A 52,271-nucleotide genomic window follows, 5' to 3' on the forward strand; every position below is an offset into this window, starting at 1 on the left:
AAGTAACCTTGGCGGAGCAGCCGCGGGTATGGGTGGCGGCCCCGGTCTTTGACATCGTGAATGGGTCAGGAACGCGCCAGGGGCCACTCGGCCGGAGGACCGTTATCAACGGTGATCTACGGTCAACGGCGCCGCGCTGAAACGCGCTGATCGCGCGCAAGATAGGCGACGCCCGGACCGGGCGGGGACCTCAGTCTGTGGTGATTTGTGGTGACGCGCCGGGGAAATGAGCAGCTACGCGTCGCCGCCCATCCTGCGGATCGTCGCCCATTCGTCGGACGTGATCGGGGTCACCGACAGGCGGAACTGGCGCAGCATCCGCATGCCGGCGAGCGCCGGCGTCGCCTTGATCTCGGCCAGGCTGACCGGCTGCTTGAACGCGCGCACCGGCTCGAATTCCACCGCCACGAAGCGGCCGCTGGGGTCGGTCGGATCGGGGAACCACTCGCGCGAAACCCGGGCGATCCCCACCACCGCCAGGCCCTCCTGCGAGTGGTAGTAGAACACCTCGTCGCCGACCTTCATGGCCTTCAGGTGCAGGGCCGCGGCGTTGTTGCGCACGCCGTCCCAGACGGTCTTGCCGTCCCGCTGCAGGTCGGCGAAGGCGTATTTGTTGGGCTCGGATTTCACCAGCCAGTGCGCCATCAAATGCTCCCGTCGCCGCCTCGTCGAGGCCCGACAGGATCACGCGACGCCGCGCCTTGGCAAGGCGAATGCCCCTTCCGAATGTCGCTATCGCCCCGTTGACGCGAACCCCGACGCCACCGCATCTGCCGCGCCTGGAGGGACCCCATGCCGACCGAGACACCCGAGCGCGCCGCCCTGATGCGGGCCGCCGAGCATGCCCTGGCCTGGATCGAGGGCCTGGACGATCGTTCCGTGGCCACGACCGCGACCTTGACGGAAATGCGCGCACGGCTGGATCGGCCCCTGGCGGACCGGGGCATGGACGCCGTGCGGGTGATCGACGACCTGGTGGCCGACACGGTGGGTGGCATCCTGGGCTCCCAGAGCGGGCGGTTCTTCGGCTGGGTGATCGGCGGCGGCGTTCCGTCCGCCATGGCCGCCGACTGGCTGACCACCGCCTGGGACCAGAACGCCGGCATCCACGCCTGCGGCCCGGCCGCCTCGGTTGTCGAGGAGGTCGCGGCGGGCTGGCTGAAGGACCTGTTCGGCCTGCCGGCGGAGGCAAGCGTCGGCTTCGTCACCGGCACCCAGATGGCGCACTCGACCTGCTTGGCCGCCGCCCGCCATGCGGTGCTTCGCGACCGCGGCTGGGACGTGGAGCGCCAGGGCCTGGCCGGTTCGCCGGCGATCCGCATTCTGGCCAACGCCGAGCGGCACGGGTCGATGGATCGGGCGGTGCGCCTGATGGGCCTTGGCTCAGACAACATCGCCCCGCTGGAGACAGACGACGACGGGCGGGTGGCGTCGGAAACTTTGGCCACGGCGTTGAACGCCACCTCGCAGCCGACCGTCGTGGTGCTGCAGGCCGGTGAGCTGAACCGTGCGGCCTTCGATCCCTTCGAAGCCCTGGCGCCGATGGCCCGCGCCGCCGGCGCCTGGACCCATGTGGACGGCGCCTTCGGCCTCTGGGCCCGGACCAGCCCGACGCACCGCGACCTGGCGCGCGGCATCGAGCTTTGCGATTCCTGGACGACCGATGCGCACAAGTACCTGAACGTACCCTACGACTCCGGCTTGGCCTTCATCCGTGACGCCGAGGCGCACCGGGCGGCCATGACGCTCTCGACCAGCTATCTGCCGGCGGGCGGCGCGGCTCGCGATCAGATCGACTGGAACCCGGAATTCTCGCGCCGGGCGCGGGGCTTTCCGATCTACGCCGCCCTGCGCGAGCTGGGCCGCGAGGGCGTCGCCGACCTGGTGGACCGCACCTGCCGACACGCCCAGGCGCTGGTTGCGGGCATGGGGTCGTTGCCGGGAGCCCAGTCCGTGGCGACCTCGGGCCTGAACCAGGGCCTGGTGCGGTTTCGCTCGCCGGCGGATGGGGCGAACGAGGCTGACCACGATCAGCGCACCGACGAGGTGATCGCGGCGATCAATGCGTCCGGCGAAGCGCTGTTCGGCGGCGTCACCTTCCGCGGTCGCCGCTGCATGCGAATCAGCGTCTGCAATTGGCGCACGACGGACGCCGACGTGGCCCGCACCATCGCGGCCGTCGGAGCGGTGCTGCAGGGTTAAGGAGGCCGACATGGGCTGGCGTCTCGCGGGCGCGGCGATCGCCGCCGTCATGATGGCGGGTCCTGTCCTGGCGCAGACCGGCCCGGTCCTCACCGATCCGCCGCGCGACGCGGCCCACCCGGCGCGGATGGAGGTGGTCCACATCCTTACGCACAGTGTGCGGATCAACGGGGTGTTCTATCTGGCGCCGGGCCCCGGGCCGCATCCGACGATGGTGGTCTTTCATGGGATGCCTGGCAATGAGCAGAACCTCGATCTGGCCCAAGCGATTCGTCGGCAAGGCTGGAACGTTCTGACCCTGCATTACCGGGGATCCTGGGGCAGCCCCGGGACCTATTCCTACCCTCATCTGATCGAGGACGGGGTCGCCGCCCTGGCCTTCGTCCGCGCCCCGGCCAACGCGTCCGCCTATGGCGTCGATGTCCACCGCATCGTGCTTGCGGGCCACAGCAGCGGTGGGTTCGTGGCGGTGAACACGGCGGTGCGCAGCGCGCCGGTGCAAGGGCTGGTGCTGATCTCCGGGACCGATGACGCCGGAGAGGCGCAGGCGGCCAGGGTGAGCCCTGCCGCTTGGCGCAAGTTCGTCAAGGAGGGATTCGACGGCCTCGAGACCCTGGTCGGCTGCACGCCGTCAGGTCTAGCGAACCAGCTTTTGCCACATGGCAAGGACTGGACTTTCGCCGCGGCGGCGCCGAGGCTTCGGGGCGTGCCGCTGCTGGTGATCACCTCCGACGATGGCTTCGCCCCTGAAGGGGCCGCGCTCGCGGCCGCGCTCGGGAGGCTGGACGGCCCCAAGCCGCAGATCGTCCACTTCGCCACCGACCATCCCTACAGCGACCGGCGGATCGCCTTGCAGCAGACCGTCTCCGACTGGCTGGCGGCGACGATCCATTAGTTGACTCCGTCAACTAATGTGGCTTTGCTGGCGTTCAGGAGGACGCCATGCCCGTCGAGCTGTCTGATCCCGTCGCCGCGGTCCGCCGGTTCAACCGCTTCTACACCCCTGCGATCGGCCTGCTGAAAAACGGCTACCTTGAGACGCCCTACACCGCCGCTGAGGGCCGCGCGCTCTACGAGATCGGCAAGGGCGACGGCGTCACAGCCAAGACGATCGGCGAGATCACCGGCCTCGACGCCGGCTACCTGAGCCGCATCGTGGCGCGGTTGGAGCGGGACGGCGTGATCGCCCGGGAGCCCGCCGCCAACGACCGCCGCAGCACGCTGCTGCGCCTGACGCCGCATGGGGCGGAGATCTTCGAAGCGTTCGACCGGCGCTCTTCGGCTCTGGTCGAAGGATTGATTGCTGGACTGTCGGGCGCCGAACGCGCGCGCCTGGTCGAGGCGGTGGAGACGGTCCAGGAGCTGCTGGGGCCGGATAAGACGCCTGCGCCTGTCACGTTGCGGCTGCACCGCCCCGGCGACATGGGTTGGATCACCGAGCGCCACGGCCTGAACTATGCCCGGGAATATGGCTGGAACGGCCATATCGAGGCGGTGACCGCGCGGATTTGCGCCGACTTCCTCGACGGCTACGATCCGGCCCTGGAACGCTGCTGGATCGCCGAGCGCGGGGGCGAGCGGCTGGGCTGCGTCTTTCTGGTGAAGGACGAAGTTCCGGGCGTGGCGCGCCTGCGCCTGCTGATGCTGGAGCCCGCGGCCCGCGGCCTGGGGCTCGGTCGGCGGCTGGTCGAAGAGTGCGTCGCCTTCGCCCGCGCCGCCGGTTACCGCGAGATCGTGCTCTGGACCCACGCGGTGCTGACCGCCGCGCGGGCGATCTACGCGGCCACGGGATTTGAACTCGAAGAGACCTGGACCCACGACGACTTCGGCGCGCCGGAGGTCAGCGAGACCTGGAGGCTGAGACTCTAAAGCTCCGCCAGCACCGCGTCGGCCATCTGGAGGGTGGTCAGCGCACCGCCCAGATCGGGCGTGCGCGCGCCCTTTTCCAGCGCCGCGCCCACAGCGGCGTAGAGCTTGTCCGCCAGATCCGCGCGGTCGAGCGACCAGCGCAGCGCCATCTCGAAGCTGAGGATCGCCGCCAGCGGATTGGCGATGCCCTTGCCGGCGATATCCGGCGCCGAGCCATGGATCGGCTCATAGAGGCCGGGCGTTCCGGGCGCGCCCAGCGCCGCCGACGGCAGCATGCCAAGCGAGCCGGTGAGCTGGGCCGCGGCGTCCGACAGGATGTCGCCGAACAGGTTGTCGGTGACCATGACGTCGAACTGTTTGGGGTTCTTGACGATCTGCATGGCGGCGTTGTCAGCCAGGATATGCTCCAGCTCGACGTCGGCGTATTCGCGTTTGTGCAGGTCGGTGACCACCCGGCGCCATAGAAGGCCGGTCTCCATGACGTTGGATTTCTCGGCGCTATGCACCTTGTTCCGCCGGCCGCGGGCCAGTTCGAAGGCCACGCGCGCGATCCGCTCGATCTCCATGGTCGTATAGACCTGGGTGTCCACGGCGCGTTGGCCGCCGCCCGGCAGATCCTCGATGAACCGCGGCTGGCCGAAATAGACCCCGCCGGTGAGTTCGCGGACGATCATGAAGTCCAGGCCCTCGATCAGCTCGCGCTTCAGCGACGAGGCGCCGGCCAGGGGCTGGAAGCAGATCGCAGGCCGAAGGTTGGCGAAAACGCCCATGCCGGTGCGCAGGCCGAGCAGGCCCGCCTCGGGGCGCTTGTCGCGGGGCGCGTTGGCCCACTGCGGGCCGCCGACCGCACCCATCAACACCGCCCTGGCGGCCTTCGCCTGCGCCAGGGTCTCATCGGCCAGCGGCGTGCCGAGCTGATCGAAGCTGGTCCCGCCGAACGGGCGCTCGTCGATGGTGAGGTCGTTGGCCAGGCGGTTGGCCACACGCCGCACCTGGGCGGTCACTTCGGGCCCGATCCCGTCGCCGGGCAGAAGGAGGAGGTCAGTCATGGCGCGCCTTGAGAGGAGGGTTGGGCGACCTCCTAGGTGAAGCTGCCGCCCGGGGGAAGCCCCGCGAGCGCCGCCTTTTCACCACTTTATGCCGAAAGGCTAGAGGGCGTCGGCGGGGATCACTTGAGCGTCCGGTTTTCCGGACAGAGAGAGGAACGCTGATGCGCACGACCCCAATCGCGCTGGCCACGCTTGTAGCTGGCCTCACGCTCGCCGCCGCCGCCGCCGCCCAGCCCCCGAGCCCCGCAACCCCGGCGCAGCCCCCCAGCCAAGCTGCGCCGAGCTCTTCGCCCAGCGATCCGGCGGCCACGCCGCCCGACGCCCGGAAGGATCGTTCGGACCCGTCTTCGGCGACGGCGCCCAGCACGAGCACCGACACCTCCGCGACGGCGGCGTCCAAGAGCTCAGACGACCCGGCGATGGCGAAGGACGCGAAGGGCAAGAAAAAGAAGACGCCATCGGAGCCGGGGACCAGCCCGTCGTCCCCGACGCCGCACTGAGGAGCGCCGCCGGGCGGGGCCTTAGAGCGCCCGTTCGGCGGTGGTTTCGTAGGCGAAGAGCTTGCGGTCCGACACGCCGTGCTCGGCGCAGGCGGCGCGCCAGGGGGCCATGTGCGGCGCCTTGAAGTGGGCCTCGATCGCCGCCTGGTCGCGCCAGACCTCAAACACCCGGATCAGGCCCGGCTCGGCCACGTCCTCGGCGTAGCTGTAGGTGACGCACCCGTCCTCGGCCCGGCTGGCGGCGAGCATGGTGGACATATGCGGCTTGAGAGACGCCAGGTTTTCCGGCGGCAGTCGCATCACGCCGGCGATGATCACGCTCATGCGTCCTCCAGTCTCTATGCGTCTTCCAGCCATGGCCGGTCCAGCGCCCGCTTCATCTCGTAGGTGTCGATGTCGGCGGCGGCCTGCAAGGTCTCGCCGATGGCGTCGAGGCCCTTGAGCATCTTCTCCTTGCGGACCGGATCGATCTCGAAGTGGAAGGTCTCGCCGGCCGGGGACACCAGGGTCTGGGCCTCCAGGTCGACGGTCACCAGGTGGTTGCCGCCCTTGGCCTCCTCCATCAGCGCCTGTACCTGCGCGGCCGGCAGGACCACGGGCAAAAGGCCGTTCTGGAAGCAGTTGTTGTAGAAGATGTCCGCGAAGCTGGTGGAGACCACGCAGCGGATCCCGAAATCCATCAGCGCCCAGGGCGCGTGCTCGCGGGACGAGCCGCAGCCGAAATTGTCGCCCGCCACCAGGACGCCCGCGCCCTTGTAGGCCGCCTGGTTCAGGACGAAGTCCGGGCGCGCCTTGCCCTCGCCGTCGAAGCGCAGGTCGTAGAAGAGGCCCTTGGCCAGGCCCTCGCGCTCCACCGTCTTGAGGAACTGCTTGGGGATGATCTGGTCGGTGTCGATATTGGCCAGCGGCAGCGGCGCGATCTTGGCGTCCAGGCGGGTGAAGGCGTCCATCAGGCGGGCTCCGGCTTGGTCTGGGTGATCCGCCAATGCTCTTCTACGTGCTGGGTCTTGCCCTGCACGGTAATCGTATCGCTCGCACGGCATTCGACCGCGACGGCGAGGCCGCTGTGAATGTCGATCTCATGCCTGCAGATCGTTTCGCTCTGCATGGAGGCGCTGGCGAAGACGGCCCGCGCCTCTTCCAATTTCTCCGGCGAGATCTTGTCCTTGCCCATATTGAGCAGCATGGCCTCGATGCTGGCTTTGAACGCCGCCGGATCGAGGACTTGGCGCCACTCCACAACTGCTCGCCCGGCTTTCTTGTCCAGGGATTCCAGCCTGGCGGTCTGCACGGCACGCATCGGCACATTGCCCAACGGATTGGGCATCTCAGTGTCGGCCGAAATTATCTTTCCAGCGTCCAGATTGAGACCTTGGGCTCGACTGACCACGATGAGTTCGCTCGCGATCATGGCCTTCGAACTCGCGTCGAGGATCGCCGGCTTCTCGGTCGCGAAAGTGGGGAACCGCCTTACGAATTCCGCGCGGACCTCGTCTTTGTTGAGCACTGGCCCCGGCACGAGCGCATCATCTACGGCGACCGTCGCGGGAATCGGGAAGCTACGCCCCTGCGCTACCTCCGGAGGCGATCCGGGCAAGGCGTCGGCCGATACCGGAGTCCAGGCCGCGCCGTCGCGGAGCATCACAGGCAAATCCGCGGCGATGGCTGGCGCCGCAGCGCTGGCGAGCAAGATTGAGATCAGAATGGGTCTCATAACGCTTCCCCCTGCTCGATCATAAGCGCGGGGAGGCCGACGAGTCCAGAACGTACAGTGAACACGCGTGTGCCGGGTTTGCGGCCTGTGCGGACCTCGGAGACGTCGAAGCCTGCCGCGGCGATGCGGGCCTGGGCGGCGTCCGGGTCGGAGACCCGCCAGGCCAGGCCGCCGAAGCTGTCCGGCGCGTCGGTCACCGGCGCCTTGAGGCTCGCGCCCACTTCGAAGACCGCGCCGCCGCAGCGGAAGAACAGCTGGCGCACGCCCCACTGCTCGTTGGCGCGGTCGAGGCGCAGGTCGAGGCCGAACTTCGCGCCGTAGAGGCCGAGCGCGCGGTCGGGGTTCGGCGTGTGGACCACGATATGGTCGAGGGCGGCGACCGCGGCCTGTTCGTCGCCTACGGCCGGCGATGACGCGGCGCCGTGCGCGGTCGCCAGGACGAAGGAGAGGCCCGCCGCCTGCATCCGTGCGAGCGCGCCGACCGGGCCGACCTCCAGGCCACGCCGGCTCATTAGCCGCGACGCCGCGGCCACGTCGTCGACGGCGAAGGCCGCCAGCCAGATCCCCTCTCCGGCGGCCTCAAGCTGGGCCCTGACGCGATCGCCGGCGGACCCTTCGCCGCACCCATTTTTGCTGTTGGAGGGGGCGATGACCTCCAGCGCCATGTTGGGAAACCGGAACCACGCCCGGTTCGCGCCGTCGCGAGGCGCAAAGTCCGGCTCGCGGCCGAGCAGGCGACGATAGCCGTCCACCGCCGCGTCGAAGTCGCGAACCGCGATGGCGACGTGGTCCAGGCCCTCAATCACCAGCAAGCCCTCACAGGTAGTCCCGCACGTCAGCGATGTGGCCCGCGATGGCGGCGGCGGCGGCCATGACCGGGCTCATCAGATGGGTGCGGCCGGCGCGGCCCTGGCGGCCTTCGAAGTTGCGGTTGGAGGTCGACGCGCAGCGCTGGCCCGGCGGGACCTTGTCCGGGTTCATGGCCAGGCACATGGAGCAGCCCGGCTCGCGCCATTCGAAGCCGGCGGCCAGGAAGATCTCGTCCAGGCCCTCGTCCTCCGCCTGCGCCCGCACCAGGCCGGAGCCCGGCACGACCATGGCGCGTACGTGCGGCGAGACCTTGCGGCCCCCCTCTAAAGCCTTGGCGACCACCTTGGCGGCGGCGCGCAGGTCCTCAATGCGGCTGTTGGTGCAGGAGCCGATGAACACCACGTCGACCTTGGCCTCGGTGATCGGCTGGCCGGCGTCGAGGCCCATGTACTCCAGCGCGCGGACGGCGGAGGCGCGCTTGTCGGGGCTCTCGAAATCCTCCGGCGCCGGCACCCGGTCGGTCACCGCGATCACGTCCTCGGGGCTGGTGCCCCAGGTGACCAGGGGTGCGATCTTCGCTGCGTCGATGGTGATCTCGCGGTCGAACTGGGCGTCGGGATCGGTGGAGAAGCTCTTCCAGTAGCTGAGCGCCATCTCCCAGGCGCCGCCCTTGGGTGCGGCGGGCCGGCCCATGAGGTAGTCGAAGGTGGTCTCGTCAGGCGCCACCAGGCCCGCCCGCGCGCCAGCCTCGATGGTCAGGTTGCAGAGCGTCATGCGCCCTTCCATCGAAAGCGCCCGCACCGCGGAGCCGGCGTATTCGATGACGTAGCCGGTGCCGCCGGCGGTGCCGATCTGGCCGATCACCGCCAGGGCGAAGTCCTTGGCGCCGACCCCGGGGATGGGCTCGCCCTCGATATTGACCCGGAAGTTCCTAGCCTTGGTCTGGCGTAGGGTCTGGGTGGCCAGCACATGCTCGACCTCCGACGTTCCGATGCCGTGGGCCAAGGCCCCGAAGGCGCCATGGGTCGAGGTGTGGCTGTCGCCGCAGACGATGGTCATGCCGGGCTGGGTGCGGCCCTGCTCGGGCCCGACCACATGGACGATGCCGTTGCGCACATCGCCCATCGGGAAGAACTCGATGCCGTAGTCCTTTACGTTGCGCTCCAGGGTCTGGAGCTGCAGGCGCGCCTCCTCGTCGGCGACCGCGCCGACGCCCAGCGCCTGGCCCTCGGTCGGCACATTGTGGTCGGCGACCGCAAGCGTGCGGTCCGGCCGGCGCACCGGGCGCTTGGCCAGCCGAAGGCCGGCGAAGGCCTGGGGCGTGGTCACCTCGTGGATCAGGTGCAGGTCGATGTAGAGGATCGCCTCGCCGTCCTGTTGCCCATTCTTGGTTTGGGTAACGACGTGGGCGTCCCAGATCTTGTCATAAAGGGTCTTGCCGGGCATGGGGCGCATGTAGGTCCGCACCCCCGCGCACGTCTAGTGCTGCGACGCCGCATTCCTTCGGCATGCGGCGCAATTTCCTGCCTTTCAGGCCGCGAGAGCCTTTGGCCGATGCGGCAGGGCGTTCGCCCCCTCGAGCGCCGTGCGCAGCGCATCCACGATCGGCGTGTGCGGCTCAGCGCCCAGGCGCGCGACCAGGCGGGTGTTGTCCAGCATCACCGGCGTCTCCCAGAGGTAACGCATCTCCAGCATCTCGCGCATGGTCTCGTTTAAGGGCGCCATGGCGCGGACGGCGAACCAGGGCAGGCGGCTGACCGGCAGTTTGCGGCCGGCGGCGACCGCCAGGGCGGCGACCAGTTCGTCGCCGGTGAGGGTCTGGCCGCGCATGTGGAAGACCTCGAAGTCGCCCAGGTTCGCCTCGTCCTCGGCCAGGCGGACCATGGTCTCGGCCACGTCGGGCAGATAGGCCCAGCAATGCGCGACGGTCAGCGGCCCGGGATAGGTCACGGCGGCGATCGGCTTGCCCGACTTCACCATGCCCTGCGACAGCCAATTGTTGCCGGGCCTGGGGCCGAAGAAGTCGCCGCAACGCACGATCAGGACCTTGAGGCCATCCTCACGGGAGGCGCGCGTCAGGGCCTGTTCCATCTGCACCCGGATCGCGCCCTTGCGGGTGCGCGGCTGCTGCGGCGAGGCCTCGGTCAGGCTGGGGAAGGCGTCGGGGCCGTAGTTGTAGACCGTGCCGGGGAACACCAGCCGGGCGCCGGCGGCCTTGGCCGCGGCGATGCTGGCGTTCAGCATCGGCAGCTGCAGGCCGGCCCAGTTGTTGTAGCCGGGCGGATTGGCGCCGTGGACCACCAGGCTGGCGCCTTCAGCCGCGGCGACCGCGTCAGCCTCGATCATGGCGTCGCCCTTGACCCACTCCAGTCCGGGGCTGCCGCGGGTGCGTTGCGCCGTCTGCGGGTCGCGGTTGAGGGCGCGGACGCGCCAGCCACCGGCCAGCAGCCGCTCGGCGACCGCGCCGCCGACGCCGCCCGTCGCGCCGATCACCAGGGCCAGTTTCGGTTCGCTCTTCAGGGTCATGTCCATGTCTCCAGGTTCGCTGACCGAGAGATGCGCCGCCTTGGTCTCAAACAGAATTGCCGAATCCTCTGGATCAGCTATTCATTAGCGCATGCCTGGGCCGAACGACTGGGACCTGTTCCAAAGTCTGCATGCGGTGCTGGAGGCCGGCACCCTGTCGGCGGCGGCGCGCTTGCGTGGCCTCACCCAGCCGACGCTGGGCCGCCACATCGAGACCCTGGAGCAGCGTCTGGGCTCGCCGCTGTTCCTGCGCAGCCCGCGCGGCCTGCAGCCCACCGACCTGGCGCTGGAGCTGAAGCCCCACCTGCACGATATGTCGGCCGCGGCCTCCGCCGCCGTGCGCGACGCCTCCGGCGCGGCCAATTCGCTCTCCGGCTCGATCCGCATCACCGCCAGCGAGATCGTCGGCGCCGAGGTGCTGCCGCCGATGCTGACCAGCTTCCGCGAGGAACATCCCGGCGTGGTGATCGAGCTGATGCTCTCCAACATCAACGACGACCTGTCGCGCCGCGAGGCAGACATCGCCGTGCGCATGACGCCGCCCAGCCAGAACGCCCTGGTGGCCAAGAAGGTGGGCGAGGTGTCGCTCGCCTTCTTCGCGACGGCCGAATACCTCGAACGCCACGGGACACCCGAGGCGCTGGCGGATTTCGAAGACCACGCCATCATCGGCTTCGACAGCCCGGCCCGGGGCCTGCGCGACGTGCCCGGCCTGAATATGCCGGTGAGCCGCGAGACCTTCACCTTCCGCTCCGACAGCGACCTGGCGCAGCTCGCCGCCACACGCGCGGGCTTCGGGATCGGCGTGGTGCAGGACGGCCTCGCCCAACGCTACGGCCTGACGCGGGTGCTGCCGAACTTCACCCTCTTCATGCTGCCCGTCTATGTGGTGATGCACGAGAACCTGCGGGGCAGCCGGCGCATGCGGCTGATGTTCGACCATCTCGTCGAGGGCACGACCGCCTATGTGCGGGAGAGCAAGGCGGCGTGACCGCGCCCTATGAGGGCGGCTGCCTGTGCGGCCAGGTGCGCTGGCGGGCGAGGGCCGAGCCGGCCAATGTGCGGGTCTGCCATTGCCGCAACTGCCAACGCGCGACCGGTGGCCCATTCTTCGCCCGCGCGGTGTTCCTGGCCGAAACCTTCGAACGCCAGGGCGAGACCTCGCGCTGGCCCACCTCGCCACGGGTCGATCGCCTGTCCTGCGCCCGCTGTGGGACGCCGGTCTTCTCCGAACCCAAGGACGCGCCGGCGCGGATCGGCGTGGCGCTGGCGACCCTGGACGACCCGAGCGCACTCGCGCCGCAGATGCATATCTGGGTCTCGGCCAAGCTGGCCTGGACGGTGATCGACGACGGTCTGCCGCAGTTCGCCGAGGGGCCGATCTAGCTCTACTGCCGCGCCATCTCGGCCTCGCCGATCGTCTCGCCGTCCAGGGTCTGGTCGTCGTCCATGGTGACGGTCACGCGCCGCAGGGTCCCGGCATAGGCGAACGGCGCCTCGTACGGCGCGACGGGGCTGCCGCGGTCGCGGCCGATGTCGAGGCCGGACCAGGAGATCAGGGTCGCAAAGCCGAGCGTCGTGAACGTCGAACCCGCCGGCCGGCCGTCGAGGGTCAGGGTGAAGGTCCGGCCATCGGCATCCTGGCGGACCGCGACGCCCAGCGCATGCGGCCCCTCAGGCGTCGGCCGGTCGGCGGCGAGCGTCTCGCGCTTGCCGCCGATGTTCAGGGCGTGGTGCAGCCGCCCGTCCTGGACGTAGAGGCTATAGCCGCTGGTGGCGTCGCCATGGGCAATCAGGACGCCGTCGGCCCCGCCCGGCGGGACGATAACTTCGGCTTCGATCCGGTACGAGCGGCTGCGCACGTCCGGCGCGACGTCGGTGGGCAGGTGGCCCATGCCGGCATGGAAGACGTAGCGTTTCCTCTGGCCTCCGAAGCGCGCGGAGTTCTCCGCGAACCGCGGGGCGAAACGGTCGTCCAGCGGCAGGACCTGATGCTGCTCGGCTTCGGACCACCAGAGCGCCATGAGATCCTTCAGGCGGTCCGGCTCAGCCTCGGCGAGATCGTGGGCTTCTGAGAAATCGGCGTCGAGGTGGAAGAGCTCCCAGCGGTCCTCCTCGAAGGGCGTGCCCGGCGGATGGAACGCCACCGCCTTCCAGCCATCCTTCCAGAGGCCGCGGTGGCCGAACATTTCGAAGTACTGCGGCGTGGCGCGGTCCGGCGCGCCGGGAGCCTTGAGGCGCGGCAGGAAGCTCTCGCCCTCAAGGGGCGTCTGCGTCACGCCGGCGACCTCGGCCGGCGCCTCGACGCCCAGGATCTCGAGGACCGTCGGGACCAGGTCGCAGGCGTGGGCGAAGCCCTCGACCACCTCGCCGCGCCGGGAGATTCCCTTGGGCCACGAGATCACCAGCGGGTCGCGGATTCCCCCGCCGTGGGTGTTCTGCTTGTAGCGGCGCAGTGGCGTGTTGGACGCCATGGCCCAGCCGTGCGGGAAGTTCGAATGGCTGTCCGGCCCGCCGATGTCGTCCAGCCGCGCCAGCTTTTCGGCCAGCGGCTCGGCCTTGCCGTTGTAAGGGCCCATCGCATTCACGAAGCCGTTGGGGCCGCCCTCCTGGCTGGCGCCATTGTCGGACATCACCAGGATCAGGGTGTCGTCGCGGACGCCCGCCTCCTCAAGAAACGCCACCAGCCGGGCGAGCTCGCGGTCGGTGTGGTCCAGCATGGCGGCGAACGCGCTCTGCAGGCGCACGGCGACCTTCTGCTCGTTGGCGGAAAGCTCCGCCCAGGGCCGTACGCCGTCGTTGCGGGCCGGCAGGTCGGTGTTGGCCGGCACGATCCCCAGCGCCTTCTGTCGCGCCAGGCGCCGCTCGCGCTCTGCGTCCCAGCCCCCGGCGAAGACCGGGTCGTAGCTTTCGATGATCTCCTTCGGCGCCTGGTGCGGCGCGTGGCAGGCGCCGGGCGCGAGCCACAGCAGCCAGGGCTTGTCCGGCGCGTTGGCCGCGTGGTCGGCGATGTAGCGGATCGACTGGTCCACCAGGTCGGTGGTCAGGTGGTAGCCCTCGGCGTAGCTCTTCGGCTGTTCGACCGGCGTATTGTCGCGCACCAGCTCCGGCGAATACTGGTCGGTCTCGGCGTCCATGAAGCCGTAGTAGCGGTCAAACCCGCGGCCGAGCGGCCAGCCGTCGAAGGGCCCGGTCGGCCCGGTCTCGGTCAGCGAGGTCACGTGCCACTTGCCGACCATGTAGTTGCGGTAGCCGTGCGGCCGCAGCATCTCTGGGAGCGTCCCGGCTTCCTTGGCGATCTTCCCGCGATAGCCGGGAAAACCGCTATCGAAGTTGGCCAGGCAGCCCACGCCCACCGAATGGTGGTTGCGCCCGGTCAGCAGGGCCGCCCGGGTGGTCGAACACATGGCGGTGGTGTGGAAGCCGTTCAGCCGCAAGCCGGCGGCGGCGAGCGCGTCGATGGTGGGCGTCGCGATCGGCGAGCCGTAGCAGCCGAAGTCCGAGAAGCCGACGTCGTCGAACAGCACCACCAAGATGTTGGGCGCGGTCCTGGGGACCTGCGGTCCCGGCGGCCAATAGGGTGTGGAGTCCGCCAGGGTTCGCCCGATCTTCGCCGCCATTCCGTAGTCCCTATTCCGTAATCCCTATTCCGGTTCAACGAACAGAGACGCGATCCTCCACCATCGCGCAAACGAAAACGGCGGCCGCATCGCTGCGGCCGCCGTCTGGAATTCGTTGGAAATGTCGGAGCCCTTAGGCTTCCGAGCTATCGGGGGCCTCTTCGGTCGTGCGCGCCATGGAGCGCTCGGCGATCCGGGCCGACTTCCCGCGACGGTCGCGCAGGTAATAGAGCTTGGCGCGACGCACGACGCCGCGGCGCTTCACCTCGATGGAGTCGATCATCGGGCTCATCACCGGGAACAGACGCTCGACGCCTTCGCCGAAGCTGATCTTGCGCACGGTGAAGCTCTCATTGATGCCCTGGCCGCCGCGGGCGATGCAGACGCCTTCATAGGCCTGGACGCGCTCGCGCTCGCCTTCCTTGATCTTGACGTTCACGCGCACGGTGTCGCCGGGCTGGAATTCGGGAATCTTGCGAGTGGCCAGAAGCCGGTCGGCTTCTTCCTTCTCGAGGGTCTCTATCACGTTCATGGCCTTGGTCCTTCTGGGCTTAATCGCCCTTTGCCTGTTGATTGGCGGATCGCTGCGCCCACAAGTCCGGCCGCCGCTCCCGCGTGGTCTTCTCCCGCTCGGCCTGGCGCCACTTCCGAACCTCGGCGTGGTTCCCACCCAGCAGGACCTCGGGGATATCGAGCTCTTCGAACGTCCGCGGTCGCGTGTACTGCGGATGCTCGAGGAGCCCATCCTCGAAGCTTTCTTCACTCAAACTCGCGGCCTGCCCCAACACACCTGGGACCAGCCGCACGCACGCTTCGATCGCCACCAGCGCCGCCGCTTCGCCACCGGCCAGGACCGCATCGCCAACCGCGATCTCCTCGAACCCGCGGGCGTCTAAGACCCGCTGATCCACCCCTTCGAACCGTCCGCAGAGGACGATCAGTCCAGGCCCTGAAGCCCAAGTCTTTACAAGCGCTTGGGTAAGGGGCCGGCCCCGGGCGCTCATATATAAAAGCGGACGCCCGCGACGCTCCACGCTGTCCAGCGCGGAGGCGATCACGTCCGCCCGCATCACCTGTCCAGGGCCGCCACCCGCAGGGGTGTCGTCGAGGAAGCCGCGCTTATCTGTGGAAAACCCCCGAATGTCCAGCGTTTCCAAGGACAATAGGCCCTGTTCGCGCCAGGTCGTCCCGATCAGGGAGACGCCGAGCGGGCCTGGAAAGGCCTCCGGGAACATCGTCAGGACGGTGGCGTCGAAGGACATGGTGAGCGGTTAAGGCCCCGCGGGGCGTGCGCCCGTCAAGGCCGGCGTGTAGCGTCGCGTCCATGCAGCGACGCCGCTTCCTCGCACTTTCGGCGGGTATCAGCCTGGCGTCCGGCTTGGCGCGGGCGGCCGGAGCGCCCGTCCAGACCCTGGACTTCGCCTTCGTCCACGACCGCCAGATCCTGTTTCCGATCACCGTCAACGGTCAGCCGGCGGAGGCCTGGCTGGACTCCGGCGCCGGCGCCAGCGTGCTGGACGCGGCCTTCGCCCGCCAGCTTGGCGTGACCCTGGGTGGCGGAATCCAGGCGCATGGCGTGGCCGGCGGCGTGGCCGGCGTCCATCGGGCCTGCGTCGACCTGCAGGCGGGCGATCTGACGATGAGCGGCCGGCGCGTCGCGGTGATTGACCTGAGCGCCGTGGCTCGGATCGTCCCACGGCCAGTGCAGGTGCTGCTGGGCCGCGACGTCTTCGACCAGGCGGTGGTGGATATCGATTTCCAGGCCTGCAAGCTCAGCCTGATCCCGCGCGCCGGCTTTGTCCCGCCGCCCGGCAGGCCGGTGTCGCTACGTCCCTCGGGCGACCTGCGCAGCCTGCCGATCGCGATCGATGGGGTTGCGACGGAGGCGATCCTCGACCTGGGCAACGCCGGCGGCCTGTTGCTCGATCGCGACTTCGCCGAGGCGCATCACCTGCTGGTCGGCCATAGGCTCTCGACCGAGCTGGCGGTGGGCGCCGACGGGCCGCGGGAAAGCGCCCAGGCCTGCTTGGACCGGGTGCAGGTCGGCGGCCTCAGCTTCGATGGCGTGCCGACGGTGGTCACGGTGGGCCTCACCACCCGCGCGCCGGCCAACATCGGCGTGCAACTGCTTAGCCGCTTTCGCCTGACCATCGACTTCGCCGGCGATCGGATGTGGATGGCGCCCTATCCCAACGCGACCGCGCAGCCGTTCCGCAAGAATCGCACGGGACTGTCGCTGTCACCGCAGGCGCCGGGCGTACTGATCGTCGACCATGTGGCGCTCGGCAGCCCGGCCGCGCGGGGCGGCTGGAAGGCGGGCGAATTGGTCACCGAGCTCGACGGGCGCCCCATCGCGCCGGGCTATATGGCCAGCGACGCCTCACAATGGATATTCGGCGTCGCTGGGCGATCGGTGGCCCTGACACTGGCGGACGGGACAGAGCGGCGGCTGACGCTGGCCGACTACTTCTAGTCGCGCGCTTGCCCACGCCGGGCGCGCGGCGTAAGCGGCGCCTCATGAAAACTGAGAACCTGGCCGAGACGCTCCAGCTTGAGCGCATCGAAGTGAACCTCTTCCGCGGCGTGACGTCGGACAATTCGCCGGGCCGCATCTTCGGCGGCCAGGTGATCGGCCAGTCGCTGCTGGCAGCCTATGAGACGGTGGAAGACCGCATCTGCCACTCGCTGCATTGCTATTTCATCCGCCCGGGCGATCCGACCGTGCCGATCGTCTTCGAGGTCGACCGCAGCCGCGACGGCGGCAGCTTCACCACGCGACGCGTCATCGCCATCCAGCACGGCCAACAGATCTTCAACCTCGCCGCCTCGTTCATGGCTCACGAGGAGGGCTATGAGCACCAGGCGGCCATGCCCGCCGCCACGCCCTGGGACGACCTGCCCGACGAGGCGGAGATGCAGAAGGAGGCGATGAAGAACGCGCCGGAGGAGGCCAAGCGCTGGCTGTCACGGCCCCGGCCGATCGAGATGCGCTCGGTCGACGCGCGCAGCTATTTCCAGGGTGGCGAGGCCAAGGACCCGGAAAGCCAGAGCTGGATCCGTTGCCGCGAGCCGATCGGCGCCGACCAGCACATGCACCAGGTGATCCTGGCCTACGCGTCGGACATGAACCTGCTGTCGACGGCGATGCGGCCGCACAGGGTCCACTGGCAGACGCCGGGCTTCCAGTCGGCCAGCCTCGACCACGCCATGTGGTTCCACAAGCCGATCAACTTCAACGACTGGCACCTTTACGCTCAGGACAGCCCCAGCGCTTCGGGCGGCCGCGGCTTTATCCGCGGCTCGATCTTCGCCGCGGATGGCACCCTGGTGGCGTCAGTCGCCCAAGAGGGCCTGATCCGGATGCGCAAGCCGAAAGCAACATAGACCCCGCTCATCCCCGCGAAGGCGGGGACCCAAGCTGAGTTGAGGCATTCGCGGAAGACTTGGCTCGAAACGCCGTATGGATCCCCGCCTTCGCGGGGATGAGCGGACTGATTATTCGATTTCGTCGGCGCGGACGGCGACGAGGAACCCATCGGCCATACGCACCTCGGGCACGGCCTCGCGGGTGAAGGGCAGCCACCAGCTTTCGCCGGCGGCGGGAGCCACTTCCAACAGGTCGCCGGCCCCGAAGTCGCGCACCGAGCGCACATGGCCGAGGACATCGCCCTCAAGGCTGCGCACTTCCATTCCGACCAGATCGGCGATGTAGAACTCGTCCTCGTCGGGCTCGGGCAGAACGGCGCGGGGGATGTAGAGTTTCAGACCGCGGAGCGCCTCGGCCTCCTCGCGCGTCGCCACTTCCTGGACGCGCGCCACCACGCCGCCCTTGGCGACGCGGCCGCCCGACAGCGTGAGGCCGGGCGAGCCGTCCTCACGCAGCAGGGTCTTGTAGTCCACCAGCGCCAGCGGCTCAGCCGTGAAGCTGGTGATGCGGACCTCGCCGCGGACGCCAAAGGCGCCCGCCACGCGGCCCACCATGATCAGGTCGTCGCTCAAGAGCGAAACCTGGATCAGCCTTCGGTCGGTTCGTCGGCCGCGGCTTCGGCGGCGGGCGCTTCAGCAGCTTCTTCGGCCGGAGCAGCCTCGGCGGCCGGCTCTTCGGCAGGCGCAGCAGCTTCAGCAGCAGGGGCCTCTTCAGCGGCGGCTTCGGCGGCCGGGGCTTCCTCGGCGACAGCTTCAGCGGCCGGAGCTTCTTCAGCGGCCGGCGCTTCTTCCGCCGGAGCGGCTTCAGCGGCGGGGGCTTCTTCCACGACCGGCTCCGGCTCAGGGGCCGGCGGCGGGTTGTTCTTGGCTTCCTCGATCGCCGCGGCGCGGTCGGCTTCGCGCTTGGTCTTCTCCTCGGCGCGTTCGACGGCCTTGGTCCCGGGCTTGCCCTTGTTGGGGTTGTTGCCGTGTTCCCACTTCACCAGGTCCAGCTTGCCGAGTTCGCGCGCCACGCGGTCGGTCGGCTGGGCGCCCTTACCCATCCATTCGGTGATGCGCTCGACATTCAGGACGACGCGGTTCGGGTCGTCCTTCTTCAGTAGCGGGTTGTAGGAGCCCACTTTTTCGATGAAGCGGCCGTCGCGCGGCGAGTGGCTGTCGGCGACGACGATCGAATAGTAGGGGCGCTTCTTGGCGCCGCCACGGGCGAGACGGATCTTCAGCATTTTTCTAAGTCCTTAGGTTTTCAGCTATTTTTTGAAAGGGTTGAAGCCGGGGGGCAGGCCACCGCCGCCGCCCAGGCCAGGTAATTTCAGGCCGCCTTCGCCTTGCAGCTTGGCCGCCATTTCTTCGATCTCTTTTTCGCTAGGCATCGGCATCTTGCCGCCGCCGAGGCTCTTCAGGCGGTCCATGCCGCCCATGCCGCCGCCGCCCATGCCGCCCAGCATCTGGGCCATCTGGGCGAAGCCCTTGCCGCCGCCCTTGCTCATCATCTTGAAGGCGTCGGCCATCTGGCGGTGCTGCTTCAGGAGCCGGTTCACTTCGGCCACGTCGACCCCGGCGCCGGCCGCGATCCGACGCTTGCGCGAAGCGGCCAGGATGTCGGGTTTCTTGCGCTCCAGCTTGGTCATGGAGCCGATGATCGCCGCCTGCCGGTCGACCATCTTGTCGTTGATGTTGGCCTCGGCGATCTGCTTCTTGATCTTCTGGACGCCGGGCAACATGCCCATCAGGCCTTCCATGCCGCCCATGCGCTTCATCTGCTGAAGCTGCTCGGCCATCATGTCGAGGTCGAACTGGCCCTTGGCGAGCCGCTTGGCCATGGCCTCGGCCTTGGCGACGTCGAGCTCCTGGCTGGCCTTCTCGACCAGCGCCACCACGTCGCCCTGGCCCAGGATACGGCCGGCGACGCGGGCGGCGTCGAAGACTTCCAGGCCGTCGATCTTCTCGGACACGCCGAGGAACTTGATCGGCAGGCCGGTGACCGCGCGCATGGAGAGCGCCGCGCCGCCACGGCCGTCGCCGTCGGCGCGGGTCAGCACCAGGCCGGTCAGCGGCAAGCGTTCGTGGAAGGCTTTCGCCGTCCGCACCGCGTCCTGGCCGGTCAGCGCGTCGGCGACCAGCAGGGTCTCGGACGGATTGGCGATCTTCGCGATCTCGGCCGCCTCGCTCATCATCGCCTCGTCGAGCGTGGTGCGCCCGGCGGTGTCGAGGATGACGACGTCGAAGCCCTGCAGCTTGGCGGATTGAAGCGCCCTGCGGGCGATGTCGGAGGCTGCTTGGCCGGCGACGATCGGCAGGCTGTCGACGCCGGCCAGCGTGGCCAGGGTCGCGAGCTGCTCCATGGCGGCCGGACGGCGGGTGTCCAGCGAGGCCAGCAGGACCTTCTTGCGGTCCTTCACGAGTTTCAGCGCCAGCTTGCCGGCGGTGGTGGTCTTACCCGAGCCCTGCAGGCCGGCCATCATGATGACCGTCGGCGGGTTCAGCGACAGGTTGAGGCCTTGCGCCTCGCCTTCGCCGCCCAGCATCTCGACGAGGCCGTCGTAGGTGATCTTGACCACCTGGTCGGCGGGACGGACCGAGCGGATCACCGCCTCGCCGGTCGCGGCTTCCTTGGCCTTGGCGATGAAATCGCGGACCACCGGCAGAGCGACGTCGGCCTCGAGCAGGGCCACGCGCACTTCGCGCAGGGCCTCGTCGACGTCCTTCTCCGACAGCACGCCCTTGCCGCTGAGGCGGTCAAAGACGCTGGAGAGCCGATCTGTCAGTGCGTCAAACATTCAATCCTCTGTGGCCCAAACGCAGTCGACCCCCGTGCACGATTGCGTGGACGGGGGGCCTCGCCGCCCTCGTCCCAGATAAGACCTGGGTGTCGTGGCGGTAGAGGGCGCTGACCGAGGTTGGCGCCGGAAGGGCGGGCTTATGCGCCTAAGAGGGTGGGAAGGTCAAGAAAGGGAGCCCGTCACGAGAATTGTGACGAATGCAACCGCGGCCAGCAGCGAGATGCGCACCCACCACCGCCCCAACACTTGGCCCCGCGTCGTAAGATCCTCCCTACGAAATATCTTCATCAGGGCAAATTGGGCGCCTGAGGCGGTCGGTTTGTGTTCTAGCAAGATCGCGACGTACAGGATCGTTTGACCGATTGCAGTGATCGCAAAGACGACGATCGCGAATGCTCTGATCACTGCCATCCGATGCCCTCTCGCACGCGCTCCGCGCTGGGGGAGGATCTTTGCGATTGATGTCCGAAAGCCGCCAGCGGAGCGCGACGAACAGGCCTATATCCTCCGCATGATCAGCTACACCCTCTTCGAAACGCCCATCGGCCACGCGGGTCTGGCCTGGGGCGACAAAGGCCTCGTCGGGGTCTACCTGCCGGAGGCCGACCGGGAGAACGCGCGCCGCAGTTTCCTGCGCCGCTATCCGGACGCTGTCGAAGCGTCGCCGACGCCGATGGCCGAGGCCGCCATCGCCGGCATCCGCGAGTTGCTGGCCGGCAAGCCCAACGCCCTGCTGGAGGCGCCGATCGACATCGAGCGCGTCCCGGAATTCGACGCAAAGGTCTACGAGATCGCCCGCGCCATCCCGCCGGGCGAGACCCTGACCTACGGCCAGATCGCCGAGAAGCTGGGCGACAAGCTCTTGGCCCGCGACGTCGGCGCGGCGCTCGGCAAGAACCCCTGGCCGATCGTGGTGCCCTGCCATCGGGTGACCGCGGCCGGCGGCAAGCTCGGCGGCTTCTCGGCACGCGGCGGGATCAACACCAAGGTCAAGCTGCTGGCCATCGAGGGCGCCAGGGTGCTGGAGCCCGCGCCGCCCAAGTCCGCGCGGGCGAAAGCGTCCGAGGCGCCGCAGCCGTCGCTGTTCGACTAGGCGGAGATCAGCCCTTCATCCGCCCGTAGAGCTCGGCGAGGGTCGTCACGGCCTTCGCGGCCTCGGCCTGGTCGATCACCTCGTGGTCGTTGCCGTAGCCGAACATGTCGCCGCCCCACAGCGCCTGGACCACGATGCCGTCGCGCCGCGAGAGCATGCTGACGTTCTTGTAGAAGACGCCGTAGTTCACCTCCGGCTGCGGGATCAGCCAGGCGATCTGGCCGCGCACGGGCGTGATGCTCTCGTCGCGGCAGAGTGCGCGGGCGCCATAGCCCGGGCAGTTGATGACGACCTTCTCCTTCAGCGTCGCCAGGTCGGCCAGGCTTTGGAATTCGCGGTGCTCGATATGGCCGCCCATGGCCAGGAAGTCGGCCATCAGGGTGTGGCCGTAGTCGGCGACGTTGAACTGCATGGACGAGGTGCGCCGCACGTTGGCGCCGGGGAACGGTGTCGCGCCGGCGGGCAGTATCTCGGGGCGGGGCGTGATGTCGCGGATGCGGTCGGAATAGTAGGCGAACTCGAGGGCCGGGCCGGTCGGCGGCAGGGACGGATCGGATGGAGGATCGGAGAGGAAGTAGCGGTCGGACCACTCCACCGGACTATCCGCCAGGCCGAGGTAGCGGCGGAAGCGCTTGAAGGAGATGCGCGCCATCTCCTCCCACTGGATCGCGAACTGCGGCCCGGCCTTGTCGGCGAGCGCGATGCGGCTGTCCGGCGTCCAGCTGCCGGTGGCCCGCGCCGAGCGGGCGTCGGGCAGCATGTCCCTGGCGTAGATGGTGACCTTGGCGCCGGCCTCCTGGGCGAGGATCGCCGACGACAGGCCGATGGCGCCGCAGCCGACGACGGCGATCTCCTTCGGGCTGTTCGCCATGGCCTTGCGGACCGCCATCGTCCCGGAGCCCCAGGACAGCGACCAGCCCGAGCCGCCGTGGCCGTAATTGTGCACCACCAGCGCATCGCCCACCAGCTCGGCGTCGAGCCGCGGGCCCTGGGCGCGGAACGGGCGCAGACAGACCGTGATGTCGAACAGGCGGTCCATCCGGGCATGCACCGGCGCGATCGGCGGGCGGCGATCGGCGTAGGGGACGAGGCTCGCCTCGGGCGCCGGGGCGCCGACCGTCGTGGTCGCACAACCTCCAAGCCCAAGGAGCCCGAGGCCCGCCGAGCCTAACATCAGGCGGCGGCGATCCAGGATGTCCAGCATGGTCACGATCCGCCCCCAAGCCGTTACGTGGCTAGTGGCTTAGCTGGCGAGCGAGGCGAGTGGAAGGGCGTCCCGCGCCTGGCCGCGCTTGGCGGCGGCGCATTGCTCGCAGCTGATCGCCAAAGCGGCTTCGAAGGGCAAGCCGTAGGCCGTCAGCAACATCGCGACCAGCTCCTCCGGCTGGGCGGCCGGTTCCCCGGCGGCCACATCGCGCAGGGCCATGCGGAGGGTTCCGAAGCACAGGGTCACGGCAGCGACCAAGTCGACATCGCGGAACTGGCCACGCGCCACGCCCTCGCGATAGAGCGTGGCAAAGACCTCTTCGTAGGCGCTGACCCGCGGGGCCGATGTACTGGCGAGTTGCAGGGCCACCCAGCCGCGGAGGGGGTCTGCGTGGTAGGCGGCAAGCATGGTGTGCAGGCTGGCCGCCAGGCGGGCGGCCGGGTCGGCGGGACGCTTGACGATCTCCGCCAGCAGCCCGGCCATATCTCGCGCCACACGTCGGTTCAGGGCGCTGATCAGGTCGGTGGTGGTGGGGAAGTAGTTGTAGAAGGTGCCGCGGGAGACACCGGCGGCGCGGGCGAACTCCTCGATGGAACCGCCGTGCAGCCCCTTCTCGGCGATCACCGCCTCGGCGGCGATCAGCAGGCGGTCGCGGGTGCGGGCGCGCCTCTGCCCGGCGAGCGCCGCGCGGGCCTCCAGGTTGACCCGCATGGGCCGGCGAGGGGGCGCCTGCGAACTCACTTCAGCTGGTCGAGGTGGCCTTTGATCAGGGAGGCGACCAGCTCGGCGACCGGTCCGCCTTGCGCCTCCTGCACCGCGGCTTCGACGCCCAGGGCGTCCATCATGGCGCGGTGAGCCTTGGGCGAGATGGCGATGACGGCGCGGGTGGTGGCGCGTGACAAGGCAAGCGCGGTCTGGACATCGACCTCCAACGCGACGGTCGGCGTCGACTCAAGGTCGAAGGCGGGAAGGGCGGGCATGGCGGTCTGGGTCCGGCGAAAAGAAACGACAAGGGGTGAACGCCGCCGGCGCAATGCGCCGACGCCGGAGGTCCGGCCGTTAAGTTTGTTTGTTCGGATGGCGCATATGGGTCGCGCTGACACCAGTGTCAACTTGAAACAAAAAACGTGATCGCGCCAATGAACACCCGTCTCGGCGTGGACGAGGGCCGGGTCGGCGGCTAACACCGGGCCATGGCCATCGGCGTTTTCGATTCCGGCATAGGGGGCTTGAGCGTCCACCGCACGCTGGTCGAGCGGTTCCCGCAGGCCGACTTCATCTACCTGGCCGACCAGGCCAAGACCCCCTACGGCGGCCGTCCCGGCGAGGAGATCGTCGACCTGACGCGGGCCGGCTGCGAGCGGCTGTTTGCGCAGGGTTGCAGCCTGGTGGTCCTGGCTTGCAACACCGCCTCGGGCATCGCGCTGCGCCGCCTGCAGCAGACCTGGCTGCCGGGCTACCGGCGCGAGCTGGGCCGCCCGGTGAATGTGCTGGGGATCATTGTGCCGACCATCGAGGCGGCCACCGGCCTGCCCTGGGAGCATGAGCTCGAACCCCGCGGCGACAAGGTCGAGAAACTCGACGTCCTGGCGGTGTTCTCCACCCCGGCGACGGCCAATTCCCGGGTCTATGAGATCGAGATCGACAAGCGCCGCGATGACGTCGCGGTCTTCTCCCAGCCGTGCCGGAACCTGGCGGCCTTGATCGAGCGGGGGGCCGCGCGCGAGGACCTCGCCGCCGATATCGCGGGTCATGTGCAGGCGATCGCCACCCGGATCGGACGGCCGCCGGACCGGGCGATCCTGGGCTGCACGCACTATGAGATCACAGCCGATCTGTTCCGCGACGCCTTGCCGCCCGGCACGCCGCTCATCCACCAGCCGCAGGCCACCGCCGATGCGCTGGCGCGCTATCTGGAGCGGCATCCGGAGTTCGACGCCGGTCAGACGGGCGCGCGGCGGTTCCTGACCACCGGGCGGCCGGGCGCGCAGTCCGGGCTGGTTGAAGCTTTCTGGGGATCGGCTCTAAGCTTCGAGCCGGCTTAGAAGGGAACTTCCGATGCGCAGGCTGATCATCATGGCCGCAGGGTGCGCCCTGTTGGCGGGCTCGGCCCGCGCCGAAGTCACCGACAGGTCCGCCGCCGGGTTCGAGGTGACTGAACGGGCCACGGTCGCCGCGGCGCCGGGCAAGGTCTGGGACGCCCTGATGCGGCCGGAGCATTGGTGGAGCTCCGACCACACCTGGTCGCACGACGCCAAGAACCTCTACTTCGATCCGTCCGGCTGCTTCTGCGAGCGGCTCAAGCGCGGCGCCGTGCGGCACATGATGATCGTCTATGCCGACGGGGCGACGCAGCTGCGGATGGCCGGGGCGCTGGGTCCGTTGCAGCTGACAGGCGCCACTGGGAGCATGGTGGTGACGCTCAAGCCCGCCGGCGCCGGCACCGACGTCGTGATGACCTACGACGTCGGCGGCTACGCCAAAGGCGGGCTCAGCGAAACCTTCGCGGCGCCGGTCGACCGGGTGCTGGGCGAGCAGCTCGCGCGGCTCAAGAAATCAGTCGAGACCGGAAAGCCGGATTAGGCCGCCAGCGCGGCCTCTCCGGCGACGACCTGGCTGACCGCGTTGACCACCGCGGCGATGCGGAGCGCCGTCTGGATCTGCTGGGCGGTGACGCCGTGCTTCTTCAGCTCAGCCTCGTGGGCGTCGAGGCACATGCCGCAGCCGTTGACCGCCGAGACCGCCGTCGACCAGAGTTCGAAGTCGGCCTTCTCGACGCCGGGATTGGCGAGGACATTCATCCTCAAGCGAGCCGGAAGGGTCGCGTACTCCTTGTTCGTGAGCAGGTGGGTGGCGCGGTAGTAGACATTGTTCATGCTCATGATCGCCGCAGCCGCCTTGGCGGCGGTGAGGGCTTCGGGGCTGAGGCCCGCGTCGGTGGCGGCGGCTTCCACGGCCTTGATGACCGGCAGCGCGCCGGCGGCGTGGGCCGAGGCGACGAAGGCGCCCCACTTTTGCTGGTCGTTGAGCAGGGTCTCACCGGCCAGGCTTGAGAGGTTCAGGCTGAGGTCCTTGGCGTAGGCCGGCAGGGTCTCGCGCAGGGCATTGAGGGACATGGTGAGTCTCCAAGTCGGAAAAAAAGGGGTGTCCGGGCGGGAGCGGGGACGGGGGAAGCTCCCGCCCGGACGGCCTGAAGGCGCGGGTTACGCAGCCTTCAGGGTGTCGCCGCCCACCGCGCGGTTGCAGGGGCAGAGTTCGTCGGTCTGCAGGGCGTCGAGCACGCGCAGCGTGTCCTGCGGGTTGCGGCCGACGTTCAGGTTGGTGACGTAGACGTGCTGGATCACGTTGTCCGGATCGACCACGAAGGTGGCGCGATAGGCGACGCCCTCGTCCTCGTTCAGCACGCCCAGAGCGCGGGCGAACTTGCCGGAGCTATCCGCGAAGTTCCAGATCGGCAGGTTGTGCAGGTCCGGATGCTCACGGCGCCAGCCGAGCTTGGAGTGCTCGTTGTCGGTGGATCCTCCCAGGACGACCGCGTCGCGCTCGGCGAACTGCGGGTTCAGGCGGGCGAATTCTGCGATCTCCGTCGGGCAGACGAAGGTGAAATCCTTGGGGTAGAAGAAGATGACCTTCCACTGGCCCGGGAAGCTTTCCGGGGTCAGGGCCTCGAAGGCGCTCTCGCCGTCCTGCTCGTGGCGCATGAAGCCCGGCTTCACGCCCGTGATCTTGAAGTCCGGCAGGGTCTGGCCGACAGTCAACATATTGATCTCCATCTGAATTCTGGCGCGGCTCCAGTTGTCCCGCGGCGATGGAGCTGAGATAGGGCGGCGGCCGATCAATAGCCAATCGATTGCCTATGGAATTTCGATAGAGCACGCCTATATATGCGCCATGCTCCCCACCCTCCGCCAACTCCAGTACCTGAAGCTCCTCGCTGAACAGGGCAGCTTCGTGCGCGCCGCCGAGGCTGCGCACGTCACCCAACCGACGCTCTCCTCCGGCATCCAGGAGCTGGAGCGGACCCTGGGCGCCCCGGTAGTCGATCGCGCCCGTTCGGGTGTGATCCTCACCGCGGTCGGCGAAGAGGCGCTGCGGCGCGCGACCGTGATCCTCAACGAGGCCGAAGAGCTGGTGGAGTCGGCCAAGAACGCGGGCCAGCCCCTGACCGGCCGCTTCCGCCTGGGCGTGATCCCGACGGTGGCGCCCTTCCTGCTGCCCCGCGCCTTGCCGTTGCTGCGGGCGCGGTTCCCCAAGCTGCGGCTGTTCCTGCGCGAGGACCTGACACAACGGCTGATCGCCTCGTTGAAGGCGGGCCAGTTGGACGCGGCCCTGATCGCGTTGCCCTTCGACATGCACGGCCTCAACTGGGCGCATGTCTCCGACGACGAACTGCTCGCCGCCATGCCGGCCGACCATCCGCTGGCCAAGCTGAAGTCGGCGGACCCCGACGACCTGGAGCGGGAAGACATCATCCTGCTGGAAGACGGCCACTGCCTGCGCGACCACGCCATGGCCGCCTGCGGGCTGAAGCCGCCGAAGGTGGCGTCCGGCGAGGAGGCCTTCGCCGCCACCTCGCTGCCGACCCTGGTGCAGATGGTCTCCTCTGGCCTCGGCGTCACCTTCCTGCCGGCCATGGCGATCAACGCCGGCCTGACCGATCCGGCCAGCGTCGCGGTGCGGCCCATCGCGCCGGGCCACGCCAGCCGCGAGATCGTCGTCGCCTGGCGAGCCGGCTCCAACCGCGCCGCCGAGGGCCGCCTGCTGGCCGAGGTGCTCCGCGAATAGACGAATTCAGACATATCGAAATACACTTGCAAGTCCGATGCGGTTTAGATATATCGATATCGCCCCACCAAAGGAGGGGGTTTTCGATATGCACAGACACCATCACTTTCACGGCGGCCGCGACGAACACCGCAGCCGTCATCCCTGGGGCGGCCACATGGGCGGCCGGGGACATCGCGAACATCACCGCGGGGGCCGGGTCGGCCGGTTCCTGGAACACGGCGACCTGCGCTTCATCGTCCTGGCGCTGATCGCCGAGCAGCCGCGCCACGGCTACGAGCTGATCAAGGAACTGGAAGACCGCACGGGCGGCGCCTATCGTCCCAGCCCCGGCGTGATCTACCCGACCCTGTCGCTGCTGGAAGACGAAGGCTTCATCCGTCCGGTCGACAGCGAAGCCGGCCGCAAGCTCTATGAAGCGACCGACGAGGGCCGCGCCGCGCTCGCGGAAAACCAGGCCGGCGTTGACGCCGTCTTCGGCCGCATGGCGCAAGCCGCCGAAGGGTCCGACTCCACCCGGCCCCGGATTGCCCGCGCCATGGCCAATCTGCACACCGCCCTGATGCAGCGCCTCGCTCGGCGTCCCATCGCCCAGGCCGAGATCGACCGGGTCATCGCCCTGATCGACGAAGCCGCCTCGGCGATCGAGAAGGTCTAGATCTTGTTAGATCCTCCCCCAGCGCAGAGCGCGATTGAGGGGGAGGTGGATCGCGGCGAAGCCGCGAGACGGAGGGGGTTTCCGCCGCAGAGTCCGCGGCGGACGACATCCTCAGCGCCGGGGAGGAAACCCCCTCAGTCAGTCTTCGCTGACAGCTCCCCCTGAGGGGAGCATCTGGGAAGCTCAGTCCATCAGCTTCTGGGACAGGTATACATAGTGCCTGGCCCAGCGGGTGGCGTTGAGCTGCGGATCGGCGTCGTTGGCGTGTCCGCCGAAGGTCTGCTCGTAATAGAGATAGGGCAGGCCCATCGACTCCATCTTCGCGGCGAACTTGCGCGGATGTCCCGGGTGCACCCGGTCGTCCCGCGTGTTGGTGGTGATGTAGGGCTCGGGATATTTCACCCCGGCCTTCAGGTTCTGATAGCCGGAATATTTGGCGATGAAGGCGCGGTCAGCGGGAACGTCCGGGTCGCCGTACTCCGCCATCCAGGACGCGCCGGCCGACAGGTGATTGTAGCGCAGCATGTCGATCAGTGGGCTTTCGATAACGATGGCGTTGAACAGCTCCGGATGCTGGGTCATCGACACGGTCGTCAGGATCCCACCGTTGGAGCGGGCATAGATGCCCAGGCGCCGCGGCGAGGTGATCTTTCGCGCCTCCAGGTCGCGGGCCACCGAGGCGAAGTCGTCGAAGGCCAGCTGGCGCTTTTCGCGCAGCACGGCCTCGTGCCAGGCCGGCCCGAACTCGCCGCCGCCGCGAATGTTGGCGATCACATAGGCGCCGCCGCGCTCCAGCCACAGCTTGCCCATCTGGGCGATATAGACTGGCGGCTCCGACAGCTCGAAGCCGCCATAGCCGAACATTTGGGTAGGCGTGGAGCCGTCTAGCTTCATGTCCTTCCGGTGGACCACGAAGTACGGGATTTTGGTCCCGTCGGTGGAGACCGCCCAGTGCTGGTCGACCACGTCCTTCGAGGCGTCGAACTGAGGCGGTAGTTGCTTCACCTTGGCGGCGACACCGCTGTCGGCGTCGGCCAGCCACAGCGAGGTCGGGTCGAGGAAGCCCTCGGCGGTGAAGAAGATCTGGTTGTCGTCCTCGGACGCGCTGACCAGGTTGATGTTGGCGTTGGCCGGCAGCTTCACTCGCTTGGGCAGCCAGACGCCGGCCTTGTGGTCATAGACATCGACCGCGCCCTTGACGTCTTCCAGGAGCACGATGGCCAGGCGATCCTTCGATGAGGACACCCGGTCGACCGCGTTGTGCGGGCCCGGATGGAACACCAGCTGGGCCTTGGCGGTCGCCGGGTCGCGCTTCAGGTCGGCGAGGTCGAAGGAGATCACGTCGCCCGCGGCGAAGGTCTTCCAGGCCTCCTTGATCGTGAACACCACCTGGCCGTCGACGTAGGTGGAGAGCTCGGCCTTCTTCGGCAGCGGGATCAGGGTGACGCCCTTGTCGCCGAGCAGGCTGAACTCGCGCTGGTAGAAGGTCATGCCGTGCGTGACGAGGACGGCGTCGGCGCCGTGCTCGCCCTCCAGCACGATGCCGCCGTCCTGCACGTCGGTCTTGGCGCCGCGGAACACCTCGCGCGGTCCTGCGCCGCGCTTCACGATCTTCACGACGTAGGGGTAGCCGGACTTGGTGACCTCGTCCGGCGTCCAGGGCCGGGCGACGATCAGGGTGTCGTGGTCGATCCAGCGGATGTTCTGCTTGGCGTTGGCGAACTTGAAGCCGCCCTCGACGAACTTGCCGGTCGTGGTGTCGAACTCGCGGTCCTCGACGGCGTCGCTGCCGCCGTTGGAGAGGTGGACGAGACAGAGCGTCTGGGCCGGCTTCAGGCAGTCGGCCCCTTTCCAGATCCAGTTCTTGCCCTCGGCCTTTGACAGGGCGTCGAGGTCGAGCAGGGTCTGCCACTGCGGGGCGGCGGTCTTGTAGGAGGCCAGCGTCGTGTGGCGCCAGACACCGTGGATGTGGGTCCCGTCCTGCCAGAAATTGTCCACGCCGCCGGCGCGGAAGCGCGGCAGGGGGATGCGGTCCTGGGCGGTGAAGATCTTCAGCGCCTGCTGGCGGAAGGTCTCGTAGCGCGGATCTTCCTCCAGCCGCACGTGGGTCTTGGCGTTCTGGCCCTCGACCCAGGCCATGGAGCGCGGGGCGTCGATGTCCTCGAGCCAGATGAACGGATCGTCCGAGGTCGCCGTGGCGGCGGGCGCCGCGGGGGTCTGGGCGAGGGACGGAGTGAAGGCGGCGGCCGAAGCCAGGGCCGCGAGGGCCGGCAGTAGAGCTTTCATGCGCGCAGTTCTAACCGGCGCGAAACGGACCTGTCTCGCCCATAGGTGTTTCGGGGGAGAAACGCCCGGCGTGCGTAGCTGGGCCTCTTCGCCTATATGTCCGCACCCATGAGCCGTCCGTTCCTGAAGATGAACGGGCTTGGCAACGACTTCGTCGTGGTCGAGGCCCGCAGCGCGCCGTTCCAGCCGACGGCCGAGCAAGTGCGCGCCATCGCTGACCGGACGAGCGGCATCGGCTGCGACCAGCTGATCGTGCTGGAGCCGCCGACGCCCGGCGAGGGCGTCGACGCGCGCGTGCGGTTCTGGAACTCCGACGGAGAGGAGGTCGCCGCCTGCGGCAATGGCACGCGCTGCGTGGGCTGGCTCCTCATGCAGGCGTCGGGCCAGGACCAGGCGGTGATCGAGACCAAGGCCGGCAAGCTCTACGCCAGCCGCGCCGGCGAGCGGCTGGTCAGCGTCGACATGGGCAAGCCCGGCCTGGACTGGCGCGACATCCCCCTGGCGCGCGAGCAGGACACCCGCGCCCTGGACATGACGCTCTATGAAGACGCCACCCTGGCCACGGCGCCGGGGTGCGTCTCCATGGGCAATCCACACGTGGTGTTCTTCGTGGCCGACGTGGACGCCGCACCGATCAAGGTGGCCGGTCCGATGGTCGAGCGCCACCCGCTGTTCCCGGACGCCGTGAACGTCGGCTTCGCGCAAATCATCGACCGCGGGCGCATCCGGCTGAGGGTCTGGGAGCGCGGCGCAGGCCTGACCCAGGCCTGCGGCACCGGCGCCTGCGCGGCCCTGGTCGCCGCGGCGCGTCGCGACCTGACGGACCGCACGGCCGTACTCGTCCTGGACGGCGGCGAACTCTTGATCGAATGGCGCGACGACGACCACGTGATCATGACCGGCCCGGCCGCCGTCGACTTCGCGGGCGAGCTGCCATGAGCGATGTCATCGCCTCCGACGTGGACGTCGTGACGTTCGGCTGCCGGCTGAACGCCTATGAGAGCGAGATCATCCGCAAGCGGGCGGCGGCTGACGGCCTCTCCGACGCCATCGTCTTCAACACCTGCGCGGTGACCGGCGAGGCCGTGCGCCAGGCGCGCCAGGCGATCCGCAAGGCGCGGCGCGAGCGGCCGGGCGTGAGGCTGATCGTCACTGGCTGCGCGGCCCAGATCGACCCGGCCGCCTTCGCCGCCATGCCCGAGGTGGACCTCGTGCTGGGCAACGCCGAGAAGTCCGCGCCCGGCGCCTACCTGCCGCAGCCGGAGCTCGGCCGGGTGCGGGTCAACGACATCATGAGCGTGCGCGAGACCGCCGGTCACCTGATCGACGGTCTCAAGGATCGGGCCCGCGCCTACGTCGAGGTGCAGAACGGCTGCGATCACCGCTGCACCTTCTGCATCATTCCCTACGGCCGCGGGAACTCGCGCTCGGCGGCGGCCGGCGAGGTGGTGGCGCAGGTCAAGCGCCTGGCCGCCCAGGGCTACCGCGAAGTGGTGCTGACCGGCGTCGACGTGACCAGCTGGGGCGCCGATCTGCCCGGCGCGCCCACGCTGGGCCAGCTGGTGGCGCGGATCCTGAAGCTGGTCCCGGAGCTGCCTCGCTTAAGGCTGTCGTCCATCGACGCCGCCGAGATCGACCCGGACCTGATGGCCTGCCTGGCTGCCGAGCCGCGCCTGATGCCCTATCTGCACCTGTCGCTGCAGGCCGGCGACGACATGATCCTCAAGCGGATGAAGCGCCGGCACAGCCGCGCCGACGCGCTGAAGCTGGTGGCCTCCGTACGCGCCGTGCGCCCGGATACCGCCTTCGGCGCCGACCTGATCGCCGGCTTCCCGACTGAGACCGAGGCGATGTTCGAGAACACGCTGTCGCTGGTGGAAGAGGCAGGTCTCTCCTTCCTGCACGTCTTCCCCTACAGCCCTCGTCCGGGCACGCCGGCTGCGCGCATGCCGGCCGTGGCGCGGACGGATGTGAAGGCCCGCGCGGCGCGCCTGCGGGCCGCGGGCGAGGCGGCCTTGGCGCGACACCTGCAGCGCCAGCTGGGGCGCACGCTGATGGGTCTCGTCGAGCGTAGCGGCGTGGCGCGCGCAGAGGATTTCACCGAGATCGCGTTTGAGGGGGAGGCCGAGGTCGGGCGCATCGTGGCGCTGCGGGTGACCGGCCACGACGGCAAGCGCGTCATGGCGAAGACGGCGGTTCTCGAAGCGGCCGAATAGCGCCGGCCTAGCCGTCGTCGTCGAGCGGCCCGCCAAAGCCCGGTAGCGACCATTTCCACAGGATCGCCCCGCTCCGCAAACTGAGCGCCGCCACGAACCCCGCGATCCCCGCCGGCGTGGTCGGCGTTCCGACCAGTCCCAGGATCACGAACGTCGCCGCCCCGACCAGCGCCGGTGTCACGTACAGCTCGCGTTGCAGCAGCACCGACGGTTCGTGGGCCAGTACGTCGCGGATCACGCCGCCGAAGGTGGCCGTCAGCACGCCCATGACCACGGCGGAGAACGGCGGCACGCCCAGGGACGTGGCCTTCAGCGCGCCGACCACAGCGTAGGCGGCCATGCCGATGGCGTCGAGCCAGGTCAGGGTGTGGCCGCGGAACCGGCGTGGGCCGACGATCCACACCGCCGCCGCCGCGCCCAGGCAGACGATCACATAGCCGGGCTTGCCCACCCAGAACACCGGCGCCCCGATCAGCAGGTCGCGCAGGGTGCCGCCGCCGACCCCAGTGATCGCTGCAAAGAAGCCGAAGGTGACGATGTCGTGCTTGCGCCGCGCGGCCGCCAGCGCCCCGGTCGCGCCGAACACCGCGACCGCCGCATAGTCGAGCACCGCAAGCGTGGCCGTGAGTCGGTCCATGGCGACGCACCCTGGAAGGGCGCGTGACGCCGCGCAAGTGGCCCGCTAGAAGCCGGGGCATGACCGAACCCAAACGCGGCTGGTTCGCGCGACTGACCGAAGGCCTGACGCGTTCGTCGAAACAGATCGGCGAGCAGATCACCCAGGTCTTCGTCGCCAAGGAGCCCCTCGACCAGGCCAAGCTCGACGAGCTGGAGGAGATGCTGATCGAGGCTGACCTCGGCCCGCATTCCGCCGCCCGCATCACCCAGCGTTTCTCCGACGAGAAGTTCGGCAAGGACGTCGACGAGACCGAGATCAAGGAAGCGTTGGCCGCGGCCATCGGCGAGGAGCTTTCGGGCCGCGAAGGGACCTTCGACGCGCTCTCCGGGCCCCGGCCCTACATCGTGCTGTTCATCGGGGTGAACGGCTCGGGCAAGACCACGACCCTGGGCAAGATCGCCGCCGACCTGACGGGCAAGGGCGCCAAGGTGCTGGTGGTGGCCGGCGACACCTTCCGCGCCGCGGCGGTAGAGCAACTGAAGGTCTGGGCCGAACGCGCGGGCGCCGACTTCATGTCGCGGCCGATGAACTCCGACGCCGCGGGCCTGGCCTTCGACGCCGTCGAACGCGCCCGGGCCCAGAACTATGACGTCGTGCTGATCGACACCGCAGGGCGTTTGCAGAACAAGCAGGGGCTGATGGACGAGCTCTTGAAGATCATCCGCGTGGTGAAGAAGGTCGATCCGGAGGCCCCGCACGAGACCCTGCTGGTGCTGGACGCCACAGTCGGGCGCAATGCGCTGGCCCAGGAGAACATCTTCGGCAACCAGATCGGGGTTTCCGGCATCGTGATGACCAAGCTGGACGGCACCGCCCGCGGCGGTGTGCTGGTGCCGGTCGCTCAGGCCTCGGACAGCCCCATCAAGCTGGTGGGCGTGGGCGAAGGGATCGAGGATTTGCAGCCGTTCAACGCGCGGGCCTTCGCCCGGTCCCTGGTGGGTCTCGAGGAAACCGGCCGATGAGCGACGATCCGTACCTCCCGCACCGCAAGGCGCCGACGTGGGTGCATTGGTTCGTGAACTACGCGGGCCTGGCGGTCTTCCTGATCACCCTGGTCGCGATGAAGCTCAGCCACCACAGCGACGACGAGAGCGCGATCGCCGCCAGCTGGACGATCGTCGGCGCTTCGGTTCTGGCGTTGGGTGTGGGTCTGATCTGGGAACGACGTGTGGCGCCGATGCCGTTGGTGACAGCGGTTCTTGGACTGATCTTCGGCGGCCTCACCGTCTTTTTCCACGACGCTCGCTTCATCAAGATCAAGCCGACCATTCTCTACTGCGCTTTCGGCCTGTTCCTGATCACCGGCCATTTGCGCGGCAAGAATCCTCTGAAGGCGATGATGGGCGACGCCTTCCATCTGCCCGAACCGGTGGTCCGCACGCTCACCCTGCGCTACGCCCTGTTCTTCTTCGCCATCGCGGCGGCGAACGAGGCGGTCTGGCGCACCCAGAGCACGGTCGTCTGGGCCTTCTTCAAGTTCCCCGGCGTTGTCGTGCTGATCTTCCTGTTCGCCATGAGCCAGGCGCCGCTGATGATGAAACATATGCCAGACGATGACGCCGAGGAGGCAAAGCCGCCGGCGGACGCGCCTTAGGGCGCGCGCTCAACCGCCCACGGAGCGTCTGCAATCAATCTGACGCATTCTTACTCTAGTGACGCTGACGAGCCTCGCGGGGGAACGACCGATGGCCAAGGGCAAGTCAGGCGCTAAGGGCGGCATAGCCGCCCTCGAACAGTCGCCAAGCCACCTTCTGCATCGCGCGCTGCAGCGCGCCCTGGACATCTATGTCGAGGAGTTCGGCGAAGGCGGGATCACCCAGCGCCAGTTCGCGGTCCTGGCCGCCGCCGACGAACGCGAGGGCGCGACCCAGGCGGACCTTGTGCGGATCACCGGCATCGACCGCTCAACGCTCGCCGACATGGCCCGGCGGATGATCGGCAAGGGTCTTCTGGAGCGTGAACGGTCCAACGTCGACGCCCGCGCCAATGCGGTGCGCCTGACCGAGGTCGGACGGGCGGCGCTGACCGAGGCGCGGCCGAAGATGGCGGCGGCGGATGCGCGCCTGATGAAGCTGATTTCCGGCGGCGGCCGGCGTGCGGCCTTCGTCGGCCTGCTGCATGACCTGGCCGGGTCATCCGAGGCTCCCGTGGCGAAGGCCAAACCGAAGGCTCCGAAAGAGAAAGCCGCCAAGCCGCCGAAGGCCGGCAAGGGCCACAAGGGCAAGAAGGCGAAGAAGAAGGGTCTATCTTCAAACATTTAGAGCGCGTCGGACGGGTCAACCGGCTTCCACTTGACCCTGACGCGCTCTAGCCCAGGTGCGCGTCGTCCTTGGGCTGAGCGGGTCCGACGATGGTTGAAGGGCGCAGGTGCGGCGAGTGCAGCCGCTCATAGGGCGGTGGTCCAGCGCATCGCATAATGATTTCGAGCATCGTGGTCCCGTCGGTCCGCAACGGAGGCGGCTCGTGGAACACCTCGCGCCAGAGCGCGACGGCCTCCTCGTAGATTCGCTGTTCCCTCGGCTCCATGCTGGCTTAACACCGATATCCAGCCGGCGTTCCCGATTCGGAAAGTTAATTAGTATTAAGGCCTTAAGGCCGAGGTCGCTTCGCGTCAGACGCGAATGTCGAGCAGGGAGCCAGGCCGCAGAAGCTTGGCCGGCGGCTCAGAGGGGATCGCGGCGGGGCGCAATTCGGCCCGCTGGACCGGCGCCGCCTGGGGCGTGAACAGCTGAGTCCGGGGCGCCGACGGGGCCGCCGGAGCGGCTGGGGCGCCGGCGCGGCCCATGGCCGCGTCGAAGAAGGCGCGCTGCGCCGCGACCCGCGCAGCATCCGCCGCCGCGCCTGCGATCGAGGTCGTGGCGGGTTGGGTCGGGAAGGCGTTGGGACGGATCGGCGTCACGGACGGGTGGCTCGGGTCTGTTATGGTTAACGCTGGCCCAATCTGCGGCCCAGTCGATCAACGCCCGGTTAACATCCGCGCCGTCAGCGCCTGGGCGTCGCGCGCGTTGAGGTTGGTGTACTTGGCCGCCACCTTGCCGTCGGGCTGCACGAGATAAGTCTCGGGCACCCCGGAAACGCCGAATTCGATGCCGGCGCGGCCGTCGCGATCCACCAGGCGCTCCATGAACGGGTCGCCCAGCCGAGTCAGGAAGGCGTTGGTGTTCTCTGGCGCGTCCTTGTAGGCGACGCCGATGATCCGCACGTGGCTGGCCCGCAGCTGCATCAGCACCGGATGCTCGATCTCACAGGGGCCGCACCAGGAGGCGAAGAAGTTGACCAGCACCGGGCCTTCGCGGGCCGTCTCGCGGATGCTCTTGAGCGTCCCGTCGTCCAGGCTGGGCAGGCTGACGTCGGGGACCTGCTTGCCCACCAGAGCTTCAGGCACGACTTGCGGGTTGTGGTGCAGGCCGTAGCCGGCGAACAGCGCCGCCAGCAGGGCCAGGACGACGAGGGGGAGCGCGGCGATCCACCTACTCATTGGGGGCTCACTTGCGCGCCAGCTCTTCGAAGCGGGCCTTCCAGCGCCGCGCATGGTTCATGGCGCCGACGATCATCACCACGAACACCGCCGCCGTCAGGCCGTAAGCGGTCCAGATGTAGAAGCCGTACTTGCCGGTCTCCAGATGGATCATGGTCTCAGCCCCTCGCTGCGCGCAGGGCGGCGGCCTCGGCGCGGCGACGCCAGACCTCGCCTCTGATCCGCACCAGCCACAGCGACCCGAAGGCCGAGGTGTAGGCCAGCACGATCAGGATCACCGGCCAGAAGAACACCGGCGCCAGGGCCGAGCCGCCGGAACGGAACACCGACGCGCCCTGGTGCAGGGTGTTCCACCAGTAGACGCTGTAGTGGATGACCGGCAGGATGAGCGCGCCCACCAGGCCCAGGATCGCCGCGGCGCGGGCGGCCTTGGTCTCGTCGTCCATCGAGGCGCGCAAGGCCATGTAGCCCAGGTAAATCAGGAACAGGATCAGCTCTGAGGTCAGGCGCGCGTCCCAGACCCACCAGGCGCCCCACTCCGGCCGGCCCCAGAGCGAGCCGGTGGCCAGCGTCAACAGGGTGAAGCCTGCGCCCAGGGGCGCAGCGGCCTGGGCGGCGGCGTCGGCCAGCACCTGCCGCCAGACCAGCGAGAGCAGGCTGGCTGCCGCCAGGCAGGCGTAGACGAACTCGCTCATCCAGGCGGTCGGAATGTGGATGAACAGGATCCGGACGGTGAAGCTCTGCTGATAGTCCGGCGGGGCGCTCCAGCCCAGCCACAGGCCCGCGACGCCCAGCACCACGGCGATCGCCCCGAACATCGGCGCGGCCCAACGCGAGAAGGCCATGAACCGCTCGGGATTGGTCAGGAAGGCGGGCGCCGGGATCATGCCTCGGGCTTAGACTGGCAAGGGAAGCCCGGCAAGCGGACCCCCTTCATGGCCGTCGATCAGGAGCGTGGCGGGCCCGGGGGACGCGGCGCAACGGGCGGCATCGGAGGTATGGGCGGCATGCCGTCCATATTGACCATCACCTTCATCGAGCCGCCGTGCATCATTGGGCCCATGGGGCCCATCATCAGCATGGGCATCTCGTCGAACACCTTCTTCTGCGAGGGTTCGAGCTGGTCGTAGAATTTCCGCGTCGCATCGATGCGGGCGTGCGCCTGGGCGGTCTGCTCGTTGAGGTGAGCGTCCATCTCGGCCAGGCGCTGGGTGGTGGTCTTGGCGTCGTGGCGGTCGGACATCTCGACGATGCTTTCGTGATGACGCTCGGGGCTCACCGCCGCCAGATAGGCGCTGAGCGCGGCCTCCTGGGCGGGCTTCAGCTGCAGCATGGTGCGCAGGTGCTCGGCCTGGTCCTTGCCCTCGTGGCGGATCATTACGCGGCGCTCTTCGCGCATCGGGTGATGGTCGCCGACGTCAGGCGTCGGCGGGACAGGCGGCTGGGCGAAGGCCGCGGCGCCAGCGGCGGCAACGAGGGCGAACGCCGCCCCCGCGAGGTAGGTGGTCAACGGACGCGTCATCGCGGTCTCCTGGTCAAAGGTCGAGCTTGAACCTTGTCATAGAAATTGGCGAAACGGCGGCATGCGAAATGAAGCTTTGGTAATGTCGGCGGGGGGTTAGCCTTCAGGACAGCGCGTTGCGGCAGGCGGCGGCCATGAACAGCGGACCCAGGGCCACGAAGGCCGTGGCATAGGCGCCAAGCAGGACCAGGCCGGAGGTCCAGGGCAGGCCGCTGAGATAGCTCGCTAACGCCCCGCCGCCGAAGATCACCGGCGGCACGAAGAGCGGCAGGACGATCACCGCGGTCAGCAGGCCGCCGCGCCGGGCGCCAAGGCTGAGCGCCGCGCCGATCCCACCGGTGAAGGCGAAGGCCAGGCCCCCGATCAGGGCGCAGACGAACACCAGCGGCGCGAGGCTCAGCGGGGCGCCCAAGGCTATGGCGGCGACCGGCGCGGCCAGCGCCAGCGGTGCGCCGGTGGCCAGCCATTGGGCGAGGCACTTCACCGCGCAGGTCAGCTCCAGCGGCGTGGGCGACAACGCCAGGTGATCCAGGGCGCCGTCCTCGTAGTCGCGCTCGAACAGGCGGTCCAAGGAGAGCAGGCTGGCCAGCGCCAGGCCAACCCAGGCCGCGCCGGGCGCGATGGCGGCCAGCCGCGCCGGCTCGGGTCCGATGGCCAGCGGCAGCAGGGTGGCGACGCCGGCGTAGAAGCCCAGGGTCACCAGCGGTCCCCCGCCGCGTCCCCAGGCCAGCGCCGTCTCGCGAGCGAGGAGCGCCCCCAACCGGCTCATGCGCCGATCTCCAGGCTGCGCGCGGCGATCGGCAGGGGGTCGTGCACCGCCGCCAGGATCAGGCCGCCGCCGGCCAGATGCGCCTGCATCATCGCCCCGAACCGCGCGCGCCAGCCGGCGTCCAGGGGACTCAAGGGCTCATCGAGCAGCCACAGGCTGCGCGGCGCGGCCAGCAGGCGGGCCAACGCCAGGCGGCGGCGCTGGCCCGCCGACAGCCGGCGGACTTCCAGGCCGAGCAGTCCCGTGAGGTCCAGCGCTTCGGCGGCGGCCTGGGCCGACGCGGTGTCGCCGCCGCTCCAGATGCTCCAGAAATTGAGCTCTTCGGCCGTGGTCCGCGCGGGCTTCAATCCATCCTGGTGGCCGATCAGGTGCAGGCCGCCGCCCCTTGCCTCGTCCGCTTCCACGTCGCCGAAGCCGATTTCGCCGTCCTCGAGCGGGACCAGGCCGGCGACGGCGCGCAACAGGCTGGTCTTGCCCGCCCCGTTGGCCCCGGTGAGCGCACAGGCTTCGCCGGCCGCGAGACAGAGCGACAGGCCGGAAAACAGGCTGCGGCCGCCCCGGCGAACCGCGATGTCGCGCAGCTCCAAGGCGGCGATCATGACGCGAATAAGCTCAACCGTGCGCGTGCATGGACGCGTAACACACGTGGGTCTATGAAGCCCGCGGCCGCCGTCGCCTCGGGGGGCCCTCGCCGCGCGGGTTCGGACGCTGTGTGTCCGTTCATCGAAGCGCGCGATCTCCGAGGTGGGCGTGATGCGGCCGGGAACAGAGAGAGGATCTCCCCAAATGGCGTCAGTCGACAGCCTGAAAACCCGCCGCGAACTCGTGGTGGGCGATAAGACCTACGCTTACTACAGCCTTCGCGCCGCCGAGGAAGCCGGACTTTCCGGCATCTCCAATCTGCCGATCTCCATGAAGGTGCTGCTCGAGAACCTGCTGCGCAACGAGGACGGCAAGAGCGTCGGCGAGGACGACATCCGCGCCATCGCCGCCTGGCTCGACAACAAGGGCCAGGTCGAGCACGAGATCAGCTTCCGCCCCACCCGCGTGCTGATGCAGGACTTCACGGGTGTTCCGGCGGTCGTCGACCTGGCCGCCATGCGCGATGCGATGACCCACCTGGGCGCCAACCCCGAGAAGATCAATCCACTGAACCCGGTGGACCTGGTCATCGACCACTCGGTGATGGTCGACTATTTCGGCACCGCCAAGGCCTTCGGCGAGAACGTCGAGCGGGAGTATGAGCGCAACATGGAGCGCTACCGCTTCCTGCGCTGGGGCTCCTCGGCCTTCAACAATTTCCGCGTGGTGCCGCCCGGCACCGGGATTTGCCACCAGGTCAATCTTGAGTACCTGGCCCAGACCGTCTGGGTGAACGAAGACGCCGGCCATGCGGTGGCCTACCCGGACACAGTGGTCGGCACCGACAGCCACACGACCATGGTCAACGGCCTGTCGGTCCTGGGCTGGGGCGTAGGCGGCATCGAGGCGGAAGCGGCCATGCTGGGCCAGCCGATCCCGATGCTGATCCCCGAGGTCATCGGCTTCAAGCTGGAGGGCGCCATGCCGGAAGGCGCGACCGCCACCGACCTGGTGCTGACCGTCACCCAGATGCTGCGCAAGAAGGGCGTGGTGGGCAAGTTCGTCGAGTTCTACGGCCCCGGCCTCGCCAGGATGACCATCGAGGACCAGGCGACCATCGCCAACATGGCCCCCGAGTACGGCGCGACCTGTGGCTTCTTCCCGGTCACCCGCTCCACCATCGACTATCTGACCGCTACCGGCCGCGACCCGCATCGCGTGCAGCTTGTCGAAGCCTACGCCAAGGAACAGGGCATCTGGCGCGAGCCGACCGACCCCGATCCGGTGTTCACCGACACGCTGGAGCTGGACCTGGGCTCGGTGCTGCCGTCCCTGGCCGGCCCGAAGCGCCCGCAGGACCGTGTGGTGCTGACCAACGCCGCCGTCGAGTTCAAGGCGGCCCTGGCCGGCGACTTCGGCAAAGCCGAGGACATGGCGACCCGGGTGAAAGTGGAAGGCGCCAACTTCGACGTCGGCCACGGCGACGTGGTGATCGCCGCCATCACCTCCTGCACCAACACCTCGAACCCCAGCGTGCTGATCGCCGCCGGCCTGGTGGCCAAGAAGGCCGTCGAGCTCGGCCTGAAGGTGAAGCCCTGGGTGAAGACCTCGCTGGCCCCCGGCAGCCAGGTGGTCACCGACTATCTGAAGTCCGCCGGCCTGACCAAGGGCCTCGATGCGCTCGGCTTCAATCTGGTGGGTTACGGCTGCACCACTTGCATCGGCAACTCCGGCCCGCTCGCCGAGCCGATCTCCGAGGCCGTGCAGAAGGGCGACTTGGTCGCCGTGTCGGTGCTCTCCGGCAACCGCAACTTCGAAGGCCGCGTGAACCCAGACGTGCGGGCCAACTATCTGGCCTCGCCGCCGCTGGTGGTGGCCTATGCCCTGGCCGGCTCCATGTCGATCGACATCACCACCGAGCCGCTGGGCGAGGGCAAGGGCGGCAAGCCGGTCTATCTGAAGGACATCTGGCCGACATCCGAGGAAGTGGCGGCGCTGCAGCGCAAGTTCGTCACTCAGAAGATGTTCGCCACCCGCTACGCCGACGTCTTCAAGGGCGACAAGGCCTGGCAGGGCATCAAGATCGAGGGCGGCCAGACCTATGGCTGGGACATGGGCTCGACCTACGTCCAGAACCCGCCCTACTTCCAGAACATGTCGATGGAGCCGACGCCGGTGACCGACATCGTCGAGGCCCGCGTCCTGGCGGTGTTCGGCGACTCGATCACCACCGACCACATCTCCCCGGCCGGTTCGATCAAGACGACCTCGCCGGCCGGCGTCTATCTGCGGGATCGCCAGGTGCCGACCACGGAGTTCAACTCCTACGGCGCGCGTCGCGGCAACCACGAAGTGATGATGCGCGGCACCTTCGCCAACATCCGCATCCGCAACCGCATCACCCCGGAAATCGAAGGGGGCATGACCAAGCACTTCCCCTCGCAGGACGTGATGTCGATCTACGACGCGGCCATGCGCTACCAGTCCGAAGGCCGCGGTCTGGTGGTGTTCGCGGGCAAGGAATACGGCACCGGCTCGTCGCGCGACTGGGCGGCCAAGGGCACCAAGCTACTGGGCGTTCGCGCCGTGGTGGCCGAAAGCTTCGAGCGCATCCACCGCTCGAACCTGGTCGGTATGGGCGTGCTGCCGCTGCAGTTCCTGCAGGAAGGCTGGCACAAGCTCGGCCTCACCGGCGAGGAGATCGTCACCATCCGCGGCCTGACGGAACTCTCGCCGCGCCGTCAGCTGACCATCGAGATGTATCGACCGTCCGACGGCCGCATCGCGCGCTTCCCGGTGCGCTGCCGGATCGATACGCCCACCGAGCTTGAGTATTTCAAGAACGGCGGCGTGCTGAACTATGTGCTGCGGAACCTGGCCAAGCCCGAGGCCTGAACCTGACCGGAGGCGGGCCCCGCGCGCGCGGTCCGCCTCCGGTCACGCCTTGTTGTAATTTACAGGGCGCCTGAGCCCCTTTAAGCCCGGTGGCGATGCGGACAGCGGCGCTTTTCAGCCTGGCCCTGCTCGCCCTGCCGGCTCCCTTCTTTGCGGGGGCGGCGGTGGCCAGGCCTCCCGTGGTGATCGAGCTCTACACGGCTCAGGGCTGCGCGTCGTGCGGCGAGGCCAACGCCCACGTGGCCAAGCTGGCTGAAAAGCCCAGCGTCCTCGCCCTGACGTTTTCCGTCGGCTACTGGGACTACCTCGGCTGGGCCGACACCTTCGCCAAGCCGGAGTTCGCCGACCGCCAGAAGGCCTATGTGGCCAAGCTGGCGCTGCGCGAGCCCTACACGCCCCAGGTGGTGGTCGATGGCGCGGCGCAAGCCTCCGGCGCCAAGGCCGACAAGGTGGACAAGCTGGTGGCCGACGCCGCCAAGGCCCGCCGCGACCCGCCTCAGGTCCGCTTCTCCGGCGCCCGCGTCTATGTGGGCTCGGCCCATGCGCCGAAGGGCGGCGGCGAGGTCTGGCTGGTGCGCTACGACCCGCGCGAGCAGGACGTGACCGTCAAGAGCGGCGACAACAAGGGCCAGACCCTGGTCCAGAAGAACGTCGTGCGCGAGCTGACCCGTCTGGGCGCCTGGCGCGGCAAGCCCGTGGCCTACCACCTTCCCACGGCCTCCGAGGAGGGCCTGAAGAGCGTCGTCCTGATCCAGGCCGGCCGCGGCGGGCGGATCGTGGCGACAGGCGTCCCCGAGGCCTGACGCCGGCGCCAGGGCTGTTCCAGACACGAAAACCCCCGCGGCTGGAGAGCACCCGCGGGGGTTCTGACGTAGGGAAGAGATCTAGGCGTCGGCCGGCCAGTCCGTCGATCCCAGTGGGCTGGGGGGGCTGTTCAGGATCCGGGAGCGCCGTTTCTGACCAGCCGACAACTGCAATATCGGGAGCGCATCGGGCGCTCGCGGGTCGCAAATAAGGTCATTTCACGGCGGAGCTTTGCCGCAACCCACGCGGGGTCTGGCTTGCGGCGGCGATTCAGGTCTAGGCTCATGGTCGATGGCTTTCGACACGTCCTACGCGTCGCCGCGTCAGGCGACCGTCTTCTTCGAACGGCGCGAGCTGGTCCGCCTTCTTTCCCTCTATGGACGCATGGTCTCGGCCGGCGAGTGGCGCGACTACGCCATCGATGGCCTGAGCGAATCAGCGGTGTTCTCGGTCTACAAGCGCAGCTCCGAGGCGCCGCTCTACCGCGTCGAGAAGCGCCCGGCGCTGGCCCGCAAGCAGGGCGCCTGGGCGGTGATCGGCCAGGGCGGCATGATCCTGCGCCGCGGCCACGAGCTGGAGCAGGTGCTCCGCTTCTTCGACAAGGGCCGGTTCAAGGTGGTGGATTAGAATCAGATGCTCCCTTCTAGGGGGAGCTGTCAGCGAAGCTGACTGAGGGGGTTGCCTCTCCGGCGCGCGGGATGTCGGCTGTCGCAGACTCGGCGGCGGGAACCCCCTCCGGCGCTACGCGCCACCTCCCCTGATCGCGCTGCGCGCTGGGGGAGGATCCAAAGAAAAGCCCCGGAGGTTTCCCGCCGGGGCTTCGTCGTCTTGGCCTCTGCCTCGCGCCTTAGCGGCGGCTGCCCGTCAGGCTGAGCAGGAATTGGAAGAGGTTGATGAAGTTCAGATAGAGGTTCAGCGCGCCGTAGTTGGTGGCCACGGCCATCGAGGTCGCCTCGCCGCCCAGCTGGTAGTAGGTCATCTTCAGGCGCTGGGTGTCCCAGGCGATCAGACCGGCGAAGATCAGCACGCCCAGCACGCTGATGATCATCGAGAAGCCCGCGGGGTGCCAGAACATGCCGACCAGCGACGCCAGCACCAGGCCGATCAGGCCCACCATCAGGAAGCTGCCGAAGCCGGTCAGGTCGCGCTTGGTCGTGTAGCCGAACAGCGACAGGCCGCCGAAGGCCGCGGCGGTGATCATGAAGGTCAAGGCGACCGAGGCCCCGGTATAGGCCAGGAGCCAGACGCCGAGGCCCGCGCCGATGCCGGAGACCACCGACCAGTAGACGAAGCCCGCGGCCCGCGGGCTGGGGTTGCGGATGAACATCGCCCCGATCAGAACGACGAGCGGCAGGAAGCGGATGATCATGCCGAGCGCGGTGAACCCGGCCAGGCGGCCATCGGGGGTCACGACATAAAGCAGTTGTTGGACGGGCGCGAAGTCGGCCGTGAGCCAGGCCAGGGCGGCCGAGAGCACAAGGCCCAGCGCCACCTTGTTGTAGACCCCGAGCATGAAGCTGCGCAGGCCCGCGTCCACCGACATGTCGGCGCGATCCGCGGGGATCGTACGCGCGTAGCCGCGGTTGAAGTCGCTCATTTGAGCAAAACCCTTGTTTGAGCGTCCACGATTGGACGCCCCCAAATATCGGGTCCGCGTGAGGCGGAAGCAAGGCCTTGTTGGTCAAGCTCTTGTTAAGGATCGCCGGCCGTTTCGTCGGCGAATTCCCTGAGGTACTGCTTGGCGATGATCCGGCTCTTCGCCGCGCTTTCGATTCCCGAGGATATCGGGACGGCCCTGACCCGCCGGCAGACCGGCGTGGAGGGCGCGCGCTGGAGCCCGACTGAGTCCCTGCACGTGACGCTGCGGTTCTTCGGCGACATCCGCGAGGACCTCGCCCGCGACCTGGACGCGGAGCTGGTGGCCCTGCGCGCCCGGCCCCTGGAGATCACGCTTTCAGGCGTCGGCGCCTTTGGCGAGGGACCGGACCTCCATGTGCTGTGGGCCGGCGTCGAAATCAGCGAGCCGCTCAGCCGCCTGGCCAAGGCCTGCGAGAGCGCGGCGCGCCGCGTCGGCCTGAAGCCGGACAAGCGCATCTATAGGCCGCACGTGACGCTGGCCTATCTGCGCCACGCCGACCCGGGAGAGGTCGCCGCCTGGATCCAGGCCCACAACCTGCTGAAATCCCCCCCGATCCGGGTGGCGAGCTTCGGCCTCTATTCCAGCTTCCTGGGCTCAGAGCAGGCGCACTACCGCCTGGAGGCCGAATACCCGCTTCTCTAGTTCCCCCGATGGGGAGCAACTTCAGACCGCGTGATCTTTCAGGACGCCCAGCGGGACGATCGCCAGGGTCTCCTCATGGGTGGATTCCAGGACGATCTGCGGGGCGGCGCCGGCGTCCAGCGCCTCCTTCCAGCGCGGGGCGCACAGGCACCAGCGGTCGCCGGGCTGCAGGCCGGGGAACTGGGCCTCCAGCATCGGGGTCGACAGGTCGTTGCCGGCGGCCTTGCTGAAGGCCAGGAACTCGGCGGTCATCACCGCGCAGACGGTGTGCATGCCGAGATCTTCATGGCTGGTCTCGCAGCAGCCGTTGCGGAAGAAGCCGGTGACGGGGTCTGTCGAGCAGGGCTTCAGCTCCCCGCCCAGCACATTGCGCGCGTCCGGATCGTAGCGTGTGGTCATGGGCCCACCCTAACCGCTATGACGGGAGCATATCCATGCGCGAAGGAGCGCAAATGGCGACGTCCGCCCAAGCCCGACCCCGCCGCAGCGCGCTCTACCTGCCGGGCTCCAACGCGCGCGCCATCGAAAAGGCCCGCACCCTGCCCTGCGACGTGGTGATCCTCGACCTGGAGGACTCCGTGGCGCCCGAGGCCAAGATCGCCGCCCGGGCGCTGGCCTGCGAGGCGGTGCGGATGGGCGGCTTCGGATCGCGCGAGCTGGTGATCCGCGCCAATGGCCTCGATACACCCTGGGGCGCCGACGACCTGGCCGCGGCGGGCGATGCCGGGCCGGACGCGGTGCTGGTCCCCAAGGTGGCCTCGCCGGCCGATCTGGCGGCCTATCGCGCGGCGCTGGGGCCGGCGGTCCCGCTGTGGGCGATGATCGAGACCTGCCAGGCGGTGTTCGCGCTCGGCGAGCTGGGCGCGGCCAGCGCCGAAAGGGGCGTCGAAGCCTGGGTGATCGGGACCAACGACCTGGTGAAGGAGATGCGCTGCCGACTCGGCGCCGAGCGTGCGCCGCTGCTGTCGGCCCTGTCGCTCAGCGTGATGGCCGCGCGAGCCCATGGTCTCGCCATACTGGATGGAGTTTACAACGACATCCCCGACCTGGCCGGCCTGGAACGGGAATGCGCCCAGGGCGCGGACCTCGGCTTCGACGGCAAGAGCCTGATCCATCCGACCCATCTGGAGATCGCCAACCGGGTGTTTTCGCCGGAACCCGACGCCGTCGCCTGGGCGCACACGGTGGCCGAGGCCTTCGATTCGCCGGAAAACGCAGGCAAGGGTGTTCTTAAGGTCGAGGGGCGTATGGTGGAGCGTCTGCACCTGGCGCAGGCGCGCCGGCTGATCGCGGTGGCCGAAGCCATCGCCGCGCACGAGGACTGAAGGATCGATGCGGATCGGTTTGCTGTCCCTGATCATGTTGGCGCTCGCCGCGCCTACCGCGTGGGCCCAGCCGGCCGATGCGCCGCAGGCTGTCACGCCGCCGGTGCATGTGCGCGACCCGATCGGCGCCCTCCTGAACCCCAATGCTCCGCCGTCGCGAGACGAGGACGAGCCCGACACCGCCGGCCAGCCGCGCACCGCGCCGGAACCGGAGCCCGGCCTGCTGCCCACCGGCCCCCAGCCCAAGGTCTATGTCCCCGCGCCGCGGCCGCAGCTGGACGCGCCGGTGTCGATCGACGACCTGAGCAAGACGCCCGACAGGCCGCCGGAGGTCCGCGACCTGGCCTACGACGCCCGCATCCGCAGCTCCTTCGCCTCGGCTCAGAGCTTCCAAGGACCGCTGGACGGCGGCTGGATGCTCAGCGCCGACGGCCAGGACCTCTTCGCCCTGCAACTGGTCGATCGCCGCGATCGGCTGGAGGGGGTTTGGCGCGACGTGCGCCGCAAGGGCGCGCTCAACGCCTCCGGGCTGGTGGACGACCTGCAACGGCAGGGCGGCGAACTCACCGTGCGGTTCGCTCAGCCCGGCGCGCCGGCCACGGTCGCCACCTTGCATGACGCCGGCGACGGCCAGTGGCGTGGCGAGCTGACCGAGGCGGGCGCGCGCCACGCCGTGGTCCTGCGCAGAACCGGGCTCTAAAGCCCCAGCGCCATCCGCGCCGACGCTTGCGCCGCGGCCCAGGCCTTCGGCGGATAGGCTTCCGCCGCCCCGAAGCCCCAGACGGGCGCGGGCCAGGCGGCGTCGTCGCTGCGACGGCCGATCACATGCACATGCAGCTGCGCGGTGACGTTGCCGAGCTGGCCGACGTTCAGCTTGGCCGCCGGACGGCCCATCGCCTCGCCGATGGCCCGCACCGCGGCCCCGGCGCGCAGGATCTCGTCCATCAGCACGTCGCGTTCGCCCGGAGCCAGGTCCTCCAGCTCCCGCGCGCCGACAATCCGCGGGATCAGCACGATCCAGGGGAAGCGGGCGTCGCCCTGCAGGCGGACATGGCTCAGCGCCAGGTCGCCGAGACCCTCGGACGTGGCGGTGAAGGCGGGGTCGATCTCGAACATCCTCAAGCTTCAGCAGTCCAACGCGCGCCTGCCAAGCGGGTTTCCCATTGCCTCTCCCGCCAGAGCGCGTCAGGGCGAAGTGGATTCCGGTTCGCCCGTCCGACGCGCTCTAAACTTTTGAAGATCGACCCTTCTTGTCCGGTTCAGGTGCTTCACCTGAACCGGGAAGGGTCGAGGCGCCATTGCGGGCCGTCCGCCGGTGAGCTACGGACCCGCCGCAGCAGACCCTTAAGGAGCGAAAGCATGGCGAAGACAGCAATCCGCGTGGCGGTTACCGGCGCGGCGGGCAACATCGGCTACGCGCTCCTGTTCCGCATCGCCTCGGGCCAGATGTTCGGCGCCGATCAGCCGCTGATCCTGCAACTGCTCGAAATCCCTGTCGAAGGACCGCAGAAGGCCCTGAAGGGCGTGGCCATGGAGCTCGACGACTGCGCCTTCCCGCTGCTGCAAGACATGGTGCTGACCGGCGATGCGGATGTGGCCTTCAAGGACGTGAACTGGGCCTTGCTGGTCGGCTCCAAGCCGCGCGGGCCGGGCATGGAGCGCGCCGACCTCCTGAAGGACAACGGCAAGATCTTCATCGCCCAGGGCCAGTCGATCGACAAGGTGGCCGCCGACAACTGCCGCGTCGCGGTGGTGGGCAACCCCTGCAACACCAATGTGATGATCGCCGCCTCCCAGGCCAAGCGCCTGCCGAAGGACCGCTTCACCGCCATGGTGCGCCTGGACGAGAACCGCGCCCGCGCCCAGCTGGCCAAGAAGGCCGGCGTCGCCATCGACGCGGTCAGCGACACCTTCATCTACGGCAACCACTCGCCGACGATGTTCGCCGACTTCACCCACGCCAAGATCAACGGCAAGGCGGCGGCCGAGGTGATCGGCGACGACGCCTGGCTGAAGACCGACTTCCTGCCGGCGGTGGGCAAGCGCGGGGCGGCGATCATCGAGGCTCGCGGCGTCTCGTCGGCGGCCTCGGCGGCCAACGCCCTGGTCGATCACGTCCGCGACTTGACCACGGTGGGCAAGGTCCACTCCGTCGCCGTCGAGAGCCAGGGCCGCTACGGCTTCGCCGACGGCGTCTGGGCCGGCATGCCGGTGAAGACCACGGCCACCGGCCACGAGGTGATCGCCAGCTATGAAATGGACGATTTAGCCAAGTCGAAGATCGCGCTGACCAACGACGAGCTGGTCGGCGAGCGCGACACTGTCAAAGAGATGCTCGCCTAGAGCGTTTCCCGGCTGACTTGATCCAAGTCAGCCGATCAGGAAGAGCGACCAAGCTTTAGTACCCGTCCGGACGCGCGTCATGGGCCTGGCTGTTGAGCTCGGCGATGCGGGCCAGGTAGACATCATGCACCGCCCACGGCGCCTCGCGCGCCGCGGCTGAACGCGCCTGCAGCCAGCGCTGTTGCTGGCGTTGCAGCTGCGCGTCGGGAACCCCGGCGGCGCGCGCGCCCTGATAGGCGCGCGACAGCTGCCGGTCGGCGGCGCCCAGGCTGGGATCGGCGCAGACCACGGCTTCGCCCGGATCGCGTGCGGCGCAGCGGCTCGTCGAGACCTTCATCAGGCCCGAGGCATGCGGCGGCGGGGCGACCGGCTCCGAACGGCGCCATGGCGGCGGTGCGGCGGCGTGCGGCGCCTTGTGGGCCTTCACCGAGGCGCGCTCCACCACGGGCTCGTGTCGTCCCTTGTGCTTACGGTCGTTGTGGGCGGTCTGCACCGGCGCGGCGGGCTTGGCCGGATGCGGCAGGACCTGACGCACCACCCGGGCCAGGCTGGCCAGGCGGATCTGTTTGCGCGCCTCCTCGCGAGCCTCGGCGACCGCTTCGGCGCGGGCTTCCGCCTTGGCCTCGGCGCGGCCGCGGGCTTCGGCCTGAGCCAGCTTCACCTGTTCGGTCTGCGCGACCCTGAAAAGGCGCGCCTTTTCAAGCTTGTCGGCCTTGGCCTTCTCGAACTTCGCCTTCAGGATCTCGGCCTTCTGGGCCTGGGCCGCCTTTTCCGCCTGCGCCGCCTGGGCGAGTTCGATGCGGTGGGCGGCTGCGGCCTTGGCCGCGGCCAGCTTCACGGCGTGGACCCGGTCCGGGGCGGCCTTGGCCGCGGCGGCGCGATCCGCCGTCGCCCGGGCCAGTTGGGTCGCATGCGCCGGCTTGGGCGCGGTCCCGAGCTTGGCCTTCGGCGCGGACGCCGGCGCCGGCGGCGGTTCGGCCTTGGCGAGTTGCGCGGGCGGCGGCGTCGCCGGCAGGCGGACCAAGGGCGCGATCGGTCTGGAGAGCCGGGTCTGGACGCTGCGGACCTCAGCCAGGGCCGCGACCATTAGCGGTGTGAGCTTCGGAAGCGCCGGGGGCCTGGCCACTGGCGGCGGCGCGGCGGCGGGCGTCGGCGGCAGCGGGGTCTGCACGCGCACTACCCGCGGCGGCGCGGGCGCGATGACCGGCGGCTGCGCCATCTGCGGCGCCGGCGTGGCGAAGGTTGCGGCGACCGGAGTCACGACTGGCCCGGGCGGGCTGGCGGCCGGGGCCGAACCGTCGTCGAGCACGATGCGAAGCTTGCGCGCGGCAGGGTCCGCAGCCGGCGCGGCAGGCGCGGGCGTCACGGCCGCGGCGCGCCGCTCCGCCACGCCCGGCCGCGCCCACAGCCCCAGGCTCACCCCAAGGACGCAGGCCCCGGCTACGCCGGCGAACAGCAGGTATCGCCCCCCGAAGGCCCGTGGCCGCGCCCGCGGCGGCATGAACGGGCCGAACGTTTCGCCGGCGTGTGCGTCTTGCGATGGGTCGTAAGGTGTCATCAGAGATCCAGCCCCTAGCGGATCCCTCGAACGAACGAAGCGCTGGTCGGACCGCCGCGCCCACGGCTAAGGTCCCAACTCCCGCACCGACTTCTCTCCCGAAGACACATTGAGCCTGAAATATGAAGTTTTCGCCAGCGCCAATGATTGAGACCGATCGCCTCATCCTACGCGCGCCCGTCGCGGAAGACTTCGAGCCGTGGGTGGAGTTCGCCTCCGACGAGGAGACCATGCGCCACCTGGGCGGCGTTCAGCCGCGTTCGGTGGCCTGGCGCGGCCTCTGTTCGGTGGTCGGGGCCTGGTCGGTTCGTGGCTTCTCCATGTTCTCGGTGATCGAGAAATCCAGCGGCCGCTGGGTCGGGCGTCTGGGTCCCTGGCAGCCCGAGGGCTGGCCGGGGACCGAGGTCGGCTGGGGCCTGATGCGCTCCACCTGGGGCAAGGGCTACGCCACCGAGGGCGCGGCGGCCTGCATGGACTATGTCTTCGACGTGCTGGGCTGGAGCGAGGCGATCCACACGATCGAGCCAGAGAACCTCGCCTCGCAGGCGGTCGCCAAGCGCCTCGGCTCGACGCTCTGGGGCCCGGTCGCGATGCCCGCGCCCTATGAGGACAGCAAGGTCGAGGCCTGGGGGCAGACTCGCGAGCAGTGGCTGGCGCGGCGGACCACGCTCGGCCGCTAGATCCAGCCGCGCTCGCGCAGCAGCCGGGCGTAGGTGCGGCTGACCGGAACCTCGGCGCCATCGGTCAGGGTGAGGGTGGCGCGGCCGTCGCCGCGGACCGCCCCGGCGATCGCCGCCCGCGCCACCCACCAGGAGCGATGGACCTGGGCGCCTTCGATGCCCTCCAATTCGGCGATGGCGTCGCTGAGGCGCATCAGGATCAGGTCCTGGCCGAACGAGGTGTGCAGGCGCAGGTAGTGGTCCTCGGCCTCCACCGCCCAGACCTCCGCGCCGCGAAGCTTCGGCGGCAGGCGATCGAGGAATTTCGGCGGTTCCGACGAGGCCTGGGTCAGGCCCTCGGTCTGGCGCGCGACCAGTACATTGATGGTGACCATTACGATCGTCACCGCGATGACGGAGGTCACGAGGTAGACGATGTCCTGCGGCTGGTTGAAGGCGCCATGCAGCACCAGCCGCGTGGTGACGCCGACGACGACCGAATAGGGCACGGCGAGCGCCAGCGAGGAGGCGATCACCCTCTGCCAGAGGCGCCGCGGGCCGCCGACACGGTTGAAGAAGGCGCGGGAGACGAAGCCACCCCATAGCCAGCCGACGACCATCAGGCCCAGCCA

Annotated in this window: 61 protein-coding genes (1 of these 61 running past the window's edge); 26 read left to right on the forward strand and 35 right to left on the reverse strand. The window is 69.0% G+C overall.

Translation table 11 applies throughout. The features are described 5' to 3' along the window. Positions 1 to 234: 234 nt before the first annotated feature. Positions 235 to 645, reverse strand: a complete 411-nt coding sequence (locus tag VHS75_RS21725) for an EVE domain-containing protein (RefSeq protein ID WP_329640717.1) — start codon at positions 643 to 645, stop codon at positions 235 to 237. Positions 646 to 792: 147 nt separating this feature from the next. On the opposite strand from VHS75_RS21725, the gene VHS75_RS21730 reads away from it, so the two are divergent. Genes VHS75_RS21730 through VHS75_RS21740 form a run of 3 tightly spaced genes read left to right on the forward strand, consistent with a single transcriptional unit; the run spans position 793 to position 4,071 of the window. Beyond that, on the forward strand, positions 793 to 2,202 hold the full coding sequence (locus VHS75_RS21730) for a pyridoxal phosphate-dependent decarboxylase family protein (RefSeq protein ID WP_329640718.1): 1,410 nt from the start codon (positions 793 to 795) through the stop codon (positions 2,200 to 2,202). A gap of 10 nt (positions 2,203 to 2,212) precedes the next feature. Continuing rightward, positions 2,213 to 3,097, forward strand: a complete 885-nt coding sequence (locus tag VHS75_RS21735; protein WP_329640719.1) for an alpha/beta hydrolase — start codon at positions 2,213 to 2,215, stop codon at positions 3,095 to 3,097. A 47-nt stretch (positions 3,098 to 3,144) separates the two neighbouring features. Further along, positions 3,145 to 4,071 carry a helix-turn-helix domain-containing GNAT family N-acetyltransferase gene (locus tag VHS75_RS21740; protein ID WP_329640720.1) on the forward strand — a complete coding sequence of 309 codons (927 nt, stop codon included), beginning with the start codon at positions 3,145 to 3,147 and terminating at the stop codon, positions 4,069 to 4,071. Here the strand turns inward: VHS75_RS21740 and leuB are convergent. Further along, entirely contained in the window at positions 4,068 to 5,120 is a 1,053-nt protein-coding gene (gene leuB, locus VHS75_RS21745) for a 3-isopropylmalate dehydrogenase (protein ID WP_329640721.1), read from the reverse strand. The two genes, VHS75_RS21740 and leuB, sit on opposite strands and share 4 nt — an antisense overlap. Positions 5,121 to 5,281: 161 nt before the next feature. On the opposite strand from leuB, the gene VHS75_RS21750 reads away from it, so the two are divergent. Further along, a complete protein-coding gene (locus tag VHS75_RS21750; RefSeq protein ID WP_329640722.1) occupies positions 5,282 to 5,620 on the forward strand; it encodes a hypothetical protein in 339 nt (112 codons plus the stop codon). A gap of 21 nt (positions 5,621 to 5,641) precedes the next feature. Here VHS75_RS21750 and VHS75_RS21755 read toward each other — a convergent pair whose 3' ends face one another. The 6 genes from VHS75_RS21755 to VHS75_RS21780 form a co-directional block, all read right to left on the reverse strand. Then, on the reverse strand, positions 5,642 to 5,944 hold the full coding sequence (locus tag VHS75_RS21755; protein WP_329640723.1) for a putative quinol monooxygenase: 303 nt from the start codon (positions 5,942 to 5,944) through the stop codon (positions 5,642 to 5,644). A 14-nt stretch (positions 5,945 to 5,958) separates the two neighbouring features. Then, on the reverse strand, positions 5,959 to 6,570 hold the full coding sequence (leuD, locus tag VHS75_RS21760) for a 3-isopropylmalate dehydratase small subunit (protein WP_329640724.1): 612 nt from the start codon (positions 6,568 to 6,570) through the stop codon (positions 5,959 to 5,961). Beyond that, positions 6,570 to 7,334: a hypothetical protein gene (locus VHS75_RS21765; RefSeq protein ID WP_329640725.1), complete on the reverse strand. Its 765-nt coding sequence runs from the start codon at positions 7,332 to 7,334 to the stop codon at positions 6,570 to 6,572. The genes leuD and VHS75_RS21765 overlap by 1 nt, the downstream gene beginning before the upstream one ends. Then, entirely contained in the window at positions 7,331 to 8,140 is an 810-nt protein-coding gene (locus tag VHS75_RS21770) for a VOC family protein (RefSeq protein ID WP_329640726.1), read from the reverse strand. Before VHS75_RS21770 ends, VHS75_RS21765 begins: the two co-directional genes overlap by 4 nt. A gap of 10 nt (positions 8,141 to 8,150) precedes the next feature. Then, positions 8,151 to 9,590, reverse strand: coding sequence for a 3-isopropylmalate dehydratase large subunit (gene leuC / locus VHS75_RS21775; RefSeq protein ID WP_329640778.1), 1,440 nt, complete (start codon positions 9,588 to 9,590; stop codon positions 8,151 to 8,153). An 84-nt stretch (positions 9,591 to 9,674) separates the two neighbouring features. Then, entirely contained in the window at positions 9,675 to 10,670 is a 996-nt protein-coding gene (locus VHS75_RS21780; protein WP_329640727.1) for an NAD-dependent epimerase/dehydratase family protein, read from the reverse strand. A 91-nt stretch (positions 10,671 to 10,761) separates the two neighbouring features. Here VHS75_RS21780 and VHS75_RS21785 point away from each other — a divergent pair, with 91 nt between their 5' ends. Both VHS75_RS21785 and VHS75_RS21790 read left to right on the forward strand, forming a co-directional pair. Next, entirely contained in the window at positions 10,762 to 11,661 is a 900-nt protein-coding gene (locus tag VHS75_RS21785) for a LysR family transcriptional regulator (protein ID WP_329640728.1), read from the forward strand. After that, positions 11,658 to 12,056, forward strand: coding sequence for a GFA family protein (locus tag VHS75_RS21790; RefSeq protein WP_329640729.1), 399 nt, complete (start codon positions 11,658 to 11,660; stop codon positions 12,054 to 12,056). Before VHS75_RS21785 ends, VHS75_RS21790 begins: the two co-directional genes overlap by 4 nt. A gap of 2 nt (positions 12,057 to 12,058) precedes the next feature. Here VHS75_RS21790 and VHS75_RS21795 read toward each other — a convergent pair whose 3' ends face one another. From VHS75_RS21795 to trmD, 3 genes are all read right to left on the reverse strand, one after another. Then, on the reverse strand, positions 12,059 to 14,290 hold the full coding sequence (locus VHS75_RS21795) for an arylsulfatase (protein ID WP_329640730.1): 2,232 nt from the start codon (positions 14,288 to 14,290) through the stop codon (positions 12,059 to 12,061). Between the two features lie 133 nt (positions 14,291 to 14,423). Continuing rightward, positions 14,424 to 14,822, reverse strand: coding sequence for a 50S ribosomal protein L19 (gene rplS / locus VHS75_RS21800; RefSeq protein ID WP_329640731.1), 399 nt, complete (start codon positions 14,820 to 14,822; stop codon positions 14,424 to 14,426). Positions 14,823 to 14,841: 19 nt separating this feature from the next. After that, on the reverse strand, positions 14,842 to 15,552 hold the full coding sequence (gene trmD, locus VHS75_RS21805; protein WP_329640732.1) for a tRNA (guanosine(37)-N1)-methyltransferase TrmD: 711 nt from the start codon (positions 15,550 to 15,552) through the stop codon (positions 14,842 to 14,844). Positions 15,553 to 15,614: 62 nt separating this feature from the next. Here trmD and VHS75_RS21810 point away from each other — a divergent pair, with 62 nt between their 5' ends. After that, complete coding sequence (locus VHS75_RS21810) at positions 15,615 to 16,763, forward strand: aspartyl protease family protein (RefSeq protein WP_329640733.1); 1,149 nt, start codon at positions 15,615 to 15,617, stop codon at positions 16,761 to 16,763. A gap of 44 nt (positions 16,764 to 16,807) precedes the next feature. After that, complete coding sequence (locus tag VHS75_RS21815; RefSeq protein ID WP_329640734.1) at positions 16,808 to 17,674, forward strand: acyl-CoA thioesterase II; 867 nt, start codon at positions 16,808 to 16,810, stop codon at positions 17,672 to 17,674. Positions 17,675 to 17,785: 111 nt separating this feature from the next. Here VHS75_RS21815 and rimM read toward each other — a convergent pair whose 3' ends face one another. The 4 genes from rimM to VHS75_RS21835 all read right to left on the reverse strand — a co-directional run bounded on the left by rimM (position 17,786) and on the right by VHS75_RS21835 (position 20,910). Next, positions 17,786 to 18,289, reverse strand: coding sequence for a ribosome maturation factor RimM (gene rimM / locus VHS75_RS21820; protein ID WP_329640735.1), 504 nt, complete (start codon positions 18,287 to 18,289; stop codon positions 17,786 to 17,788). A gap of 14 nt (positions 18,290 to 18,303) precedes the next feature. Continuing rightward, positions 18,304 to 18,942 (reverse strand): 30S ribosomal protein S16, encoded by a 639-nt coding sequence (rpsP, locus tag VHS75_RS21825; protein WP_329640736.1) that lies wholly within the window; start codon positions 18,940 to 18,942, stop codon positions 18,304 to 18,306. A 24-nt stretch (positions 18,943 to 18,966) separates the two neighbouring features. Continuing rightward, the gene (gene ffh / locus VHS75_RS21830) at positions 18,967 to 20,496 is read right to left on the reverse strand and encodes a signal recognition particle protein (RefSeq protein WP_329640737.1); all 1,530 of its coding nucleotides are present in this window, start codon (positions 20,494 to 20,496) and stop codon (positions 18,967 to 18,969) included. A gap of 165 nt (positions 20,497 to 20,661) precedes the next feature. Then, positions 20,662 to 20,910, reverse strand: coding sequence for a hypothetical protein (locus VHS75_RS21835; protein ID WP_329640738.1), 249 nt, complete (start codon positions 20,908 to 20,910; stop codon positions 20,662 to 20,664). A 100-nt stretch (positions 20,911 to 21,010) separates the two neighbouring features. Here VHS75_RS21835 and VHS75_RS21840 point away from each other — a divergent pair, with 100 nt between their 5' ends. Then, complete coding sequence (locus VHS75_RS21840) at positions 21,011 to 21,592, forward strand: methylated-DNA--[protein]-cysteine S-methyltransferase (RefSeq protein ID WP_329640739.1); 582 nt, start codon at positions 21,011 to 21,013, stop codon at positions 21,590 to 21,592. A gap of 7 nt (positions 21,593 to 21,599) precedes the next feature. On the opposite strand, the gene VHS75_RS21845 is transcribed toward VHS75_RS21840, so the two are convergent. Genes VHS75_RS21845 through VHS75_RS21855 form a run of 3 tightly spaced genes read right to left on the reverse strand, consistent with a single transcriptional unit; the run spans position 21,600 to position 23,779 of the window. Continuing rightward, complete coding sequence (locus VHS75_RS21845; protein ID WP_329640779.1) at positions 21,600 to 22,796, reverse strand: FAD-dependent oxidoreductase; 1,197 nt, start codon at positions 22,794 to 22,796, stop codon at positions 21,600 to 21,602. A gap of 39 nt (positions 22,797 to 22,835) precedes the next feature. Then, positions 22,836 to 23,510 carry a TetR/AcrR family transcriptional regulator gene (locus VHS75_RS21850; RefSeq protein ID WP_329640740.1) on the reverse strand — a complete coding sequence of 225 codons (675 nt, stop codon included), beginning with the start codon at positions 23,508 to 23,510 and terminating at the stop codon, positions 22,836 to 22,838. 26 nt (positions 23,511 to 23,536) lie between these two features. Next, the gene (locus VHS75_RS21855) at positions 23,537 to 23,779 is read right to left on the reverse strand and encodes a hypothetical protein (protein WP_329640741.1); all 243 of its coding nucleotides are present in this window, start codon (positions 23,777 to 23,779) and stop codon (positions 23,537 to 23,539) included. 213 nt (positions 23,780 to 23,992) lie between these two features. On the opposite strand from VHS75_RS21855, the gene VHS75_RS21860 reads away from it, so the two are divergent. Both VHS75_RS21860 and VHS75_RS21865 read left to right on the forward strand, forming a co-directional pair. Next, entirely contained in the window at positions 23,993 to 24,844 is an 852-nt protein-coding gene (locus VHS75_RS21860) for a glutamate racemase (RefSeq protein WP_329640742.1), read from the forward strand. Positions 24,845 to 24,857: 13 nt separating this feature from the next. Further along, the gene (locus tag VHS75_RS21865) at positions 24,858 to 25,382 is read left to right on the forward strand and encodes an SRPBCC family protein (RefSeq protein ID WP_329640743.1); all 525 of its coding nucleotides are present in this window, start codon (positions 24,858 to 24,860) and stop codon (positions 25,380 to 25,382) included. Here the strand turns inward: VHS75_RS21865 and VHS75_RS21870 are convergent. Continuing rightward, entirely contained in the window at positions 25,379 to 25,915 is a 537-nt protein-coding gene (locus tag VHS75_RS21870) for a carboxymuconolactone decarboxylase family protein (protein ID WP_329640744.1), read from the reverse strand. The genes VHS75_RS21865 and VHS75_RS21870 overlap by 4 nt on opposite strands. 87 nt (positions 25,916 to 26,002) lie before the next feature. Beyond that, a complete protein-coding gene (locus tag VHS75_RS21875) occupies positions 26,003 to 26,560 on the reverse strand; it encodes a peroxiredoxin (protein ID WP_329640745.1) in 558 nt (185 codons plus the stop codon). A 130-nt stretch (positions 26,561 to 26,690) separates the two neighbouring features. Here VHS75_RS21875 and VHS75_RS21880 point away from each other — a divergent pair, with 130 nt between their 5' ends. Further along, a complete protein-coding gene (locus VHS75_RS21880; protein ID WP_329640746.1) occupies positions 26,691 to 27,584 on the forward strand; it encodes a hydrogen peroxide-inducible genes activator in 894 nt (297 codons plus the stop codon). 88 nt (positions 27,585 to 27,672) lie between these two features. Next, positions 27,673 to 28,242 carry a PadR family transcriptional regulator gene (locus VHS75_RS21885; protein WP_329640747.1) on the forward strand — a complete coding sequence of 190 codons (570 nt, stop codon included), beginning with the start codon at positions 27,673 to 27,675 and terminating at the stop codon, positions 28,240 to 28,242. A 183-nt stretch (positions 28,243 to 28,425) separates the two neighbouring features. On the opposite strand, the gene VHS75_RS21890 is transcribed toward VHS75_RS21885, so the two are convergent. After that, positions 28,426 to 30,528 (reverse strand): prolyl oligopeptidase family serine peptidase, encoded by a 2,103-nt coding sequence (locus VHS75_RS21890; protein ID WP_329640748.1) that lies wholly within the window; start codon positions 30,526 to 30,528, stop codon positions 28,426 to 28,428. Between the two features lie 108 nt (positions 30,529 to 30,636). Here VHS75_RS21890 and dapF point away from each other — a divergent pair, with 108 nt between their 5' ends. Then, positions 30,637 to 31,467, forward strand: coding sequence for a diaminopimelate epimerase (dapF, locus tag VHS75_RS21895; protein WP_329640749.1), 831 nt, complete (start codon positions 30,637 to 30,639; stop codon positions 31,465 to 31,467). Further along, positions 31,464 to 32,744: a tRNA (N(6)-L-threonylcarbamoyladenosine(37)-C(2))-methylthiotransferase MtaB gene (gene mtaB / locus VHS75_RS21900; protein ID WP_329640750.1), complete on the forward strand. Its 1,281-nt coding sequence runs from the start codon at positions 31,464 to 31,466 to the stop codon at positions 32,742 to 32,744. Before dapF ends, mtaB begins: the two co-directional genes overlap by 4 nt. 7 nt (positions 32,745 to 32,751) lie before the next feature. On the opposite strand, the gene VHS75_RS21905 is transcribed toward mtaB, so the two are convergent. Next, positions 32,752 to 33,381: a trimeric intracellular cation channel family protein gene (locus VHS75_RS21905; protein WP_329640751.1), complete on the reverse strand. Its 630-nt coding sequence runs from the start codon at positions 33,379 to 33,381 to the stop codon at positions 32,752 to 32,754. A gap of 59 nt (positions 33,382 to 33,440) precedes the next feature. Here VHS75_RS21905 and ftsY point away from each other — a divergent pair, with 59 nt between their 5' ends. From ftsY to VHS75_RS21920, 3 genes are all read left to right on the forward strand, one after another. Continuing rightward, positions 33,441 to 34,385 carry a signal recognition particle-docking protein FtsY gene (gene ftsY / locus VHS75_RS21910; protein WP_329640752.1) on the forward strand — a complete coding sequence of 315 codons (945 nt, stop codon included), beginning with the start codon at positions 33,441 to 33,443 and terminating at the stop codon, positions 34,383 to 34,385. After that, positions 34,382 to 35,017, forward strand: a complete 636-nt coding sequence (locus VHS75_RS21915; RefSeq protein ID WP_329640753.1) for an inner membrane-spanning protein YciB — start codon at positions 34,382 to 34,384, stop codon at positions 35,015 to 35,017. The genes ftsY and VHS75_RS21915 overlap by 4 nt, the downstream gene beginning before the upstream one ends. A 91-nt stretch (positions 35,018 to 35,108) precedes the next feature. Next, positions 35,109 to 35,684, forward strand: coding sequence for a MarR family winged helix-turn-helix transcriptional regulator (locus tag VHS75_RS21920; protein WP_329640754.1), 576 nt, complete (start codon positions 35,109 to 35,111; stop codon positions 35,682 to 35,684). A 46-nt stretch (positions 35,685 to 35,730) separates the two neighbouring features. Here the strand turns inward: VHS75_RS21920 and VHS75_RS21925 are convergent, their stop codons facing one another. The 8 genes from VHS75_RS21925 to ccmA form a co-directional block, all read right to left on the reverse strand. Beyond that, positions 35,731 to 35,949, reverse strand: coding sequence for a hypothetical protein (locus VHS75_RS21925; protein ID WP_329640755.1), 219 nt, complete (start codon positions 35,947 to 35,949; stop codon positions 35,731 to 35,733). A gap of 85 nt (positions 35,950 to 36,034) precedes the next feature. Then, positions 36,035 to 36,322, reverse strand: coding sequence for a hypothetical protein (locus VHS75_RS21930; protein WP_329640756.1), 288 nt, complete (start codon positions 36,320 to 36,322; stop codon positions 36,035 to 36,037). A 57-nt stretch (positions 36,323 to 36,379) separates the two neighbouring features. Beyond that, positions 36,380 to 36,901, reverse strand: a complete 522-nt coding sequence (locus VHS75_RS21935) for a DsbE family thiol:disulfide interchange protein (RefSeq protein WP_329640757.1) — start codon at positions 36,899 to 36,901, stop codon at positions 36,380 to 36,382. A 7-nt stretch (positions 36,902 to 36,908) separates the two neighbouring features. Further along, the gene (gene ccmD / locus VHS75_RS21940; protein ID WP_329640758.1) at positions 36,909 to 37,055 is read right to left on the reverse strand and encodes a heme exporter protein CcmD; all 147 of its coding nucleotides are present in this window, start codon (positions 37,053 to 37,055) and stop codon (positions 36,909 to 36,911) included. A gap of 4 nt (positions 37,056 to 37,059) precedes the next feature. Further along, positions 37,060 to 37,788: a heme ABC transporter permease CcmC gene (gene ccmC / locus VHS75_RS21945; protein ID WP_329640759.1), complete on the reverse strand. Its 729-nt coding sequence runs from the start codon at positions 37,786 to 37,788 to the stop codon at positions 37,060 to 37,062. A 59-nt stretch (positions 37,789 to 37,847) separates the two neighbouring features. Further along, positions 37,848 to 38,423: a Spy/CpxP family protein refolding chaperone gene (locus VHS75_RS21950; protein WP_329640760.1), complete on the reverse strand. Its 576-nt coding sequence runs from the start codon at positions 38,421 to 38,423 to the stop codon at positions 37,848 to 37,850. 103 nt (positions 38,424 to 38,526) lie between these two features. Continuing rightward, complete coding sequence (gene ccmB, locus VHS75_RS21955; RefSeq protein WP_329640761.1) at positions 38,527 to 39,192, reverse strand: heme exporter protein CcmB; 666 nt, start codon at positions 39,190 to 39,192, stop codon at positions 38,527 to 38,529. Next, positions 39,189 to 39,791: a heme ABC exporter ATP-binding protein CcmA gene (gene ccmA / locus VHS75_RS21960; RefSeq protein ID WP_329640762.1), complete on the reverse strand. Its 603-nt coding sequence runs from the start codon at positions 39,789 to 39,791 to the stop codon at positions 39,189 to 39,191. Before ccmA ends, ccmB begins: the two co-directional genes overlap by 4 nt. Positions 39,792 to 39,978: 187 nt before the next feature. On the opposite strand from ccmA, the gene acnA reads away from it, so the two are divergent. From acnA to VHS75_RS21975, 3 genes are all read left to right on the forward strand, one after another. Next, positions 39,979 to 42,669, forward strand: coding sequence for an aconitate hydratase AcnA (gene acnA / locus VHS75_RS21965; protein ID WP_329640763.1), 2,691 nt, complete (start codon positions 39,979 to 39,981; stop codon positions 42,667 to 42,669). A 95-nt stretch (positions 42,670 to 42,764) separates the two neighbouring features. Continuing rightward, positions 42,765 to 43,472 (forward strand): DUF1223 domain-containing protein, encoded by a 708-nt coding sequence (locus VHS75_RS21970; RefSeq protein ID WP_329640780.1) that lies wholly within the window; start codon positions 42,765 to 42,767, stop codon positions 43,470 to 43,472. A gap of 292 nt (positions 43,473 to 43,764) precedes the next feature. Beyond that, complete coding sequence (locus tag VHS75_RS21975; RefSeq protein WP_329640764.1) at positions 43,765 to 44,100, forward strand: DUF2794 domain-containing protein; 336 nt, start codon at positions 43,765 to 43,767, stop codon at positions 44,098 to 44,100. Positions 44,101 to 44,320: 220 nt separating this feature from the next. On the opposite strand, the gene VHS75_RS21980 is transcribed toward VHS75_RS21975, so the two are convergent. Continuing rightward, positions 44,321 to 45,070 carry a Bax inhibitor-1/YccA family protein gene (locus tag VHS75_RS21980; RefSeq protein WP_329640765.1) on the reverse strand — a complete coding sequence of 250 codons (750 nt, stop codon included), beginning with the start codon at positions 45,068 to 45,070 and terminating at the stop codon, positions 44,321 to 44,323. A gap of 147 nt (positions 45,071 to 45,217) precedes the next feature. On the opposite strand from VHS75_RS21980, the gene thpR reads away from it, so the two are divergent. After that, on the forward strand, positions 45,218 to 45,754 hold the full coding sequence (gene thpR / locus VHS75_RS21985; RefSeq protein WP_329640781.1) for an RNA 2',3'-cyclic phosphodiesterase: 537 nt from the start codon (positions 45,218 to 45,220) through the stop codon (positions 45,752 to 45,754). Positions 45,755 to 45,775: 21 nt separating this feature from the next. Here thpR and VHS75_RS21990 read toward each other — a convergent pair whose 3' ends face one another. Next, a complete protein-coding gene (locus tag VHS75_RS21990) occupies positions 45,776 to 46,153 on the reverse strand; it encodes a DUF2237 domain-containing protein (RefSeq protein ID WP_329640766.1) in 378 nt (125 codons plus the stop codon). A gap of 53 nt (positions 46,154 to 46,206) precedes the next feature. On the opposite strand from VHS75_RS21990, the gene VHS75_RS21995 reads away from it, so the two are divergent. Beyond that, positions 46,207 to 47,079, forward strand: coding sequence for a CoA ester lyase (locus VHS75_RS21995; protein ID WP_329640767.1), 873 nt, complete (start codon positions 46,207 to 46,209; stop codon positions 47,077 to 47,079). Positions 47,080 to 47,086: 7 nt separating this feature from the next. Beyond that, positions 47,087 to 47,779 (forward strand): hypothetical protein, encoded by a 693-nt coding sequence (locus VHS75_RS22000; protein WP_329640768.1) that lies wholly within the window; start codon positions 47,087 to 47,089, stop codon positions 47,777 to 47,779. Here VHS75_RS22000 and VHS75_RS22005 read toward each other — a convergent pair. Continuing rightward, complete coding sequence (locus VHS75_RS22005; RefSeq protein WP_329640769.1) at positions 47,776 to 48,201, reverse strand: HIT domain-containing protein; 426 nt, start codon at positions 48,199 to 48,201, stop codon at positions 47,776 to 47,778. The two genes, VHS75_RS22000 and VHS75_RS22005, sit on opposite strands and share 4 nt — an antisense overlap. A gap of 237 nt (positions 48,202 to 48,438) precedes the next feature. On the opposite strand from VHS75_RS22005, the gene VHS75_RS22010 reads away from it, so the two are divergent. Further along, entirely contained in the window at positions 48,439 to 49,422 is a 984-nt protein-coding gene (locus tag VHS75_RS22010) for a malate dehydrogenase (protein WP_329640770.1), read from the forward strand. 55 nt (positions 49,423 to 49,477) lie between these two features. On the opposite strand, the gene VHS75_RS22015 is transcribed toward VHS75_RS22010, so the two are convergent. Continuing rightward, positions 49,478 to 50,980 (reverse strand): hypothetical protein, encoded by a 1,503-nt coding sequence (locus tag VHS75_RS22015; protein ID WP_329640771.1) that lies wholly within the window; start codon positions 50,978 to 50,980, stop codon positions 49,478 to 49,480. Positions 50,981 to 51,123: 143 nt separating this feature from the next. Between VHS75_RS22015 and VHS75_RS22020 the strand changes: the two genes are divergently transcribed. Further along, positions 51,124 to 51,660, forward strand: a complete 537-nt coding sequence (locus VHS75_RS22020) for a GNAT family N-acetyltransferase (protein ID WP_329640772.1) — start codon at positions 51,124 to 51,126, stop codon at positions 51,658 to 51,660. On the opposite strand, the gene VHS75_RS22025 is transcribed toward VHS75_RS22020, so the two are convergent. Then, a protein-coding gene (locus VHS75_RS22025; protein ID WP_329640773.1) for a LytTR family DNA-binding domain-containing protein crosses the window boundary here: on the reverse strand, positions 51,657 to 52,271 show its 3' portion. The gene runs 156 nt beyond the window's last position; 615 of the gene's 771 nt are visible here — the last part of the coding sequence; the start codon falls outside the window, past its right edge; the stop codon is at positions 51,657 to 51,659. The two genes, VHS75_RS22020 and VHS75_RS22025, sit on opposite strands and share 4 nt — an antisense overlap.

The sequence above is a fragment of the Phenylobacterium sp. genome, assembly GCF_036264965.1.
Taxonomy (GTDB): Bacteria; Pseudomonadota; Alphaproteobacteria; order Caulobacterales; family Caulobacteraceae; genus Phenylobacterium.

Excerpts from the sequence above, each read along its gene's own strand:
- VHS75_RS21725 (WP_329640717.1), bottom strand. The coding sequence starts at position 645 with ATGGCGCACTGGCTGGTGAAATCCGAGCCCAACAAATACGCCTTCGCC.
- VHS75_RS21730 (WP_329640718.1), top strand. The coding sequence starts at position 793 with ATGCCGACCGAGACACCCGAGCGCGCCGCCCTGATGCGGGCCGCCGAG.
- VHS75_RS21735 (WP_329640719.1), top strand. The coding sequence starts at position 2,213 with ATGGGCTGGCGTCTCGCGGGCGCGGCGATCGCCGCCGTCATGATGGCG.
- VHS75_RS21740 (WP_329640720.1), top strand. The coding sequence starts at position 3,145 with ATGCCCGTCGAGCTGTCTGATCCCGTCGCCGCGGTCCGCCGGTTCAAC.
- leuB (WP_329640721.1), bottom strand. The coding sequence starts at position 5,120 with ATGACTGACCTCCTCCTTCTGCCCGGCGACGGGATCGGGCCCGAAGTG.
- VHS75_RS21750 (WP_329640722.1), top strand. The coding sequence starts at position 5,282 with ATGCGCACGACCCCAATCGCGCTGGCCACGCTTGTAGCTGGCCTCACG.
- VHS75_RS21755 (WP_329640723.1), bottom strand. The coding sequence starts at position 5,944 with ATGAGCGTGATCATCGCCGGCGTGATGCGACTGCCGCCGGAAAACCTG.
- leuD (WP_329640724.1), bottom strand. The coding sequence starts at position 6,570 with ATGGACGCCTTCACCCGCCTGGACGCCAAGATCGCGCCGCTGCCGCTG.
- VHS75_RS21765 (WP_329640725.1), bottom strand. The coding sequence starts at position 7,334 with ATGAGACCCATTCTGATCTCAATCTTGCTCGCCAGCGCTGCGGCGCCA.
- leuC (WP_329640778.1), bottom strand. The coding sequence starts at position 9,590 with ATGCCCGGCAAGACCCTTTATGACAAGATCTGGGACGCCCACGTCGTT.
- VHS75_RS21780 (WP_329640727.1), bottom strand. The coding sequence starts at position 10,670 with ATGACCCTGAAGAGCGAACCGAAACTGGCCCTGGTGATCGGCGCGACG.
- VHS75_RS21785 (WP_329640728.1), top strand. The coding sequence starts at position 10,762 with ATGCCTGGGCCGAACGACTGGGACCTGTTCCAAAGTCTGCATGCGGTG.
- VHS75_RS21795 (WP_329640730.1), bottom strand. The coding sequence starts at position 14,290 with ATGGCGGCGAAGATCGGGCGAACCCTGGCGGACTCCACACCCTATTGG.
- rplS (WP_329640731.1), bottom strand. The coding sequence starts at position 14,822 with ATGAACGTGATAGAGACCCTCGAGAAGGAAGAAGCCGACCGGCTTCTG.
- trmD (WP_329640732.1), bottom strand. The coding sequence starts at position 15,552 with ATGTCCTTCGACGCCACCGTCCTGACGATGTTCCCGGAGGCCTTTCCA.
- VHS75_RS21810 (WP_329640733.1), top strand. The coding sequence starts at position 15,615 with ATGCAGCGACGCCGCTTCCTCGCACTTTCGGCGGGTATCAGCCTGGCG.
- VHS75_RS21815 (WP_329640734.1), top strand. The coding sequence starts at position 16,808 with ATGAAAACTGAGAACCTGGCCGAGACGCTCCAGCTTGAGCGCATCGAA.
- rpsP (WP_329640736.1), bottom strand. The coding sequence starts at position 18,942 with ATGCTGAAGATCCGTCTCGCCCGTGGCGGCGCCAAGAAGCGCCCCTAC.
- ffh (WP_329640737.1), bottom strand. The coding sequence starts at position 20,496 with ATGTTTGACGCACTGACAGATCGGCTCTCCAGCGTCTTTGACCGCCTC.
- VHS75_RS21835 (WP_329640738.1), bottom strand. The coding sequence starts at position 20,910 with ATGGCAGTGATCAGAGCATTCGCGATCGTCGTCTTTGCGATCACTGCA.
- VHS75_RS21840 (WP_329640739.1), top strand. The coding sequence starts at position 21,011 with ATGATCAGCTACACCCTCTTCGAAACGCCCATCGGCCACGCGGGTCTG.
- VHS75_RS21845 (WP_329640779.1), bottom strand. The coding sequence starts at position 22,796 with ATGCTGGACATCCTGGATCGCCGCCGCCTGATGTTAGGCTCGGCGGGC.
- VHS75_RS21850 (WP_329640740.1), bottom strand. The coding sequence starts at position 23,510 with ATGCGGGTCAACCTGGAGGCCCGCGCGGCGCTCGCCGGGCAGAGGCGC.
- VHS75_RS21855 (WP_329640741.1), bottom strand. The coding sequence starts at position 23,779 with ATGCCCGCCCTTCCCGCCTTCGACCTTGAGTCGACGCCGACCGTCGCG.
- VHS75_RS21860 (WP_329640742.1), top strand. The coding sequence starts at position 23,993 with ATGGCCATCGGCGTTTTCGATTCCGGCATAGGGGGCTTGAGCGTCCAC.
- VHS75_RS21865 (WP_329640743.1), top strand. The coding sequence starts at position 24,858 with ATGCGCAGGCTGATCATCATGGCCGCAGGGTGCGCCCTGTTGGCGGGC.
- VHS75_RS21870 (WP_329640744.1), bottom strand. The coding sequence starts at position 25,915 with ATGTCCCTCAATGCCCTGCGCGAGACCCTGCCGGCCTACGCCAAGGAC.
- VHS75_RS21875 (WP_329640745.1), bottom strand. The coding sequence starts at position 26,560 with ATGTTGACTGTCGGCCAGACCCTGCCGGACTTCAAGATCACGGGCGTG.
- VHS75_RS21880 (WP_329640746.1), top strand. The coding sequence starts at position 26,691 with ATGCTCCCCACCCTCCGCCAACTCCAGTACCTGAAGCTCCTCGCTGAA.
- VHS75_RS21885 (WP_329640747.1), top strand. The coding sequence starts at position 27,673 with ATGCACAGACACCATCACTTTCACGGCGGCCGCGACGAACACCGCAGC.
- VHS75_RS21890 (WP_329640748.1), bottom strand. The coding sequence starts at position 30,528 with ATGAAAGCTCTACTGCCGGCCCTCGCGGCCCTGGCTTCGGCCGCCGCC.
- dapF (WP_329640749.1), top strand. The coding sequence starts at position 30,637 with ATGAGCCGTCCGTTCCTGAAGATGAACGGGCTTGGCAACGACTTCGTC.
- mtaB (WP_329640750.1), top strand. The coding sequence starts at position 31,464 with ATGAGCGATGTCATCGCCTCCGACGTGGACGTCGTGACGTTCGGCTGC.
- VHS75_RS21905 (WP_329640751.1), bottom strand. The coding sequence starts at position 33,381 with ATGGACCGACTCACGGCCACGCTTGCGGTGCTCGACTATGCGGCGGTC.
- ftsY (WP_329640752.1), top strand. The coding sequence starts at position 33,441 with ATGACCGAACCCAAACGCGGCTGGTTCGCGCGACTGACCGAAGGCCTG.
- VHS75_RS21915 (WP_329640753.1), top strand. The coding sequence starts at position 34,382 with ATGAGCGACGATCCGTACCTCCCGCACCGCAAGGCGCCGACGTGGGTG.
- VHS75_RS21920 (WP_329640754.1), top strand. The coding sequence starts at position 35,109 with ATGGCCAAGGGCAAGTCAGGCGCTAAGGGCGGCATAGCCGCCCTCGAA.
- VHS75_RS21925 (WP_329640755.1), bottom strand. The coding sequence starts at position 35,949 with ATGGAGCCGAGGGAACAGCGAATCTACGAGGAGGCCGTCGCGCTCTGG.
- VHS75_RS21935 (WP_329640757.1), bottom strand. The coding sequence starts at position 36,901 with ATGAGTAGGTGGATCGCCGCGCTCCCCCTCGTCGTCCTGGCCCTGCTG.
- ccmD (WP_329640758.1), bottom strand. The coding sequence starts at position 37,055 with ATGATCCATCTGGAGACCGGCAAGTACGGCTTCTACATCTGGACCGCT.
- ccmC (WP_329640759.1), bottom strand. The coding sequence starts at position 37,788 with ATGATCCCGGCGCCCGCCTTCCTGACCAATCCCGAGCGGTTCATGGCC.
- VHS75_RS21950 (WP_329640760.1), bottom strand. The coding sequence starts at position 38,423 with ATGACGCGTCCGTTGACCACCTACCTCGCGGGGGCGGCGTTCGCCCTC.
- ccmB (WP_329640761.1), bottom strand. The coding sequence starts at position 39,192 with ATGAGCCGGTTGGGGGCGCTCCTCGCTCGCGAGACGGCGCTGGCCTGG.
- ccmA (WP_329640762.1), bottom strand. The coding sequence starts at position 39,791 with ATGATCGCCGCCTTGGAGCTGCGCGACATCGCGGTTCGCCGGGGCGGC.
- acnA (WP_329640763.1), top strand. The coding sequence starts at position 39,979 with ATGGCGTCAGTCGACAGCCTGAAAACCCGCCGCGAACTCGTGGTGGGC.
- VHS75_RS21970 (WP_329640780.1), top strand. The coding sequence starts at position 42,765 with ATGCGGACAGCGGCGCTTTTCAGCCTGGCCCTGCTCGCCCTGCCGGCT.
- VHS75_RS21975 (WP_329640764.1), top strand. The coding sequence starts at position 43,765 with ATGGCTTTCGACACGTCCTACGCGTCGCCGCGTCAGGCGACCGTCTTC.
- VHS75_RS21980 (WP_329640765.1), bottom strand. The coding sequence starts at position 45,070 with ATGAGCGACTTCAACCGCGGCTACGCGCGTACGATCCCCGCGGATCGC.
- thpR (WP_329640781.1), top strand. The coding sequence starts at position 45,218 with ATGATCCGGCTCTTCGCCGCGCTTTCGATTCCCGAGGATATCGGGACG.
- VHS75_RS21990 (WP_329640766.1), bottom strand. The coding sequence starts at position 46,153 with ATGACCACACGCTACGATCCGGACGCGCGCAATGTGCTGGGCGGGGAG.
- VHS75_RS21995 (WP_329640767.1), top strand. The coding sequence starts at position 46,207 with ATGGCGACGTCCGCCCAAGCCCGACCCCGCCGCAGCGCGCTCTACCTG.
- VHS75_RS22000 (WP_329640768.1), top strand. The coding sequence starts at position 47,087 with ATGCGGATCGGTTTGCTGTCCCTGATCATGTTGGCGCTCGCCGCGCCT.
- VHS75_RS22010 (WP_329640770.1), top strand. The coding sequence starts at position 48,439 with ATGGCGAAGACAGCAATCCGCGTGGCGGTTACCGGCGCGGCGGGCAAC.
- VHS75_RS22015 (WP_329640771.1), bottom strand. The coding sequence starts at position 50,980 with ATGACACCTTACGACCCATCGCAAGACGCACACGCCGGCGAAACGTTC.
- VHS75_RS22020 (WP_329640772.1), top strand. The coding sequence starts at position 51,124 with ATGATTGAGACCGATCGCCTCATCCTACGCGCGCCCGTCGCGGAAGAC.